The organism is Bacteroides caccae (genome assembly GCF_002222615.2).
Classification (GTDB): domain Bacteria; phylum Bacteroidota; class Bacteroidia; order Bacteroidales; family Bacteroidaceae; genus Bacteroides; species Bacteroides caccae.
Genome location: NZ_CP022412.2, coordinates 2,993,815 through 3,051,485, shown reverse-complemented (window position 1 = coordinate 3,051,485; position 57,671 = coordinate 2,993,815). Strand labels below are relative to the sequence as shown.

50 protein-coding genes and 1 riboswitch (1 of these 51 running past the window's edge) are annotated in these 57,671 nt (G+C 42.0%); of the genes, 16 read left to right on the top strand and 34 right to left on the bottom strand.

The genetic code is table 11. The annotated features are described in order from the left end of the window. Nucleotides 1–29: 29 nt before the first annotated feature. From CGC64_RS12365 to CGC64_RS12295, 13 genes are all read right to left on the bottom strand, one after another. Complete coding sequence (locus CGC64_RS12365) at nt 30–194, bottom strand: NVEALA domain-containing protein (RefSeq protein WP_005676140.1); 165 nt, start codon at nt 192–194, stop codon at nt 30–32. Nucleotides 195–262: 68 nt separating this feature from the next. Then, nucleotides 263–1,234 carry a TolB-like 6-bladed beta-propeller domain-containing protein gene (locus CGC64_RS12360; protein ID WP_005676142.1) on the bottom strand — a complete coding sequence of 324 codons (972 nt, stop codon included), beginning with the start codon at nt 1,232–1,234 and terminating at the stop codon, nt 263–265. 4 nt (nt 1,235–1,238) lie between these two features. Then, a complete protein-coding gene (locus CGC64_RS12355) occupies nt 1,239–1,535 on the bottom strand; it encodes an NVEALA domain-containing protein (RefSeq protein WP_005676143.1) in 297 nt (98 codons plus the stop codon). A 210-nt stretch (nt 1,536–1,745) separates the two neighbouring features. Continuing rightward, nucleotides 1,746–3,689: a discoidin domain-containing protein gene (locus CGC64_RS12350; protein ID WP_005676145.1), complete on the bottom strand. Its 1,944-nt coding sequence runs from the start codon at nt 3,687–3,689 to the stop codon at nt 1,746–1,748. 67 nt (nt 3,690–3,756) lie between these two features. Continuing rightward, the gene (locus tag CGC64_RS12345; RefSeq protein ID WP_005676146.1) at nt 3,757–4,020 is read right to left on the bottom strand and encodes an NVEALA domain-containing protein; all 264 of its coding nucleotides are present in this window, start codon (nt 4,018–4,020) and stop codon (nt 3,757–3,759) included. A gap of 941 nt (nt 4,021–4,961) precedes the next feature. After that, nucleotides 4,962–6,143: a 6-bladed beta-propeller gene (locus tag CGC64_RS12330; RefSeq protein WP_005676150.1), complete on the bottom strand. Its 1,182-nt coding sequence runs from the start codon at nt 6,141–6,143 to the stop codon at nt 4,962–4,964. Between the two features lie 38 nt (nt 6,144–6,181). Next, entirely contained in the window at nt 6,182–6,571 is a 390-nt protein-coding gene (locus CGC64_RS12325; protein WP_005676152.1) for a hypothetical protein, read from the bottom strand. A gap of 507 nt (nt 6,572–7,078) precedes the next feature. Beyond that, nucleotides 7,079–8,113 (bottom strand): winged helix-turn-helix domain-containing protein, encoded by a 1,035-nt coding sequence (locus CGC64_RS12320; RefSeq protein ID WP_005676154.1) that lies wholly within the window; start codon nt 8,111–8,113, stop codon nt 7,079–7,081. Nucleotides 8,114–8,141: 28 nt separating this feature from the next. Continuing rightward, entirely contained in the window at nt 8,142–9,242 is a 1,101-nt protein-coding gene (locus tag CGC64_RS12315) for a BF3164 family lipoprotein (protein WP_171028043.1), read from the bottom strand. 218 nt (nt 9,243–9,460) lie between these two features. Next, nucleotides 9,461–10,648: a 6-bladed beta-propeller gene (locus CGC64_RS12310; protein ID WP_157448282.1), complete on the bottom strand. Its 1,188-nt coding sequence runs from the start codon at nt 10,646–10,648 to the stop codon at nt 9,461–9,463. A 207-nt stretch (nt 10,649–10,855) separates the two neighbouring features. Next, nucleotides 10,856–12,064: a 6-bladed beta-propeller gene (locus tag CGC64_RS12305; RefSeq protein WP_005676158.1), complete on the bottom strand. Its 1,209-nt coding sequence runs from the start codon at nt 12,062–12,064 to the stop codon at nt 10,856–10,858. 307 nt (nt 12,065–12,371) lie between these two features. Next, nucleotides 12,372–13,058 (bottom strand): hypothetical protein, encoded by a 687-nt coding sequence (locus CGC64_RS12300; RefSeq protein ID WP_005676159.1) that lies wholly within the window; start codon nt 13,056–13,058, stop codon nt 12,372–12,374. A gap of 27 nt (nt 13,059–13,085) precedes the next feature. Continuing rightward, the gene (locus CGC64_RS12295; protein WP_005676160.1) at nt 13,086–15,539 is read right to left on the bottom strand and encodes an ATP-dependent helicase; all 2,454 of its coding nucleotides are present in this window, start codon (nt 15,537–15,539) and stop codon (nt 13,086–13,088) included. 146 nt (nt 15,540–15,685) lie between these two features. Here CGC64_RS12295 and CGC64_RS12290 point away from each other — a divergent pair, with 146 nt between their 5' ends. From CGC64_RS12290 to CGC64_RS12245, 10 genes are all read left to right on the top strand, one after another. Continuing rightward, nucleotides 15,686–17,425, top strand: coding sequence for a hypothetical protein (locus CGC64_RS12290; protein ID WP_032854980.1), 1,740 nt, complete (start codon nt 15,686–15,688; stop codon nt 17,423–17,425). Between the two features lie 75 nt (nt 17,426–17,500). Beyond that, entirely contained in the window at nt 17,501–18,118 is a 618-nt protein-coding gene (locus CGC64_RS12285; protein ID WP_005676162.1) for a superoxide dismutase, read from the top strand. A 156-nt stretch (nt 18,119–18,274) separates the two neighbouring features. After that, complete coding sequence (locus CGC64_RS12280; protein WP_005676163.1) at nt 18,275–20,257, top strand: sensor histidine kinase; 1,983 nt, start codon at nt 18,275–18,277, stop codon at nt 20,255–20,257. A 55-nt stretch (nt 20,258–20,312) separates the two neighbouring features. Continuing rightward, nucleotides 20,313–20,406: riboswitch (TPP riboswitch) on the top strand. A 61-nt stretch (nt 20,407–20,467) separates the two neighbouring features. Continuing rightward, nucleotides 20,468–20,668 (top strand): sulfur carrier protein ThiS, encoded by a 201-nt coding sequence (thiS, locus tag CGC64_RS12275; RefSeq protein WP_005676164.1) that lies wholly within the window; start codon nt 20,468–20,470, stop codon nt 20,666–20,668. A 4-nt stretch (nt 20,669–20,672) separates the two neighbouring features. Then, complete coding sequence (locus CGC64_RS12270) at nt 20,673–21,290, top strand: thiamine phosphate synthase (RefSeq protein ID WP_032854981.1); 618 nt, start codon at nt 20,673–20,675, stop codon at nt 21,288–21,290. A gap of 10 nt (nt 21,291–21,300) precedes the next feature. Next, nucleotides 21,301–22,077 carry a thiazole synthase gene (locus tag CGC64_RS12265; protein WP_005676166.1) on the top strand — a complete coding sequence of 259 codons (777 nt, stop codon included), beginning with the start codon at nt 21,301–21,303 and terminating at the stop codon, nt 22,075–22,077. Between the two features lie 50 nt (nt 22,078–22,127). Further along, entirely contained in the window at nt 22,128–23,816 is a 1,689-nt protein-coding gene (thiC, locus tag CGC64_RS12260) for a phosphomethylpyrimidine synthase ThiC (protein WP_005676167.1), read from the top strand. A 10-nt stretch (nt 23,817–23,826) separates the two neighbouring features. Beyond that, nucleotides 23,827–24,951, top strand: a complete 1,125-nt coding sequence (gene thiH / locus CGC64_RS12255) for a 2-iminoacetate synthase ThiH (protein WP_005676168.1) — start codon at nt 23,827–23,829, stop codon at nt 24,949–24,951. 6 nt (nt 24,952–24,957) lie between these two features. After that, nucleotides 24,958–25,650 carry a HesA/MoeB/ThiF family protein gene (locus tag CGC64_RS12250; RefSeq protein ID WP_005676169.1) on the top strand — a complete coding sequence of 231 codons (693 nt, stop codon included), beginning with the start codon at nt 24,958–24,960 and terminating at the stop codon, nt 25,648–25,650. Nucleotides 25,651–25,712: 62 nt separating this feature from the next. Further along, nucleotides 25,713–26,321, top strand: a complete 609-nt coding sequence (locus tag CGC64_RS12245; RefSeq protein WP_005676170.1) for a thiamine phosphate synthase — start codon at nt 25,713–25,715, stop codon at nt 26,319–26,321. A gap of 96 nt (nt 26,322–26,417) precedes the next feature. Here the strand turns inward: CGC64_RS12245 and CGC64_RS12240 are convergent, their stop codons facing one another. The 3 genes from CGC64_RS12240 to ppdK all read right to left on the bottom strand — a co-directional run bounded on the left by CGC64_RS12240 (nt 26,418) and on the right by ppdK (nt 30,657). Then, on the bottom strand, nt 26,418–26,981 hold the full coding sequence (locus tag CGC64_RS12240; RefSeq protein WP_005676171.1) for a porin family protein: 564 nt from the start codon (nt 26,979–26,981) through the stop codon (nt 26,418–26,420). Nucleotides 26,982–27,176: 195 nt separating this feature from the next. Beyond that, nucleotides 27,177–27,692, bottom strand: a complete 516-nt coding sequence (locus CGC64_RS12235; RefSeq protein ID WP_005676173.1) for an outer membrane beta-barrel protein — start codon at nt 27,690–27,692, stop codon at nt 27,177–27,179. A gap of 244 nt (nt 27,693–27,936) precedes the next feature. Further along, nucleotides 27,937–30,657 (bottom strand): pyruvate, phosphate dikinase, encoded by a 2,721-nt coding sequence (gene ppdK / locus CGC64_RS12230; RefSeq protein ID WP_005676174.1) that lies wholly within the window; start codon nt 30,655–30,657, stop codon nt 27,937–27,939. A gap of 247 nt (nt 30,658–30,904) precedes the next feature. Between ppdK and rlmD the strand changes: the two genes are divergently transcribed. Both rlmD and CGC64_RS12215 read left to right on the top strand, forming a co-directional pair. Continuing rightward, nucleotides 30,905–32,275, top strand: a complete 1,371-nt coding sequence (gene rlmD / locus CGC64_RS12220) for a 23S rRNA (uracil(1939)-C(5))-methyltransferase RlmD (RefSeq protein WP_005676175.1) — start codon at nt 30,905–30,907, stop codon at nt 32,273–32,275. 34 nt (nt 32,276–32,309) lie between these two features. Next, nucleotides 32,310–33,230 carry an RluA family pseudouridine synthase gene (locus CGC64_RS12215; RefSeq protein ID WP_005676176.1) on the top strand — a complete coding sequence of 307 codons (921 nt, stop codon included), beginning with the start codon at nt 32,310–32,312 and terminating at the stop codon, nt 33,228–33,230. 80 nt (nt 33,231–33,310) lie between these two features. Here the strand turns inward: CGC64_RS12215 and CGC64_RS12210 are convergent, their stop codons facing one another. Then, a complete protein-coding gene (locus CGC64_RS12210; protein WP_005676177.1) occupies nt 33,311–33,709 on the bottom strand; it encodes a hypothetical protein in 399 nt (132 codons plus the stop codon). Nucleotides 33,710–33,821: 112 nt separating this feature from the next. On the opposite strand from CGC64_RS12210, the gene CGC64_RS12205 reads away from it, so the two are divergent. From CGC64_RS12205 to CGC64_RS12195, 3 genes are all read left to right on the top strand, one after another. Further along, nucleotides 33,822–35,456, top strand: a complete 1,635-nt coding sequence (locus CGC64_RS12205) for a B12-binding domain-containing radical SAM protein (protein ID WP_005676179.1) — start codon at nt 33,822–33,824, stop codon at nt 35,454–35,456. 98 nt (nt 35,457–35,554) lie between these two features. Continuing rightward, complete coding sequence (map, locus tag CGC64_RS12200; protein WP_005676180.1) at nt 35,555–36,409, top strand: type I methionyl aminopeptidase; 855 nt, start codon at nt 35,555–35,557, stop codon at nt 36,407–36,409. Beyond that, a complete protein-coding gene (locus CGC64_RS12195) occupies nt 36,410–37,642 on the top strand; it encodes a DNA recombination protein RmuC (protein WP_005676181.1) in 1,233 nt (410 codons plus the stop codon). It begins immediately after the preceding gene. Between the two features lie 324 nt (nt 37,643–37,966). On the opposite strand, the gene CGC64_RS12190 is transcribed toward CGC64_RS12195, so the two are convergent. The 12 genes from CGC64_RS12190 to dnaB form a co-directional block, all read right to left on the bottom strand. Beyond that, the gene (locus CGC64_RS12190) at nt 37,967–39,640 is read right to left on the bottom strand and encodes a M56 family metallopeptidase (protein WP_005676183.1); all 1,674 of its coding nucleotides are present in this window, start codon (nt 39,638–39,640) and stop codon (nt 37,967–37,969) included. 52 nt (nt 39,641–39,692) lie between these two features. After that, nucleotides 39,693–40,061 (bottom strand): BlaI/MecI/CopY family transcriptional regulator, encoded by a 369-nt coding sequence (locus tag CGC64_RS12185; protein ID WP_005676185.1) that lies wholly within the window; start codon nt 40,059–40,061, stop codon nt 39,693–39,695. 196 nt (nt 40,062–40,257) lie between these two features. Continuing rightward, nucleotides 40,258–41,436: a cation:proton antiporter gene (locus tag CGC64_RS12180; protein WP_005676188.1), complete on the bottom strand. Its 1,179-nt coding sequence runs from the start codon at nt 41,434–41,436 to the stop codon at nt 40,258–40,260. Nucleotides 41,437–41,578: 142 nt separating this feature from the next. After that, nucleotides 41,579–43,360 carry a translation elongation factor 4 gene (gene lepA, locus CGC64_RS12175; RefSeq protein ID WP_005676190.1) on the bottom strand — a complete coding sequence of 594 codons (1,782 nt, stop codon included), beginning with the start codon at nt 43,358–43,360 and terminating at the stop codon, nt 41,579–41,581. 127 nt (nt 43,361–43,487) lie between these two features. Beyond that, a complete protein-coding gene (locus tag CGC64_RS12170; RefSeq protein WP_004295603.1) occupies nt 43,488–43,688 on the bottom strand; it encodes a winged helix-turn-helix domain-containing protein in 201 nt (66 codons plus the stop codon). A gap of 153 nt (nt 43,689–43,841) precedes the next feature. After that, complete coding sequence (locus tag CGC64_RS12165; RefSeq protein ID WP_005676197.1) at nt 43,842–44,303, bottom strand: C-GCAxxG-C-C family protein; 462 nt, start codon at nt 44,301–44,303, stop codon at nt 43,842–43,844. Beyond that, entirely contained in the window at nt 44,290–45,078 is a 789-nt protein-coding gene (locus CGC64_RS12160) for an exodeoxyribonuclease III (RefSeq protein ID WP_032855045.1), read from the bottom strand. The genes CGC64_RS12165 and CGC64_RS12160 overlap by 14 nt, the downstream gene beginning before the upstream one ends. Nucleotides 45,079–45,106: 28 nt before the next feature. Then, complete coding sequence (locus CGC64_RS12155) at nt 45,107–46,360, bottom strand: Nramp family divalent metal transporter (RefSeq protein ID WP_005676199.1); 1,254 nt, start codon at nt 46,358–46,360, stop codon at nt 45,107–45,109. A 198-nt stretch (nt 46,361–46,558) separates the two neighbouring features. Further along, complete coding sequence (locus CGC64_RS12150) at nt 46,559–46,804, bottom strand: TIGR03905 family TSCPD domain-containing protein (protein WP_005676200.1); 246 nt, start codon at nt 46,802–46,804, stop codon at nt 46,559–46,561. A 7-nt stretch (nt 46,805–46,811) separates the two neighbouring features. Then, nucleotides 46,812–47,552: a YebC/PmpR family DNA-binding transcriptional regulator gene (locus CGC64_RS12145; RefSeq protein ID WP_005676202.1), complete on the bottom strand. Its 741-nt coding sequence runs from the start codon at nt 47,550–47,552 to the stop codon at nt 46,812–46,814. 31 nt (nt 47,553–47,583) lie between these two features. Continuing rightward, on the bottom strand, nt 47,584–50,046 hold the full coding sequence (gene pheT / locus CGC64_RS12140; protein WP_005676203.1) for a phenylalanine--tRNA ligase subunit beta: 2,463 nt from the start codon (nt 50,044–50,046) through the stop codon (nt 47,584–47,586). A 332-nt stretch (nt 50,047–50,378) separates the two neighbouring features. Beyond that, nucleotides 50,379–51,947, bottom strand: coding sequence for a replicative DNA helicase (dnaB, locus tag CGC64_RS12135; RefSeq protein ID WP_005676204.1), 1,569 nt, complete (start codon nt 51,945–51,947; stop codon nt 50,379–50,381). A 187-nt stretch (nt 51,948–52,134) separates the two neighbouring features. On the opposite strand from dnaB, the gene ispE reads away from it, so the two are divergent. Then, the gene (gene ispE / locus CGC64_RS12130; protein WP_005676205.1) at nt 52,135–52,965 is read left to right on the top strand and encodes a 4-(cytidine 5'-diphospho)-2-C-methyl-D-erythritol kinase; all 831 of its coding nucleotides are present in this window, start codon (nt 52,135–52,137) and stop codon (nt 52,963–52,965) included. A 696-nt stretch (nt 52,966–53,661) separates the two neighbouring features. Here ispE and galE read toward each other — a convergent pair. The 5 genes from galE to CGC64_RS12100 form a co-directional block, all read right to left on the bottom strand. Then, nucleotides 53,662–54,696: a UDP-glucose 4-epimerase GalE gene (galE, locus tag CGC64_RS12120; protein WP_005676207.1), complete on the bottom strand. Its 1,035-nt coding sequence runs from the start codon at nt 54,694–54,696 to the stop codon at nt 53,662–53,664. Between the two features lie 222 nt (nt 54,697–54,918). Further along, on the bottom strand, nt 54,919–55,491 hold the full coding sequence (rsxA, locus tag CGC64_RS12115; RefSeq protein WP_004303570.1) for an electron transport complex subunit RsxA: 573 nt from the start codon (nt 55,489–55,491) through the stop codon (nt 54,919–54,921). Nucleotides 55,492–55,513: 22 nt separating this feature from the next. Then, entirely contained in the window at nt 55,514–56,098 is a 585-nt protein-coding gene (locus CGC64_RS12110; RefSeq protein WP_005676211.1) for an RnfABCDGE type electron transport complex subunit E, read from the bottom strand. A gap of 14 nt (nt 56,099–56,112) precedes the next feature. Then, nucleotides 56,113–56,850: an RnfABCDGE type electron transport complex subunit G gene (locus CGC64_RS12105; RefSeq protein ID WP_005676212.1), complete on the bottom strand. Its 738-nt coding sequence runs from the start codon at nt 56,848–56,850 to the stop codon at nt 56,113–56,115. After that, nucleotides 56,847–57,671, bottom strand: partial view of an RnfABCDGE type electron transport complex subunit D gene (locus tag CGC64_RS12100; protein WP_005676213.1) — the 3' portion only. Its footprint extends 168 nt past the window's final position; 825 of the gene's 993 nt are visible here — the last part of the coding sequence; the start codon falls outside the window, past its right edge — the gene reads right to left on this strand; its stop codon occupies nt 56,847–56,849. Before CGC64_RS12100 ends, CGC64_RS12105 begins: the two co-directional genes overlap by 4 nt.

Here is a 57,671-nt window from a genome sequence, read left to right as displayed (position 1 = left end):
AAATAGAATATCTATCATAACAGATATGCTTATCCCCCACTCTCTCCACCTCCGTCATTTTCTCCAGCCAATGCTTCCAAATTAGCCAACGTTACATCAGACAATTTTATATCTCCATGAGAATTATATGCAGTATAACCAGCGAACAGTACAACTGCAAAGACCAACATTATTCCAAATAATTTCTTTTTCATATTATCGTTTCATCGTTTATATTATAATTCAATGAGTCCACTTTTTAAAGTGGACTCAATAAGTAAATTTAAAGAGGAAGTTTATAAACGTATATCTTATCTTCAATATCCTTATTAACAGCATAAAGGGTATGATACTTATTAGAAACGACAAAATTGCTAATCTTCTTATCTAAAGAATACCGCTCAACTAGTTCACCATTCCATGTCCATACTTCCAGAATTGGCTCTTCTTCTTGTTTAGTCAATACATATATATATTTATTATCAGCACATGGGGGGTAAGGATAATAAGTAATTTTCTCTTCGTTATCTAACGAAGAGTTAGCATGCTCCAACACTATTTCATTCAACATCTCACCATGTCGGTTATAGATTCTCATCATCTTAATATATACATAAAAAGAGGCAAACATCTCTCCATCAGGTTTAGAAACAGTCAATTTATTATATACAAAATTATTATCATCGCCTTTATCCTTTTTCAATAAATCAAATGGGTAATCGCTGAATTGATGAGTATCCTGTTTCTTATCCAGTAACGTATATTCATATTTATCATCTTGAGACAAGAAGCAATAAGAACTATCAGCTAAAAAAAGGAAACGATTTAGTGGCATTTGGTTTACTTTCAACCTCTGTTCTGAGATTAATTTAAAAGTACCCGATGAATCTATTTTCAATTCTTTCACTCTATTTGAGGGTAATTCAAAAACTTTAAAACCCTCTTTAGATTCAACAAAATTCCTATCTAATATCAAAAAGTCATTAGGTCCCTGTCCTTTTACCCCCGCATTAAACAAATATTGGCATTCTGGTAATTTCCAGAAAGAGAACAAAGTATCTTTCCGTTGTTCGTAAGCAACCAACATATCATGAACTATAAATAAACGTGTCACAGACAACAATACCGGAGGAGTTGTTATACTATCTGCCAATAACGACGTGGGATTTGGAAGATCAACTATTTGCTCCTTGTGAGAAACACAACTTACCCCCAAAATAGATAATAGAAAGAAGAATACAATACTATACTTCATATCACTATTTATTACACGTCGATGTATACTTAGCTTCCAATAACCAATAAAGTTCACATTCCTGACAAATCCACCCCCATAGAGCAAAACCGTCATCCTCTGGTGCTTTTCTCCATTTTTTATAACAACTATGACTTGCTCCTCCTGCTTCAGAGTTATCATCATTTTCATCTGCTAAAGCTTCCAAATTAGCCAACGTTACATCAGACAATTTTATATCTCCATGAGAATTATATACAGTATAACCAGCAAACAGTATAACTGCAAGGACCAACATTATTCCAAATAATTTCTTTTTCATATTATCGTTTATATTATAATTCAGTTTATTCCGTCTCTATCCTTTCAACGGCATAAGGCAATCACTTGCCACTTTCATTTTTTATTCTTATGTTTGCATTGGATACCTTCTTCCTTATTTAGGCTGTATTCAGAATGGACGATGCGCCTTGCCAAAGAACAGCAATCGTCCATTCTTCCTTCCCAACCAGTTTAACAATTATAAAATTAATCAAAACAGCAGATTCCAATAACCTTCTGTAAAGATTTGCTTATTATCATAATAAGTAAATACCTGTTCTTCATTTCCTCTGGTCAAATCTCGAAGCCAATATAAAGCATGACTAGGAACATTATTGTATATCAGTTTAGGTTCTTCCGCTACTTTAACGCCCAATGATTTCCAACCGTCTGCCGAGAAATAAAATAACTCATACTTATCCCCTACCCGTACAAAATTATCATCATTGCGAGGTGTATATCTAATACTCCCTACCTGCTTGGGAGTATTCAAATCCAGACCAACCCAACCCGGCTTTTCCGAACTAGTAAAGAAAGTCAAAGGGTCACCGTCCATGGCACTCCTTCCTGACACTGTCCGACTTCCTTTATATGGTAAAGTAGACATTAATTCACCTTGTAACTTCGTTTGTCCCAAAGTATCGGCATACCAAGCTACTTCCGCAATATCGCCAGGAAACCAATCAGCAGATATGTAACGAACATAACGATACTTCGAAGAATCTTTTATCTTGACTTCATTGAACATCTTTCTTGGATAATTCTTCAGTTGTAACATAACCTTTGCATCACTGAAATCTTTCCGATTAGCACCTTCAAAACGACCATACGCCATACGTTGGATATAAGACCGTATACCTCCTTGTAGAGGCCATTTACGTGTGACACTCATCTGACAACTGTCTGCTTTCGGGCGATAATACAACAAGCAACCACTTTCTTTATCTATCTTAAAAGGAAAACTGGCTTCTTTTAACTTTCCATCCTGAGCGTACAAAGTCATATAAATTAGCCCTTCTTCAATATCATTAAAAATAGCTTTCCCTTCTTTATAACGCCCCTCGCCAATCGGAAACCAGCCACGCCTATTAAAGATAGCAACCCATACAGAATGTTCTTCTTTTCTATCTTTTATCAACTCACAATCAACCGTTATTTCATTGGAAGGAAAATACAAAGATGAAACATCTTTCAAACAAATGTTCGCCAATGCTATTCCAAACTTTTTATTTTGTAGAACAGCATCTAAACGTTCTTTCTGTAATGCATAGGTATGCCTATATACTTTTCCCTGTCTATAACCAAACTGTTCACCTCTTTTTAGCTTTCGCGCCCCAAAATTAAATGGAATTGTATATCCAGTTGTATCAAGTACTACATTCCAAACATGAGCAACATGACTCACCGGTGACCATAAATAAGCATCAATCCCAACGGGAATGCCTACCGAACGTAGCATATAACATCCGAAATCTGCAATACTCGTACAATCGCCAAGTTGTAATTCCAACAAGAGTTGAGCTGATAAATGTGGACCTGTAAGTTCATTCTGATATTTCCAATGTAAACTCGTTGCATAATTACTTAAACAGGAGGTTGCCTCCACTACATCCGTTCCTTGATATAAAGAATCCAGTACAGGCTTGAAGCGATGATAGAAGTCTTTTTTCCAATGAGTCAAAGGTTCATCCTTGATTCGATATGGAAGAATAAACTCGCAGAAATTATCAAAAGAAACGTACTTTCCCCAAGGAGTTTCACGCCATACTTTAAATGAATACTCTATATTTTCAATCAAATATTCGGAAGTTATCACTTTTGCATCATATTCCTTGAACAAATTTCGATAGGGAAAGCGTTTCAGATATTCTAAATGTTTATCATAACTATCTGAAACCGCATATTGTTCAAGCGCTATATGTAGCGAATCCAAATCACTTCCTTTATATGTATAGTACAGAGGCATATTTTCTATAAGATATATAGCCGCCTTCAATTTAAGAGAATCATTTTTATAATACTCTAAAACTTTTTCAAGTTCTGCCCGGTTAGTATCAGCAAAAGCCAAAGCTGTTTCTAACTGTTCTTTTTCAGAAGAGGAACAAGAAAGCAAGCTAAATAATATACATACACATATAAACAGTCGTGTTTTCATACTTTTTCAATCAGGTTTGTATTGCTGGAGAGCTATCTATAAGACAAGAAAGCCCCAAGAAGTCATCTCAAAGACTGTAACCTCTAACTATATATTTAACTTTTTCATGAGTAAGAGGACAATCTAGACTACCAACATCAATACACCTTATTTTTCCTCCTACAACCTCTCCATCATCTGATCCATCTTCATCCGCAGCTAACGCTTCAATATTTTCTAGCAACAAGGAGCTAATATTAGATTTGTAAACACATTTACCGTTTGCCAAATGCAAACTATACAATGCAACAATAACAGTAAACAGTAATGCCGTAAAAATACCTTTTTTCATAATATATTATATTTTTCAAATAAACTACGGCAAAGGTAATCAAGTGGGGTATTGAATCCAAAAGATACATCTTACATCTTCTTACATCTGCTAATAAAAGTAGAAATAAGAAGACTTAAGATTTATATCTCACTGATTTTCAATTGGTAACTCCCCACAGACTCTATTTCGATGAATAGAGAAAGAAAATGTCTCAAGAAACCTCGCAATCGATTTAAAACCTGATATATCCTATTGTCATAATTACCATCAACTTTCCATAATGCCTTACCAATTGCGTTAATAGACAAAATATGAAAGTAAAGCTATCTACTAACAACATCATAAGATATGCAAAAACGTTATTTCATATAATTCTGTAAATATTTCAAATATGAAAGGGTCTGATCCGTCATCGAATTATGGGGTATATAGATTTTATTTATTATAAAATCTTTATCTATCACAAATAGATATGGAATATCCATGCTTTCAATAGGAATTTTCAAAGATGCTATTTTAAAAAAGCGCCCTTTGATTCTATATAGTTTTAAGTCATCCAGAAAACATTGATCTTCGTAATCTGTCAAAAATATGACATTTTTCATATTTACTTTCTGCAATAATGACATCAGTGTATTACACAAATCCCACAATTCGACTGAGATAGTCGCACTACTAAAGATGTATCAGATATAATATCCTTTAAATGACAAGCGCTTGTACCATCTTCATATATTATTTCATTTAAACATAGAGGCAAACCATTATTTTGAAAATTCAATATAATATCTTCTTTTAACATATAATAAGCAGAGTTTCTCTTTTCTATCTGCTTTTCATATTCGCACTTTATATTTTTTAAGTATCTAAAATATATTTTTTCAGACTGTATTCTACGTCCAAATTGATAGACACTAACAATCAAGGTTAGTACAAATATGAAAAAGACTATGTATCGTTTATTCTTCAATAATATTATTTTTATATGGTAATTCGTAAATTATCAGAATAGGATTATCTTCATCATGCAAATTTTGATATATATTCTCGTAAACCGGATTGAGTTTGTCATCCGTTTTGTTCCTTTCCTTTTGTATGTCCATATACTGTTTAAACTGCATAGGTTGCATAATTTGTATTATTTGACTTGCATTATTAACGGGTAAATAATTAGGAGAACCACCTCTTAAAGGCGAATTTAAAATAAAGTAATAACCTTCTAATCGTTTTAACTGTTTATCATATATAAAGAGTCCTATATTCGTTTTGAACAACAAATAGTCACGATTCCCCACTACATTAGTAATGCTACATACATACTTATTCTCATCGCATATATTAAGAAAATCTTCAGCAGACATATTCTTTTCTAGTAATGATTTTGGTAAATGGTGCTCTTTAAAATCAATCGCATATTTCTCATATATACCATTTCTATCTATAGAATATATACAACTTTCCAAAGGGCGTGTAAAATATACAGCATCACTTATTGTTAACCTATTTCCCACATCGAAAGATGTAAAATTTCCAGAAGAACCTGAATCAAAATAAGGTCTTTCATGCAAAGCCTCCTTTCTTAGAAAATCCATAGGATAGGTATAAGTTAAAATATAATCTACATCTTTCAGCCCTACCTTATAGCAATAAATACTATCACCGTTTACTATAAATTCACTATAATAGTCAGAATATGAGACTTCTTTCATCAACTTTCCTGCATTAGTATAATACATAACCTTATATGGCCGATCACATAGTAATACTATATTTTTTCTTTTTTGATCCACGGTAATATCACTAATCTGAATATACTCTCCGGGACCGCTACCTATATCATTAATTTGTCCCAAATACTTTCCTGAAGTACTATACATAAAAACTTTACCCAATGAGCGGTCAAGCATATAAAAAGTATCATCTATTACACATATTCTATCAATAGACCGGATTAAGGAAAAGTTATCATTACTTTCCAATGGTATTATTGAGGAGGCTTGAAAAAAGGCAGTATCAACCAAACTTGTTTTAATTTCATTCAATACTATAGGAATCCCACAGCCCTTTATAAGTGTTTTATCAGAAGAACAACTCGTACATGCAATTAGTACAAATTGAATAATTATTAATCTTACATTCATTAAACTAATATTTAAGTTCTTATAGATTCTCAATACATTCAAGCGCCATATTTATCAACCTCACCAACATATTCAGGATTGCTACAGTAGAATCCGTTTGTACATTTTACTTCTCCAGATCCCGGACAAGATATTTCCGTTATTCGAGTCTTATATTTTGCGTAACAATTTTCATACAATTTAATGTACGAATATTCAAAATAATTTCTAGTCACTTTTTCCGCAGCAGTACTGCTTGAATCAGGGAAAGGATCAGTAGGAAAATCATTTTCTCCCACATCCATAGAATCTTCTCCACTACCCAACGCATTAATTGAGGTCATAGCCAAATCGCATAAAACATTTGTATTTAATGCTATTTTCACATTTAATGTACTCACTACACATACAACTATTGCAAAAGCTATTATATTTAGTTTCTTTTTCATATTATCGTTTCATCGTTTATATTTTAATCAATTTATTTATTCCGTCTCTATCCTTTCAGCAGGATAAGGAACACTTACCTTTATTTTTTATTCTTATATCTATGCACCTCCTTCTTTTTAGGCTGTATTCAGAACGGACGATGCGCCTTGCCAAGAACAGTAATTGTCCATTCTTCCTTCTCAACCAGTTTACCAATTATATAATTTATCGGGAATACTCAAATCTAAACTAACCCACCCCGATTTTTCAGAACTAATAAAAAAAGCCAAAGGATCATCATCCATGGCATCCCTTTCCTGACATTATTTGACTTCCATCATTTACCAAATACAAACTATACAATATAATAGTAAGTAGTAATGCCGTAAAAATACCTTTTTTCATAATATATTATATTTTTCAAATAAACTACGGTAAAGGTAAGTAAGTGGGGCATTGAATCCAAAAGAAACATCTTACATCTTCTTACATCTGCTAATAAAAGTAGAAATAAGAAGACTTAAGATTTATATCTCACTGATTTTCAATTGGTAACTCCCCACAGACTCTATTTCGATGGATATAGAAGGAAAATGTCTCAAGAAACCTCGTAATCGATTTAAAACCTGATATATCCTATTGTCATAATTACCATCAACTTTCCATAATGCCTTACCAATTGCGTTAATAGACAAAATATGATTGTCTGCCTGCATAAAAAGTTCTAATAACTTGGCTGACTGATTTGTTAAGGATACATTCTTTTCCCCCTCGCTCATTATTCTTTTCTCTGCATCAAAATAGACATCACCACCTAAATGATATAATCTAGCAGTAGTAGTCTCCACTTCTTTCACTAATACTTCTTTCTCGATTATTATTTTTTCTGGATTCATTTTCCTTCGGATAATAGCTGTTATCTTGTATATAGTAAAAATAAAAAAAATATAAAGCAAGATGTAAACTATCCCTGCAAACTCCAACACTTGCGAAAAAGAGTATTGAAGATAAAGCAGACATTCCATTTCACAACGATAACCGATCGTGCAAACCCAGAAGGGTTGTAGATTCTGCCACCATTCACTATCTGATGTTAACAAGGAAGTTGTTTTCTCATCCCAATCTGTTGAAAACATACATATACCAGTACGGCATACTAGATTTTTCTTTTTTAGAAAGTTCTGCCAATTGCAATTTAAAGAATCAAGACTGAGTGAATAGTCTTTAAAAGCACACGAATGTATTATCCGCACGTCAGAATTCATTGTCACATTCTTCCAATGTTTCTCCTGATCAATCTTATACTTCCTCTCACCTGACTCATCATACCAATAAATATATTCAGGAACATCATCCTTTCTCAGTATATCTCCGCCATTAAAGCCAACAGTCAATTTCACATCAGGTATCCGCCTATATGCTTCACTATTAACAGCTTCCACGAAAGCCTCTTTAGCCATCTGTTCAATAGTACTCTGCCTATACTTATAATAATAGTAACTACCAAGCAGAAACAATGCAACTGTAACAGATATAAATAATATTTTATATTTTATTTTCATCGTTTTTATCAAGATAAAGAGTAACAATTCAACTATATCGAAATTTTACTATGGGCTGATCATTATTTACATCCGTCGCCATTATTGTTTTAGTAGTTTCGTCCACCCAAATTCCATATATATAATGGTCCAGTACATATTTGCATAGTGGTTCTCCTTTCAAACTAAATACATAAATGTACTTTCCACCGTCAGGAAGTCTACCGTTTTGTTTCGCTATCTCCTTGAAAGTCGTTCCATGAAATACTGCATAAATGGCACTATCAGTTACCTGTACATCACTAAAACCCATAATTCCAGCTGGTACACCATATCCGGCAGATATTTCAAAGTCCGGTTCACCATGCTCACCAATATGTATCACATGTGTACTATCCTTTAAGTTATAAACCTCGACTACTTCCCCTAATTGAGTAACAGTCGCAAGAATACCATTATGAGGATTATAATCTAGAAAACTACGCCACGCTTGAGCCAACGCCGGGCGGGCATGCTGTAAAGCATCCTCATTCACAGTTGGTATATTCCCTAGCCTCTCGAAAAGTTTTCCTTTACGATTTACCATGCACAGACGACTATCCCCCGAATAGTCAGGAATAATAAATGTAGTATCATTAAACACCGTAAAATCAAGTACCCGAAGGACATCTTCATCCAATGCTACTGTTTCCTCACGAAGTAGTGAGTCACCGGATAATGAAAAATCGAACTTAGTTAATTCGCTTTTATTAGCGTCTAATGTCCATACATCTTCGTTATAAAACCGAAGATTTTCCATTGATAGCATTCCCGTAGGTGAATCACTATGTATTCCGAAAGAAGATAGATAGTGAAAATCAGGATATTGAAAAAGATGTCCATAATTATCAAAACCATGCAAATCCATTACAATGACTTTATCTCCTTCCACTCGTATCCGAAAGGGATAACGAAACAAGACTGTATCGAGTTCTATGATTTCTCCTTTTAACTCTTCCACTTGTGGAAATTCAGAATAGAGAAATACATTGTCTCCATACTTCGTATGCTTTGTACCACAAGATAGAAAAATTAAAAGGAGAAATAGGAAACCAATACTATTTTTTAGGTCCGTAATCCACACTGATATACTCCACCTAGATACCTTCATAGGTACAATCATGCCATTTTGTTTTCTCATTAATCTCATCACGTGACTTATTTATCTGTTTGAATAGCGCAAAGGTAATAATTTGCAAAAACCAACGGACGATATTAAAAACTATTTTTAGCCATTCATACCTCTTTTTCCATGTACATCCAAGCAAACTACTTATCTTAATATTTCATTATCCAGCAATCGGCATTATTCCCCAGCTGATTAAGTTCTTATTCCGTTTTTACTATATATAATATAGGGTTATCATCGTCAACAAAATTAACGTCTTTAAAAACCGCCTTCCCTTTTTCCGTAAGTTCACTTCCTGCATTTTCAATGTCCATTGGACTCAAAATTGCAATAAATTCATCTTGCCCTTTCGTGAACTCAAAAAGAGGATATTGTAGTCCGGTTAAATCATCAACACAATTTTCAAATGTATATGACCGGGTTACTCCCTGTCTTTTATCATATACAGCAACACAAGGCATTTGCTTGTCGAAGAATATTAATTGTATGTAATTTCTATTTTCCGTTAAATATTTAATTTTTCCACGAGAATTTGCTAATTTCTTTTTTACTTCCCTATGAGGAATATCTTCTAAATCCTCAAAATCAATACTTTCTTCGCCAAAATTCACTTCATAGGCAACCTTTATTCTATGATCGGATTGCATCTCATAAATCTTATTATCCAAATAGATCCGATATAGCAAAATAGAATCTTGTTTAGAAAAAGGATGTATAAGCATCAAAAGATTATCTCCCATTCGTTTATTCGGAAAATCTTCATATAGTATCCTTCCTTTTATATCAGTCACAATAAGATTGCCCCTATCAAGTCTATCACACACAAAATGCAACTGATTTTTCTGATATTCCATAGCATCAGCAAAGAAATCGAGAGTTATTGTCCCAAGAGGCTGTCCAGACAAAGAATAAGTAAAGAGTTTTTTCTTATCACAAAGCACATAAATTAAATTCTTTTCCTTGTCTATGGAAAAATCATTAATTTGCATATATTCATTAGGCCCGCTCCCTCTTTTTCCAATAGCAAATTTATATTCTCCCTGGGTATCGAATACATACAAACGGGCACTATGCATTTTATCCAAAACAAATATCTTCCCATCATAAAATTCCAACTTACTTATCCCGCCTATCAGACAACTATCATTGGTTTCAAGTGGAATAACGGAAAAAGATGAAGCTATGCTTGACAACTTAAATTTCCCGCCATTAATCTCCTGACAATCAATCATCTTATATTCACCATTCGGAGTGTTTATAGTAGAAGACCGCCTGCATGAAGATACTAAAACTAAAAGGAAGAAAAAGAATAGAAAAACGATACTATTTTTCAGAACTGTAATACACACTGACATATTCCACCTCGATTTACCAATAGATGTAATCATGCTATTTCGTCTTGCCATTAATTTCATCACGTGATTTATTTATATGTTTGAATAACACAAAGATAATATTATTTATAATAACCAACAGATAATATTAAAAACTATTTAGCCATTCATTTCTCTTTTTCCATGCATATCTAAGCAAACTACTTATCTTAATATTTCATTATCCAGCAATCGGCATTATTCCCCAACTGGGAAACTTCATCATTTCAAATAATATTTCAATATTACAGGATTATCGTCTTCTTTCAGCGTCTCCATTTTATGAATTTCTTGTGGTGACATCAAATTACGATCCATATATTGAGACAACTCATCCGGTTGGCAAATAGCAAGTAATACATTATCTATTATACCAAAACAAGGATACATAAAGAAGGGCTTTCCTTCTTTCAACAGAAAACCTTCATTCTTTTTCCTATTATAAATATAATGACTGCCATATCCTCTCACTGCTTTAGCTAAAAAGATATATACATAATCATCATTGAAAAATTTAAGCAATGGCAAAGTCTTTCCTGATTTCCTCAGATATTGATATCTTTCCGTTGCGTCTTCTGTTATTTTTCTTCTTTCCTCATCAGAGTCAGTTCTCTTTCCGCTCGCCCTTCCAGGCAAGTTATCATCTTCAACTTCCGCATCCCCAAAATCAAGATACATAATAGGATTAAGTTTCTTTTCTTTCGCATTTATTTGATAGAAATAATAATTAAGTCCGAAAGGAACAAAATAAAATTGTTCTCCTATATGATAAAAACAATTATGCGCCATAGTGTTTTCGGAAATAGTTCCTTCATAATTTGCACTAATAGCTTCTTGAGTTCTCAAATTAACAAATGAAACTTCTTGATCCGTCCACATAAAAGGATTAGTAAAGATATAATTATCTGTATCTAAAGCCATCAAGTAATCCACAGGAAATTCCGGTTTAAACTTTCTCTTTGCCAATAGCTCAAATGTTGGACTATAAGTATATATTGTTCCATAAGGATTGAGCAGATCAATACCTTTTAAGTAAGGATTTAGATTAATATCCAATACCATGACGTAATCTTCCGGTCCTTGCCCTTTCATCTTCTTTGAATTTGCAACATATTGCCCATTCCCCGAAAATGTATAAATGATTTGATCACTTGTATAAATCACAAACATATCCGTCCTTTTATCATAAAGGACTTTATTACATCTATGAAATAAAGATGAATCATTCGTTTCCAAAGGCACAATCTCTATTTTCTCTAAAAACAATGAAACATCCTGCGAAACTTCATCTACTTCGACCGGTATTATTTCAATACCACTTAGCAAACTCTTATTGTTCGTGGAACACGCACAAATAATAATCGATAATACTATTAAACTGGCTGTTTTCATCATTAGTTTTCTATGGAAAATAGTACTTTTAGTTTTCATTGTGTGTCACATTTTTGTATGTCTTAACTACAAAGTTAACGTAATCTATGACAATTATAGAATATCACTCACTATTTTATCTTTTCTCATTAGAAAATCTGTCCTATTTTTAAAATTTCCCTATCAAATACTAAGTCAAAAAAGAAAATTACCACTCCGACCCTGCCAATGGCATACTTTATTTCTGTATCAACAGAGTGACGCTATCGCATACAAATAGCAACGGTATAGAGACCGGATAGCTACGCTATTCCGACCCTATACCGTCGCTATATAAAACCCAATATAATTGTGTTGATTTCTAGTCTCAGCGCTGTGTAGGCAGGGTAAATTCCTGCGAATCGCAAATTATTCCGTTCTCATCCGCCACCGCTACACGAAATGTTACCTCACCGTCTTTCAGTTTCTCGCCTGCATGAATGGAAGCGGTGTAACGAATACCTTCCCCCGGAAGGATTTCCTCTATCATCACAGAAGGAGAAATGCCGAGATGCTTCACCTTGCCCACTGTTTCTACCAAGGGGACAATATTATAGACAGGGTTCCGCCCTTCATTCATAATCTCAAAGATGATCTTGCTATTCTCTCCCGCATCAATCACATGACTACGGTTATCATCAATAAAACGAATCCTGCGCAGTTTCAGCTGGGTAAGAGGTCGCTGCACCTGTGGCTGTTTCTTATATTTCCGGACACGAACTTCCCGTACTTCAGGAATATAAGCATCCTCCTCTATCGGTTCTTGTCTCGGTGCTGTCAATGCATTCCCTATCGCTGCACCGGCAATGGTCCCTACAATATTTCCAATAGCAGAACCGCGATAACCGCCTCTCCAGCCATGATTATTATCCCCGATAAGCCCTCCTATCGAGCCGCCCAGACTTCCTCCGATAGAAGCGCCTGCCATGATAGCTCCCGGATTTCCCATACGCCCCGATGCACACCCGCTCAAAATCAAAGCGGAAAGCAAAATTACTGTTATTTGTTTCTTCATGACCTTCTCTATTTAGTGTGTTACTATTTATTTTATCACTTTAAAACGGGCAAAACGCAATAATAGTTGTTTGTCACCCGCATTTTTGAAATGAATGGTTGCTTTCGCATTATCTCCCGTTCCTTCCACTTTCATCACTTCACCCAGTCCGAAACGTTCGTGCTCTATCATCTGTCCGGCACGTACTCCCGTCACCGACGCAGCATTCGAAGCTGCCGACTGTGCACTACTGCTTCCACTCACCGCACTCACTTTTTTCAGGTTTCTCGGCACACTGGGGGCTATAATCTGTGCTTTCGAACGTGCACGCTGTTCGGAAGAACTACTACCGAAAGAAGCACGCGACGGAGAAGCGGAACGAGTGAAGCCTCCCTCAATCTCCCTACGGAAACGCCCTGCGCCTTCATCAACCGAACGACTCACTCCTGCCTCATGCGGTAATTGCAAATAATGAACATCAATATCACGCAAGAAGCGGCTGGGACTTCCAAATTCCATTTTTCCGTAACGAAAACGGGTCTTTGCAAACGAAAGATAGCAATGTTCTTCCGCACGGGTGATCGCCACATAGAACAAACGGCGTTCTTCTTCCAATGCACGAGGAGAATCTCCTGCCATTCCACTGGGAAAGAGATTTTCTTCCAGCCCGACCACAAATACGTTCTTAAATTCCAGTCCTTTAGCCGAATGCACGGTCATCAAGGTTATCTTTTCCCCGTCATCCGCTTTATCAGAGTCCTGATCGGTAAGCAAGGCAATCTCCGAAAGAAAATCGGTCAGGGAAATGTTCGGGTTACCTTCTTCCTGCCGCAAAGCACAAAAGTCATTCATCCCGTTCACCAACTCCTCGATATTTTCTTTCCTGCTCAAGTTTTCAGGCGACGTATCCTGACAGACATCATTGATGATACCGGACCGACGGATAATATCTGTTCCTATTTCGTATGCATTCTTATCCGCCTGACCGGTAATAAAACCCTCAATCAGTTCACGGAAACCTTGCAATTTCGCATGCGTCCCTTTATTGATATTGAGCCCATAACTCAATGGTTCACAAAGTGCCGCCCAAAGGCTGACGCCATTATCGGTAGCCGCCGATATAATCTTTCCGACAGTAGTATCCCCGATACCACGGGCAGGATAATTAATGATACGTTTGAACGCTTCTTCATCATTCGGATTCACCACCAACCGGAAGTAAGCAATCACATCCTTTATCTCCTTACGCTGGTAAAACGAGAGTCCTCCATATATCTTATAGGGCATACTTCGTTTCCGAAGTGCTTCCTCAAAAACACGGCTCTGCGCATTCGTTCGATATAAGATAGCAAATTCGGCATATCCGTAACGAAACTCCCGGCGCAATTCTGCTATTTTGTTCGCCACAATATCCCCTTCTTCCACATCACTGTAAGCTTGAAATACCCCAATAGGCTCTCCCTTTTCTTTCTCCGAGAATACGGCTTTCCGTATCTGACGTTCATTCTTCTCAATCAGACTGTTGGCAGCACAGACGATCGTTTGCGTAGAGCGATAATTCTGTTCCAACTTGAAGACTTTCGTATCCGGATAGATTTTTGTAAAATAAAGGATGTTATCAATATCCGCACCCCGGAAGGAGTAGATACTCTGTGCATCATCCCCTACCACGCAGACACGCTGGTTTTCCTTCGTCAGTTGCAGGACAATGCTGTGCTGCGCATAGTTCGTATCTTGATACTCGTCCACCAACACATAACGGAACTGATCACGATAACGCGCCAGCACATCCGGGAAATCACGGAACAGGATATAAGTATACACCAGCAAATCATCGAAGTCCATTGCCCCGGCCCAGCGGCATCTCTCCCAGTAACGGGTATAAATATCACGGATAGCAGGCATTTTAGCGGCCATATCGCCTTCATAAGCCTCTTTGTTAGCGGCATACCCCGTAGGAGTGACCAGATGATTTTTGGCATTGGAAATACGTGCCTGTACGACTCCCGGCTTATAGATTTTCTTCAATTCGATGACTTTCGCCTTTTCTTTCTCCTCCAAATCAGGTCGATTACCATATTTACGTAACAAATCCTCATGAACTTTTTCTTTTAACACTTCGTCTATGATTGTAATAAGCAGACTTTTGCTATCTGCTGTATCATAAATAGTAAATTTGGAAGTAAATCCGATATATGATGCTTCGGCACGAAGGATACGGGAGAAAATGGAATGGAAAGTGCCCATCCACAAATAACGTGCCCGCTCCATACCTACCTGACGGGCAATACGCTCCTTCATCTCACGCGCCGCCTTATTGGTAAAGGTCAGTGCAAGGATGTTCCACGGGTTGTAACCGTTCTCAAGCAAATAGGCAATTTTATAAGTCAATACGCGCGTCTTTCCCGAACCGGCACCGGCTATTACCAGCGAAGGTCCGTCGTTATAAGTCACTGCAGCACACTGACTCTCATTCAACTCCTCTATATAATTGGTATTCATAACAGCATTATAAAAACTATGAGGATTTTTAACAAACCCTTGGCGTTCAATTTTGTTCTCAATACAAAAGTATAATATTCATTTGAGAATGAAGGTATTTTTATGATTTTTCATCACTAACTATTTTAACCTAACCCCCAAAAGCAATGAAAAGAGGTATATTTTTATCAATTATCTTAGGCTTGTGCCTGATTACCTGCATTCCGCAGGTCATGGCGCAAAAACAAAGCCGCATGGAAAAGTTGCTCAGGTATCTGAACGACAACGACGCCGACAAATGGCAGAAGAACCGCGAAAAGCTGGATGATGAGACGCAAACTTATTACTCTGAAGAACTGGCACTGCTGGATGTGCTCCACCAACTATGGAATGAACATAGCGAACAGGCTGCCACAAACTATTTCGGATGTTACGGGAAAGCTTTCCAAGGAAATTTTTCCACGATTTGTGACGAAGAAAAAATACAGCTTTCCGATGTACGGAACAGAGCTGAACAGTCGATTATCTACATCCTGGAAGGTTCGAAGGACAAGATTCCTTTCAGCCGGGCAGTGATAGACAGCATTCGCTCGACTGATTATCCGGTCGACTCCGTGATGCTGCAAAGGCTACGGGATATTCGCGAACTGGCATTATTGGAAGGTATGCTAAAAACACCCACGCCCGGCACTTATCAGACGTATCTCGCAGAATATCCAAACGGAAAGTTCATCGCACAAGTCAACGCTGCCGAAAACAAACGGCTCTATCAACTTGTGGAAAAAGATCCTTCTTCCGGAAATTTCAAAGCATTCTTCGATAATGCCGATATGCAGAAATTCTTTAGGGATAAAGACAGTCGTCCTTATCTTGCGGAGGTCCGTTCGCTTTACGACAATTTCCTGTTCCAGCACATCGACAGTCTCCAAAAAGAAGGGAATGCCACTGCGATCCGCCAAATTATCGACGACTACAAGCATACGCCGTACCTGACTGCCGCCGCCCGTACTCATCTGGATGATTTGGAGTACTTGAGCGAGAAAGCTGATTTTGAACTGTTGAAACCGGCTATTGTCAATTCTGAGTCTTTGAGTTTACTGAAAGATTTTCTCTGTACACATCATTACAAAGAATTTCGTGACCAGGCAAATGCACTACGTAACCCATTCGTCTTGCAAGCCATTCTCGCCACTCCTACTTCTGTAAAATATTACAATCAGGGAAGGTTGATAAAGTCCGTAGAAAATGATAGTACGGGAAATATCTCAACCACTTATACATACAATGAGAAAGGACAGCTCACCTCTATGCTTTCAATCACCGAAAAAAACGGGCAAATAAGTAACGAGATACAAACGAACAGACTGTACGATCCGCAAGGGCACTGCATCTTTGAGGTGAAGACGAATCCGAAAACCAAAACGGACATTTACCGGCAAACACGCCGCATTGGTTCCGACGGAAGCATAGAAAGCGACTCGCTGAAATATACGGACGGAAGATTCGCTGTCAGCACCTACAACAAGCAGGGACAACTGACAGAAACCAAGGAATACAACAAGAACGGGGAACTTCAGGCATATAAGGCCAATAAGTATGACGAAAAAGGACGGCTGACGGAATCACAACACCAAAATCTGCTGTTCGCCAACGTACCGGATCAAATTCTTTCTCAAAAAGAATCGTATGAATATGACAAATACGGTTACCTGACCCGGATAGTTTACCAACGCATAACGGGCAATAACCAGAAAACTTCCGGTTACCTGACTTGCCTGTACGATGATTATGGTAACCGGATTGACGGTAACTCCTATTACGAATATGATAATACAGGACAATGGATCTATCGCGCAGACCGCGACAATCCGAAGGAAACAGAGCGTGTACAGTACATTTACAAATAAAATGAGATGTAGTGAACCTTTTCCGCCAACCTGCTGTTATTATAGTATAACAAGCCAATTAAAACTTGTAACATTATGAATACTATATTAATGTCTTTAATAATTATGACCATGACTTACGAAATGCCAAAACTTCCCTACGCAAACAATGCGTTGGAACCTGTAATCAGTCAGCAAACAATAGATTTCCATTACGGAAAGCATCTACAAACGTATGTAAATAATCTGAATAGCCTTGTGCCCGGAACAGAATATGAAGGTAAAACGGTAGAAGAAATCGTTGCCTCAGCACCGGACGGAGCTATATTCAATAATGCGGGACAAGTATTGAACCACAATCTGTACTTCCTGCAATTCGCCCCGAAACCTTCGAAGAAAGAACCCGGAGGCAAACTGGGAGAAGCAATCAAACGTGACTTCGGCAGCTTCGAGAACTTCAAGAAAGAATTCAATGCAGCAGCAGTCGGATTGTTTGGTTCTGGTTGGGCCTGGTTGTCCGTAGACAAGAACGGTAAACTGCATATCACCAAAGAAAGTAACGGAAGTAACCCGGTACGCGCCGGGCTGAAACCTCTTCTCGGATTTGACGTGTGGGAACACTCTTACTACCTGGATTACCAGAACCGCCGCGCCGACCACGTGAACGCCCTGTGGAATATCATCGACTGGGATGTGGTAGAAAAAAGAATGTAACCGGACGCATATAATAAACTAAACTATACTATTGAAAAGGTCGTTGTGAATTTCACAGCGGCCTTTTTTCTAGCATAAAAAAAGGTAATATATTTATTGGATATCAGCTACATAAGTTGTATTTTTGCGATACTTGAATCAACATAACAAACAATTATGACACTTTATAAAAGAAATAAGATATTGTTCATTGTCTTCATTGCTCTCCTATTCTTCTCCCCCCGTTTATGCAATGCTGCCGACACAGAAGAATCTGCAGAAGAGATACTTTTCATTACCTCCTATAATTCTGATACTAAATATACCTACGACAACATATCAACATTTATACAGACTTATACCCAACTGGGCGGAAAGTACTCCACTATCGTAGAAAATATGAATGTAACGGATTTGTCACAGGCCCATAAATGGAAAGAAACGCTAACCGAGATTCTGGATAAACATCCGGGTGCAAAATTAGTTATTTTCCTCGGCGGTGAGGCATGGAGCAGCTTCCTTCATCTCGAAGATGAGAAATACAAAAGACTCCCCGTATTCTTTGCAATGGCATCCCGCAACGGCATCCGAATTCCGGATGAGCCTATTGATATGCAACAATATGAACCCCAGAGCATTGACTTGACGGAACGAATGAAAGAATATAATGTAAAATACTGTTCTTCATACGAATACGATATTAACAAGGATATAGAAATGATGAAATATTTCTATCCGGAAATGGAACATCTGGCATTCGTTTCGGATAATACATACAACGGTCTTGCCGAACAGGCCTGGTTTAAAAAGAATCTGAAAAATCATCCGGAACTGTCTATCACTTACATCGACGGCCGAATCCATACACTTGATATGGCGGTCAACCAATTACGTGTTCTCCCCAAAAATTCGGTAATGCTGCTTGGCATCTGGCGAATTGATAACAGAGGAATCACCTATATGAATAATTCCGTTTATGCTTTCTCCAAAGCAAATCCTTTGTTGCCTGTGTTCAGTCTGACGTCCACCGCAATAGGTTATTGGGCTATCGGAGGATATGTCCCCCAATATGAAGGGATAGCCAAAGGAATGGGAGAATACGCATATCAGTTTCTGGATAAAGGGAAAAATGACATCCGTAGCATTAATATATTACCCAACAAATATAAATTTGATGCCAATAAATTAAAAGAATGGGGATTTGAAGACAAGAAGTTACCCATTAATTCAATCGTAATCAACCAGCCGATCCCTTTCTTTGTGGCTTACAAAACGGAAGTACAGTTTATCCTGCTCACCTTCCTTGTATTGATAGGCGGACTGATGATTGCATTGTATTACTATTACCGGACTAAAATTCTGAAGAATCGTCTGGAAAGAACAACGAAACAACTACGGGAAGATAAAAAGAAACTGGAAGCGTCGGAGATAGAATTGCGTGACGCCAAAGAGCGTGCGGAGGAAGCCAACCAGCTAAAGAGTGCTTTTGTGTCGAATATGAGTCACGAAATACGTACGCCATTAAATGCAATCGTAGGTTTCTCCAGTTTGCTAATCAATTCCGTAGAACCTTCGGAAGAATTACAAGAATATGCCAATATCATCCAGACCAATTCTAACCTGTTGCTACAGCTTATCAGCGACGTACTGGATGTATCGCGTCTCGAATCGGGAAAGCTGCAATTCAACTATGAATGGTGCGAACTGGTGACTCATTGCCAAAATATGATTACCCTGACCAACCGGAACAAAACAACGAATGCAGACGTCAGACTGCAAATGCCCAAAGAGCCATATATGCTCTATACCGACCCGTTGCGTCTGCAACAAATCATCATCAACCTGCTGAATAATGCGTTAAAATTCACTCCCGCCGGAGGAAGCATTACATTGGATTACACGGTGGACAAAGAAAAACAGTGTATACTATTTTCTGTGACCGACACCGGTACAGGAATCCCCGAAGACAAGCAGGAACTTGTATTCCAACGCTTCGAGAAGTTGAATGAATTTGTACAGGGAACAGGGTTGGGACTGGCTATCTGTAAACTGACGATTCAATATATGGGAGGTGATATCTGGATTGACAAAGATTACAAAGGCGGAGCGCGATTTATCTTCTCTCATCCTATCAAAGAAAGGGAATCAACAGAAAAATGAAAAAAAATCGGTTGATTTAGTGTTTTTCTGTTTCTTTTTCGCTTACTTTGCCCCCGTAAAGACAAAGGGGTGCCCCACGAGGGGCTGAGATTATACCCTAGGAACCTGAGGCAGTTAGCACTGACGTAGGGATTGTGTTTCTTCTTATCGCCTTTCTTATAAAAGCACGCTCTTTGTATTTACTTTCAACTTATTTATTTTGATAGGACAATGAAAGTACAAGTGAACAACAAAGAGGTGGAAATAACTCCCGGCTCTACCCTTACCCAACTGACAGTGCAACTGGAGCTTCCGGTTCAAGGCATCGCTATCGCCGTAAACAACAAAATGATTCCCCGTACCGAATGGGAACGTTTTTCGTTGCACGAGAATGACAATCTGGTAATTATCAAAGCGGCTTGCGGAGGATAGTAAGATGATCAGTCTACAATTTATCACTCACCGGACCGAACGGTATTCTTACTTCGAATCGGCATGTATGGCACTCGAAGGAGGCTGCAAATGGATTCAGTTACGTATGAAGGACGCACCACTCGATGAAGTGGAAGCGGTAGCCTTGCAACTAAAACCGCTCTGCAAAGAGCATGAAGCTATCCTGATTCTGGACGACCACGTCGAACTGGCTAAGAAACTGGAAGTGGACGGTGTGCATCTGGGAAAGAAGGATATGCCTATCGATCAGGCAAGACAGATACTCGGAGAAGCCTTTATCATTGGCGGCACAGCCAATACGTTCGAGGATGTCCTACTGCATTATCGTGCCGGAGCAGATTACCTCGGTATCGGTCCTTTCCGCTTTACAACGACCAAGCAGAATCTGAGCCCTGTTCTGGGCTTGGAAGGCTATGTCTCTATCCTCGCGCAAATGCAGGAGGCACATATCGAGCTGCCGGTAGTAGCTATCGGAGGAATCACTTACGAAGATATTCCCGCCATACTACGCACGGGAGTGAACGGCATTGCCCTATCGGGAACGATTCTCCGGGCAAACGATCCGGTAGAAGAAACAAGAAGGATTTTAAATAACAACTAATTTATAGGATATGGAAAAGTTAGTAATTGCGGGACGTGAATTTAATTCCCGCCTTTTCCTGGGAACAGGAAAATTCAACTCCAACGAAGTAATGGCACAAGCTATTCTGGCATCGGGTACGGAAATGGTAACCGTAGCCATGAAGCGCATCGACATGGACGATAAAGAGGACGATATGCTGAAACATATTATCCACCCACATATCCAGCTATTACCCAACACTTCCGGCGTGCGGGACGCTGAAGAAGCTGTATTTGCTGCACAAATGGCCCGTGAGGCATTCGGTACAAACTGGTTGAAGCTGGAGATTCATCCGGACCCGCGTTATCTGCTCCCCGACTCTATCGAGACACTGAAAGCCACGGAAGAACTTGTCAAATTAGGCTTTGTGGTATTGCCTTATTGTCAGGCAGACCCTGTGCTCTGTAAACGACTGGAAGAAGCAGGTGCGGCTACGGTCATGCCTCTCGGCGCTCCGATCGGCACGAACAAAGGATTGCAAACGAAAGAATTCCTGCAGATTATTATCGAACAGGCGGGAATTCCGGTAGTAGTAGACGCCGGTATCGGCGCTCCTAGCCATGCTGCCGAAGCAATGGAACTGGGTGCATCCGCCGTATTGGTGAATACGGCAATAGCTGTTGCCGGAAACCCGGTAGAAATGGCCAAAGCTTTCAAAGCCGCTACTGAAGCCGGAAGACAGGCTTACGAAGCGGGGCTGGGACTGCAAGCCTTCAATTTTGAAGCAGAAGCAAGCTCACCATTAACTGCATTTCTTGATAAATAAAATTAAAGCGTAGTCGACAACCTGACTACTCAGTTGCTTAAAAAACAATTATGGAACAAAGAATAAAATTTCCCCGCTCCCAAAAAGTATATCTACCCGGCAAACTTTATCCGAATATCCGCGTGGCGATGCGGAAAGTAGAACAAGTGCCCAGTGTCAGTTTCGAAGGAGAAGAAAAAATAGCTACGCCTAATCCGGAAGTATACGTATATGACACCAGCGGTCCGTTCAGTGACACTGAAATGAACATCGACTTAAAGAAAGGACTGCCTCGTATGCGTGAGGAATGGATTGTAAGCCGGGGTGACGTAGAACGTCTACCTGAAATCACTTCGGAATACGGCCGAATGAGAAGGGATGATAAAAGCCTGGACCACCTGCGCTTTGAACATATCGCTCTACCTTATCGTGCCAAAAAAGGAGAAGCTATTACCCAAATGGCGTATGCGAAAAAAGGAATAATCACTCCCGAAATGGAGTATGTAGCTATTCGTGAGAATATGAACTGCGAGGAGTTAGGAATAGAAACACATATTACTCCCGAATTTGTCCGTCAGGAAATCGCAGCCGGACGTGCCATATTACCCGCCAATATCAATCATCCCGAAGCTGAGCCTATGATTATCGGCCGCAATTTCCTGGTAAAAATCAATACGAACATAGGTAATTCCGCCACTACTTCAAGTATTGATGAAGAAGTAGAGAAAGCATTGTGGAGCTGCAAATGGGGCGGAGACACACTAATGGATCTCTCGACAGGAGAAAATATCCACGAAACACGTGAATGGATTATCCGTAACTGCCCTGTGCCGGTCGGCACCGTACCTATCTACCAGGCTCTTGAAAAGGTGAACGGTGTAGTGGAAGACCTGAATTGGGAAATCTACCGTGACACCCTCATCGAACAATGCGAGCAAGGAGTGGATTACTTCACGATTCATGCAGGTATCCGCCGCCATAACGTACACCTCGCCGACAAACGTTTATGCGGTATTGTCAGCCGTGGAGGAAGTATTATGAGCAAATGGTGTCTGATGCATGACCGCGAAAGTTTCCTATATGAACACTTCGACGATATCTGCGATATTCTGGCTCAATATGACGTTGCGGTGTCTTTGGGTGACGGACTTCGTCCGGGCTCTATCCACGATGCCAACGATGAAGCGCAATTCGCCGAGCTGGACACTATGGGCGAGTTGGTGCTCCGCGCCTGGGACAAGAATGTGCAAGCCTTTATCGAAGGTCCCGGACACGTGCCCATGCATAAGATCAAGGAAAATATGGAACGCCAAATCGAAAAATGCCATGATGCGCCGTTCTATACGCTCGGCCCATTGGTCACGGACATCGCTCCGGGATATGACCATATCACCTCCGCTATCGGTGCAGCGCAAATCGGCTGGCTCGGAACGGCTATGCTGTGCTATGTTACTCCAAAGGAACATCTCGCCCTGCCCGACAAGGAGGACGTACGTGTAGGGGTCATTACTTATAAAATAGCTGCACATGCCGCCGACCTGGCTAAAGGGCATCCGGGAGCACAGGTACGTGACAATGCGCTAAGCAAAGCCCGCTATGAGTTCCGCTGGAAGGACCAGTTCGACCTGTCACTTGATCCGGAACGGGCACAGACCTATTTCCGTGCAGGACATCATATCGACGGAGAATACTGTACCATGTGCGGACCAAACTTCTGTGCTATGAGACTATCACGTGATTTAAAGAAAAACAAGAAATAACTCTAACAATATGTTCTCAGACGAATTAGAAAAAATATCCTGGGAAGAGACGACAAAAGCCATCTATTCCAAGACAGATGCCGATGTACGCCGGGCTTTAGGCAAATCCGGGCATCTGGACGTCAATGATTTTATGGCACTCATTTCGCCCGCCGCTACTCCTTATCTGGAAGTTATGGCACGGCTCAGCCAGAAATATACCATGGAACGGTTCGGCAAGACAATCTCCATGTTCGTGCCGCTTTACATCACCAATTCATGTACCAATTCTTGTGTGTACTGCGGTTTCCATATCAGTAATCCGATGAAAAGGACCATACTGACGGAGGAAGAAATCATCAACGAATACAAAGCTATCAAACGATTGGCACCCTTCGAGAATCTTCTGCTTGTTACGGGTGAAAATCCTGCTGCTGCAGGTGTCCCTTACATTGCCCGTGCACTGGATCTGGCAAAGCCTTACTTCAGCAACCTGCAAATTGAAGTAATGCCTCTTAAAACAGAAGAATACAAGGAACTGACGAACCACGGATTGAACGGAGTGATCTGCTTCCAGGAGACTTACAACAAGGCGAACTACAAAATTTATCACCCGAGAGGAATGAAATCCAAATTCGAATGGCGCGTCAACGGTTTCGACCGTATGGGGCAGGCAGGAGTACACAAAATCGGTATGGGAGTTTTAATCGGACTGGAAGAATGGCGCACGGATGTAACCATGTTGGCCTATCATCTCCGTTACTTGCAAAAGCATTATTGGAAGACAAAATATAGCGTTAACTTCCCACGTATGCGTCCGTCCGAAAACGGAGGGTTCCAACCAAATGTTATCATGAACGACCGGGAACTTGCCCAACTGACGTTTGCTATGCGAATCTTCGATCACGATGTAGATATCTCCTACTCTACCCGTGAAAGTGCGGAAATCCGTAACCACATGGCAACTCTGGGTGTGACGACCATGAGTGCGGAAAGCAAAACCGAACCGGGCGGATATTATAGTTATCCGCAAACACTGGAGCAGTTTCATGTGAGCGATGAACGGAAAGCGGTAGAAGTAGAATGTGACCTGAAAAAACTGGGACGTGAACCGGTATGGAAAGACTGGGACCAAGCTTTTGACTTTAAAAGATAAAAACGGATGCGATACGACAGACAAATGATACTCCCCGAAATCGGAGAAGAAGGTCAGCTTAAGCTGAAAAAAGCAAAAGTACTCATCGTGGGTGTGGGAGGGCTGGGCTCTCCCATTGCCCTCTATCTGGCAGGAGCAGGCGTAGGCTGCATCGGACTGGTAGACGACGACCGGGTAAGTATCAGCAACTTGCAACGGCAAGTGCTCTATTCCGAGAACGAACTGGATAAACCGAAAGCTGTATGTGCCGCAGAAAGACTTTCCGCACTAAACAGCGGAATCAGTATCCTGCCCTATTCCACCCGGCTGACAGAGGAAAATGCCGGCAATATCATCCGCAAATATGATATCGTAGTAGACGGATGCGATAATTTCGCCACACGCTATCTGATTAACGATATCTGCATTGAACAAAGGAAACCGTACGTATATGGTGCCATCTGTGGTTTTGAAGGTCAGGTTTCGGTATTTAATTACGGAGAGATGAAAAAGAGCTATCGTGACCTCTATCCCAATGAAGAGGAAATGAAGCGAATGCCACCTCCCCCTAAAGGAGTAATAGGAGTCACTCCCGCCGTCGTAGGAAGCATTGAAGCAACGGAGGTACTGAAAATAATTTGTGGATTCGGTGATATTTTAGCCGGTAAACTATGGACGATTGACCTGCGGACATTGCAATCTAACAAATTTTCACTATAAACGTTGGTTTCTGACATAGTTAATTATTAACTTTGCTAAACAATTCAATTTAGCAGAAAGAAATGAAACTAATTGTAGTTACCACCCCTACCTTCTTCGTTGAAGAAGATAAGATTATTACTGCTCTTTTCGAAGAGGGTCTGGATATTCTACATCTCAGAAAGCCGGAGACTCCGGCTATGTATTCAGAAAGACTACTGACACTTATTCCGGAAAAGTATCACCGCCGCATCGTGACACACGAACATTTTTATCTTAAAGAAGAATTTAATCTAATGGGGATTCATCTGAATGCACGTAATCCCAAAGAACCGCATGATTATGCGGGACATGTCAGTTGTTCCTGTCACTCTGTCGAGGAAGTAAAAAACAAAAAGCATTTTTATGATTATGTTTTTATGAGTCCTATCTACGACAGCATTTCTAAAGTGAATTACTACTCCACATATACCGCCGAAGAACTACGCGATGCACAAAGGACTAAGATTATTGACTCGAAAGTTATGGCATTAGGTGGTATAAATGCAGACAATTTACTGGAAATCAAAGATTTCGGATTTGGAGGAGCAGTAATATTAGGCGATCTTTGGAACAGGTTTGATGCATGTTCCGACCAAGACTATTTGGCTGTGATTGAGCACTTCAAGAAATTAAAGAAGTTAGCCGATTAAAAGAGGAGTTGATATTATCCGGATAAAGCGTAGATACGAAAAAAGCCGCTACAAATTATCTTCATAGCGGCTTTCTTTATTTGCCAATATTCTGTTTTAGAACTTATATCCTACAACAATAGAAAAGTTCATATTCTTCGGATTGCCCAACTTCTGTACATCTACCAAACCGAATTGTCCATCCAAACCTGCTATGATTCTACCAAATTCCAATGCTACGCCAACACCGAGACCTGCATCAAAACGCTTAAAATCCACACCATCATCACTAAACGTTTTCACACTTTCTCCGGCTATCTTCGTTTTTCCTGCAATACCGCATGCGAAATAAGGACCTGCATTCACTACTAAATTGGTATTATCAGCGACATTGAAACGAGCTGCTCCCATTATCGGCAGTTCCAGATAATAAGCATTGACAGTAAGCGCATCTTTCTTAGCACCTTTACCGGTCAAAAACAAAGAAGGTTGCAATGACCAGGTATCATCAAAGGCATATTCAAAACCTCCGCCAAGCTTGAAACCAACCTTAGCATTCATATCAAGATCACCTGTGTAATTACTGAAGTTCATACCAACTTTTGCATTCCAACCTGTAATTTGTGAAAAGCCCGCAACTGAAATCAGGGCAAACAAAACAAACAAAATACTCTTCTTCATAATTTTAAAGTTTTAAATTAATACTTAAAGTCTTTATGACCTCATTGTTTAACAATACAAATGTATGATTGTAATTTGTATTAAACAACTTTTTCGTTAACAAGTGCATAAATTATAGAGTTTATACATAAAGAAAGGGAATTCCCTATTTTTGGGAACTCCCTTTCCTATTTTTTGTTCGATTTTTCTTATCTATCAGAATGCGTAGTGGAAACCGATTGAAAGATCTTCGCTAGTAAGTTTAAGACCGAAAGAATCTCCGGGAGTGTTTACATTTCTGCGGTATCCCAAGAAACCATATTTAGCAATAAAAGAGAAATGATCGTTCAATTTTACAGCAATACCCGGTCTAAAACCAATCTGTCCTGCCTTGCTGGTATCTCCGTCTTTTACCTTCACAAAACCAATGGCAGCAGCTCCGTCCAAGAACAAACGAACAGCATCGTTTTGATAATAAGACCAACGGATATACGGAGCAACAGAGAATGCATTTGTTGATAAGCTTCCGTTATAGTCATGTGAATAATCCAATTCAGCACCTAACGCCCATGTTTCGTTAAAGTTATATCCGATTTCCGGAGCTACTTTAAAAGACGTAGTATTGCCTGTGCTGTTACGCCAAACGTTGAAAGATCCGCCTACGTAAATGTCTTGTGCTTTTACAGCGATAGCTGCCACCATAACAACTATCAATAATAAACCCTTTTTCATCTCATTTTTTTTAAATTAAACAATTAGACCCCACTCAGGTCTGTTTTTCGAGGTGCAAATGTAAAGCTGTTTTTAGGATTAAACAAACATTTAGTTAGTTTTTTATAATAAATACCAAGGATTTTCTCAGAAGCACCGGATATCAAAGCAAAAACAAAGACAAAATAAAATAGGCTGCGAATACTTTCACAAGTATTTACAGCCTATTTCTTTAGATAGTTAAGTACCTAACCAGTGTATTTAGCTATCCCTCAATAGCAGCCTGCGCCGCCGCCAATCTTGCAATAGGCACTCGGAACGGAGAGCAGCTAACGTAGTTCAATCCTACTCTGTGACAGAATTTCACTGAAGAAGGTTCGCCACCGTGCTCACCACAAATACCACATTTCAAGTCCGGACGAATTGCACGGCCTTTTTCTGTTGCCATACGTACCAACTGTCCCACACCATTCTGGTCGAGCACTTGGAACGGGTCTACTTTCAAAATCTTCTTTTCCAGATAAACAGGAAGGAAAGAAGCAATATCGTCACGAGAATAACCGAAGGTCATCTGTGTCAAGTCATTCGTACCGAATGAGAAGAATTCGGCAGAAGAAGCAATACGGTCTGCAGTTAACGCAGCACGCGGGATTTCGATCATTGTACCTACTTTAAAGTCAATGCTGTCTCCCAGTTCCTCAAACAACTTCGCTGCTTCCGTGCGAATCACATTTTCCTGTTCCTTAAATTCATATAAGATACCAGTCAACGGAACCATGATTTCAGGATGTGTTTCTACACCTTCTTTCTTCAATTCCAATGCAGCACCCAAGATAGCACGTGTCTGCATCTGAGTGATTTCAGGATAAGTATTTCCCAGACGGCAACCACGGTGACCCAACATCGGGTTATGTTCACACAGAGACTCTACACGCTGCTGGATATATTGCAGGCTTACACCCATTGTATCCGCCATTTCCTGTTGTCCTTTCAGATCGTGAGGAACAAACTCATGCAAAGGAGGATCGAGCAGACGCACTGTCACCGGACAACCTGCCATTGCCTTAAAGATACCCTTAAAGTCGGCCTGTTGATACGGCAGAATCTTAGCCAATGCCTTACGGCGTCCTTCCGCATCTTCTGCCAAGATCATTTCGCGCATTGCCTTGATCTTTTCCCCTTCAAAGAACATGTGTTCCGTACGGCAAAGACCGATACCCACAGCGCCGAAATTACGTGCTACTTCCGCATCATGAGGAGTATCCGCATTCGTACGCACTTGCAAACGGGTATATTTATCAGCAAGCGTCATCAATTCGGCAAAGTCACCGGAAAGCTCGGCAGCTTTCGTTTCTACTTTACCATTATATACTACACCCGTACTTCCGTTCAAAGAGATGTAATCACCTTCTTTCAGAACAACACCGTCAATTTCTACGGTACGAGCCTTATAATCAATATTCAAAGCACCTGCACCTGATACACAGCATTTACCCATACCACGAGCTACCACAGCAGCATGAGAAGTCATACCACCACGAGCGGTAAGGATACCCTCAGCAACTGCCATACCGGCCAAGTCTTCAGGAGAAGTTTCGATACGAACCATTACCACACGCTTGCCGGCAGCATGCCATTCGGCAGCGTCATCAGCAAAAAATACAATCTGACCGGTTGCAGCACCCGGAGAAGCCGGAAGACCACGGGTCAGGACTTTTGCAGCTTTCAAAGCGTCCTTATCAAATACCGGATGAAGAAGTTCGTCAAGTTTATTCGGTTCAACACGCATCAAAGCTGTTTTCTCATCAATCATGCCTTGGTGGAGCAAATCCATAGCAATCTTCACCATGGCGGCACCTGTACGTTTACCGTTACGAGTCTGGAGGAACCAAAGTTTACCTTCCTGTACGGTGAACTCCATGTCCTGCATATCCTTGTAGTGATTTTCCAGCTTAGTCTGAAGCGCATCCAATTCTTGATAGATTTCCGGCATGGCTTCTTCCATAGAAGGATATTTCGCAGCACGTTCTTCTTCGCTTACTCCGGCCAACTGTGCCCAACGTTGAGAACCGATCTTGGTAATCTGTTGCGGAGTACGGATACCGGCTACCACGTCTTCACCTTGTGCGTTAATCAGATATTCACCGTTGAAAAGGTCTTCACCCGTAGCAGCGTCACGTGAGAAACAAACACCTGTCGCAGAAGTATCGCCCATATTACCGAATACCATAGCCTGCACATTTACAGCTGTTCCCCATTCGTCAGGAATGCCTTCCATTTTACGATAAAGGATAGCACGTTCGTTCATCCATGAATCGAATACGGCGCAGATAGCTCCCCAAAGTTGCTCGTATGCACAAGTCGGGAAATCCTTTCCTGTCTGTTCTTTCACGGCAGCCTTGAACTTCTTGACAAGTTCTTTCAAGTCTTCCACTTCAAGTTCATTGTCTAGTTTTACGCCTTTCGCGTGTTTCACTTCTTCAATAATTTTCTCGAACGGGTCGATATCCTCTTTATTTGTAGGCTTCATGCCCAGTACAACGTCACCGTACATTTGTACGAAACGACGATAAGAGTCCCATGCAAAACGTGCGTTACCGGTCTTGCGGATAATACCTTCTACCACTTCGTCATTCAAACCCAAGTTCAGAATAGTATCCATCATACCAGGCATAGACGCGCGTGCACCCGAACGAACCGATACCAGCAACGGGTTGTCAATGTCACCAAATTTAGATTTCATCAACGCCTCTACATTAGCAATGGCTTTTACGACATCATCTTTCAGCAACTCAACCACTTTATCACGTCCTAATGTATTGTATTCTGTACAAACATCTGTTGTTATTGTAAATCCGGGGGGAACTGGAATTCCGATTAAATTCATTTCGGCAAGATTAGCACCTTTACCGCCTAACAAATTCTTCATGTCAGCTTTTCCTTCTGCCTGACCATTTCCAAAGGTATAAACTCTTTTTTTATCCATAATATTGTGTTTAAAGTTACATTATGACTTTTTTCTGTTCGCAAATCTAAGTATATTTCGCAAACCAGAAAACTTTTTGAGAAAAAACTTTCTATCAAAATGCAATTTCGACATTACAATCTGGAATATTTCTGCATACACGAAAATTTTCCAAAAAAAATACCTACTTTTGCAAAGTAATTATTAGACTGGTGTAAAAGTGGCAAGAAAGAAAAAAGAGCTTCCCTTATTGGAGAAGGTAACAATCATGGATGTGGCTGCCGAAGGAAAAGCCATTGCAAAAGTAAACGACCTGGTAATTTTTGTTCCTTACGTAGTGCCGGGTGATGTCGTAGACCTGCAAATCAAGCGTAAAAAAAATAAATATGCCGAAGCCGAAGCGGTAAAGTTCCACGAACTATCGCCCAATCGTGCAGTTCCTTTCTGCCAGCACTATGGTGTTTGCGGCGGCTGTAAATGGCAAGTGCTACCCTATCCGGAGCAGATCAGATACAAGCAAAAGCAGGTGGAAGACAACCTGAGACGTATCGGAAAGATTGAACTTCCGGAGATTTCGCCGATTTTAGGTTCCGCAAAAACAGAGTTTTACCGGAACAAACTGGAATTTACATTTTCCAACAAACGTTGGTTGACGAACGAAGAAGTCCGTCAGGATGTGAAGTATGACCAGATGAATGCAGTAGGTTTCCATATTCCGGGAGCATTCGACAAGGTATTGGCAATCGAAAAGTGCTGGTTGCAGGATGATATATCCAACCGGATTCGTAATGCGATACGCGATTATGCTTATGAGCATGACTACTCATTTATCAACCTGCGTACGCAAGAAGGTATGTTACGGAATATGATTGTCCGCACTTCCTCCACAGGTGAACTAATGGTAATCGTGATCTGCAAGATTACGGAAGATCATGAAATGGAACTGTTCAAGCAGTTGCTTCAATTCGTGGCAGATTCTTTCCCGGAAATAACTTCTCTCCTATACATTATTAATAATAAGTGCAACGATACGATCAATGATCTGGATGTGTATGTGTTCAAAGGAAACGATCATATCTTTGAAGAAATGGAAGGATTGCGTTTCAAAGTGGGACCGAAATCATTCTATCAAACAAATTCAGAACAGGCATATAATTTATATAAGGTAGCCCGCGAGTTTGCCGGACTGACCGGAAATGAACTTGTATATGACCTTTACACCGGAACCGGAACTATCGCCAACTTCGTATCACGCCGGGCTCGTCAGGTGATTGGTATCGAGTATGTGCCGGAAGCCATTGAAGACGCAAAGGTGAACGCAGAAATCAACGATATTAAGAATACCCTGTTTTATGCAGGTGACATGAAGGATATTCTGACTCAGGAATTTATCAACGAGCATGGACGTCCGGATGTTATCATCACCGACCCTCCTCGTGCAGGTATGCATCAGGATGTGGTGGATGTAATCTTGTTTGCCGAACCCAAACGAATTGTTTACGTAAGCTGTAATCCCGCCACTCAGGCACGTGACCTGCAATTACTGGACGAAAAATATAAGGTGAAGGCCGTGCAGCCGGTAGATATGTTCCCTCATACTCACCACGTGGAAAATGTGGTATTGCTGGAACTCCGATAATCTTTAATTGAATCGTTCTTAAAAGAAAAAAGAAATGGAAAAAAGACCGAGAAGAACTCCTGCTGAAAAAGCACGTGCACAATATACCAATTATGCAGTCAAAGAGCCAATGGAACTAATGGAGTTCCTGACTGCCAAAATGCCGGACGCAAGCCGTACAAAACTAAAGTCATTGCTCAGCAAACGAGTGGTATTGGTAGATAATGTAATAACCACGCAATTCAACTTTCCGTTGAAACCGGGAATGAAAGTTCAAATCAGCAAAGATAAAGGAAGGAAAGAATTTAATAACCGATTGCTGAAAATTGTGTACGAAGACGCATATATCATTGTGGTCGAAAAGATGCAAGGACTTTTGTCCGTCAATACGGAACGTCAAAAAGAGCGCACAGCCTATACCATACTTAATGAATATGTGCAACGTTCCGGACGTCAACACCGAGTGTACATTGTACATCGTCTGGACAGAGACACTTCCGGATTGATGATGTTTGCCAAGGACGAAAAGACACAACGTACTCTGCGCGACAACTGGCATGATATAGTGACCGACCGTCGGTATGTAGCCGTAGTAGAAGGAAGTATGGAAAAAGATTATGATACTGTTGTTTCCTGGCTGACGGACAAGACTTTATACGTAAGTTCCAGTGGATATGACGACGGCGGTTCAAAGTCTATCACTCATTATAGAACAATCAAACGTGCCAACGGATATTCTTTAGTGGAACTTGATTTAGAGACCGGACGTAAAAACCAGATTCGTGTACACATGCAGGATTTAGGACATCCGATTGCCGGAGACGGAAGATATGGAGGAGAAAATTACTCTAACCCGATCGGTCGATTGGCCCTTCATGCTTTCAAACTGTGTTTCTATCATCCTGTAACGGGAGATCTAATGGAATTTGAAACACCTTATCCGGGAGAATTCAAGAAGTTGTTTCTGAAAAAATAGAATAAATACAAGTTAAAAGAAAGGAGCTATACCATTTATACACAAGTATGGCTCCTTTCTATATCTATTATATTATTTTCTTATTGCATTCTCAACTCAATATATCCGAAAAACTCGCCATCAAGATATAGATCACCTCGCATATAACGTCCGCTCACACGAACACCTCTCACCTCACGCAGAGCAAAATCATAACCATAATCAAGGTATAAAGTTCCATAATCTACCCGCCAACGAAAAGGCAAGTCACCGGCAGAAGCGCCGTCATAATCATAGACCTGATAATCAATTCCCAAGCCGTTATTATCCAAGCGAATACCGCTTTCTATCGGATCTCTGTTAGTACCAAATCCCAAATCTCCAACCCATGTTCTCCCCATGAGGTCATCATAAATATCTTCATCATCCTCACATGAAGTAAAGCCGACAAGCAACGTCAGCATCAGCAGAAAACCTGCGTATTTTTTAATCAGTTTCATAATCTTCTAGTTTATTGCGTTTATAAATACAAATTTAGCGTTTTTATTTTACTATATGCTCCAAGCCATAAGTTTTTTGTACCTTTGTTCCCGATAATATTAAAAATTCTACATGAAACTTCTTTGGCTTGATTTAAATAGCTCCTATGCACACTCATCGTTGGCGCTCCCTGCATTACACGCCCAGATAGCAGACGACACTACTATTGAATGGTGTATAGTATCGGCAACCATAAATGAAAATACCGGAATGGTTGTCAGCCGGATTCACAAACACCGGCCGGACATCATTGCCGCCACCAACTGGTTATTCAATCACGAACAGTTGCTACACATCATATCCCGTGCTAAAGCATTACTTCCGCATTGCTGCATCGTACTCGGCGGTCCGGAGTTTTTGGGAAATAATGAAGCCTTTTTATATAAGAACAAATTTGTCAGCGGAGTGTTCCGTGGAGAGGGTGAAGAAGTATTCCCCCAATGGCTGAAAGTATGGAATCACAGTAAAGAAACATGGAAATCAATAACGGGACTTTGTTACTTGGATGAAAACGGTCGCTATCAGGACAATGGAATTGCCCGCGTCATGAACTTCTCTCAACTTGTTTCCCCCGAGAAAAGTTGTTTTTTTAACTGGAGTAAACCGTTTGTACAGTTGGAAACTACCCGAGGTTGTTTCAACACGTGTGCCTTTTGCGTCAGCGGTGGTGAAAAGCCGGTGCGTACCATTCCTTTGGAAGCTATCCGTGAACGTCTGAATGACATTCACCAGCATGGCATTAAGAACGTGCGCGTACTCGACCGTACTTTTAATTACAACAACAAACGGGCTAAAGAATTACTGGACTTATTCCGGCAATATCCGGACATCTGTTTTCATTTGGAGATTCATCCGGCTCTCCTTTCCGAAGAATTAAAACAGGAATTATCGGTCTTACCCAAGGGGTTATTACATTTGGAGGCCGGCATTCAAAGTTTAAAAGAGTCGGTTCTGCAACAAAGCCGCCGTATCGGAAAGTTATCCGACGCATTGGAAGGATTAAAATATCTCTGTTCACTAAAGAATATGGAAACGCATGCTGACCTCATAGCAGGTCTCCCACTCTATCACTTATCCGAGATATTCGAAGACGTCCGTACCTTGGCAGAATACGGTGCAGGAGAGATTCAACTGGAATCCCTAAAGTTACTTCCCGGTACCGAGATGCGGAGAAGAGCAGAAGAACTAGGCATTCAATACTCGCCCCTTCCCCCTTATGAAGTCCTCCAAACACGTGAGATTTCAGTAGACGAGTTACAGACAGCGCATTATCTATCCCGCCTGTTAGACGGCTTCTATAATACTCCTACCTGGCAAAACATCACCCGGATGCTTATTCTGGAAAATCCTCATTTCTTACATGAGTTGCTCGATCATTTAGTTCAGGCAGATATCATCGACACCCCGTTAAGTCTGGAAAGAAGAGGATTGATCCTATATAATTTCTGTAAAAATCATTATCCCGATTACTTGACTCAAGTCAGTATCGCATGGATCGAAGCAGGTATGTCATTAAAGAAAGTTCCCGCCGAAAAAGTCAGAACCAAACGGCAAGTTCCCCCGGAGAGTTGGGAAGTCATCTATGGCTCCTATCGGGAAAAACTACGTCTGTGTTTTCTCCCCGTTGATGAAGACGGACATGGCTACTGGTTCGGATTTGAGTCTGAAATCCAAAAGATAGAACCCGTATTCAAAGCTATTTCATAATGATGAATAATCTACAAGAAAAGTTTTAGAAGCCAAGGAGACACAACTTCCATTTTATTCTCTACCTTTGTAGAACGATTAAATAACATCATATAATAATGAAAAACTTTATCAAGGGATTCCGGTTTACCCCCTCCAATTATCCGGCAGCAGTAGAAGACAAAATACAGAAATATAGAAAACAAGGATACAAACTTCCGCCTCGTAAAGTGCTCCGTACCCCCGAACAACTGGAAGGAATACGTGAAAGTGCCAAAATCAACACTGCATTATTGGATCATATCGCGGAGAATATCCGTGAGGGAATGTCTACCGAGGAAATTGACAGACTAGTGTATGATTTCACGACCGGTCACGGAGCCGTTCCTGCTCCCCTCAATTACGAAGGATTCCCCAAGAGTGTCTGTACAAGCATTAACGACGTAGTATGCCATGGGATACCCAACAAGAATGAAATCCTGAAAAACGGAGATATTATCAATGTGGATGTCTCTACCATTTACAATGGATACTTCTCTGACGCCTCCCGCATGTTTATGATCGGCGACGTAAGCCCCGAAATGCGCAAACTGGTCCAAGTGACGAAAGAGTGTATGGAAATTGGTATTGCCGCTGCACAACCTTGGAAACAACTGGGCGATGTGGGTGCCGCAATTCAGGAACATGCCGAGAAAAACGGATTCAGCGTCGTGCGCGACCTCTGCGGACACGGTGTAGGCATGAAATTCCATGAAGAACCGGATGTAGAGCATTTCGGACGCCGGGGAACAGGCATGATGATCGTACCGGGAATGACTTTCACCATTGAGCCGATGATTAACATGGGAACCTATGAAGTGTTTGTCGACGAAGCTGACGGCTGGACTGTCTGCACAGATGACGGATTGCCCTCTGCCCAATGGGAGAATATGATTCTGATTACTGAAACCGGAAATGAAATCCTGACTTATTAAATGGAATCGATTTTACTTATTGTTATCGCCGTATTAGTGATAGTATTACTTGTACTATCACTAACGAAAGGCAACAACCAAAATCAAGCGGAACAACTGCAAGCAGCCTTACGGCAACAAATGCAAGAAAACCGGGAAGAACTGAACCGAAGTATCCGGGAGTTGCGCATGGAAATGACGCAAGTATTAAATCAGAATATGCAGCAACTCCAGGATGTCCTCCACAAGAATATGATGACCACAGGAGAATTACAACGGCAGAAATTCGACACAATGGCCCGCCAACAGGAAACACTGATTAAATCGACCGAGAAACGCTTGGATGATATGCGTCTAATGGTTGAAGAAAAGTTGCAAAAAACGTTGAACGAACGAATTGGGCAGTCATTTGAGATTGTCCGTTCGCAACTGGAAAATGTGCAGAAAGGTCTGGGAGAAATGAAATCTCTGGCCCAGGATGTCGGCGGACTGAAGAAGGTACTGAGCAACGTAAAAATGCGGGGAACATTCGGTGAGGTACAGTTAGGTGCATTACTGGAGCAAATGATGAGCCCGGAACAATACGACGCCAATGTCAAAACGAAGAAAAGCGGAACGGAGTTTGTAGAATTTGCTATCAAACTGCCGGGAAAAGACGATGTGAACAGCACGGTCTATCTCCCGATTGATGCCAAATTCCCCAAAGACATATACGAACAGTATTACGATGCTTTCGAAGCGGGAGATACCGCTTTGATCGAATCGTCCGGCAAACAACTGGAAAACACCATTAAGAAAATGGCAAAGGATATTCACGACAAATATGTCGACCCTCCTTTTACCACAGATTTCGCAATCATGTTTTTACCGTTCGAAAGTATCTATGCAGAAGTTATCCGGCGGACAAGCCTTGTCGAAACACTTCAGAAGGAATACAAAATCGTCGTAACAGGCCCGACTACTTTAGGAGCCATTCTGAACAGCCTTCAAATGGGTTTCCGTACCTTAGCCATTCAGAAACGTACCGGAGAAGTCTGGACTGTATTGGGAGCTGTAAAAACCGAATTCAGCAAATTCGGCGGACTGCTTGAGAAAGTACAAAAGAACCTGCAAAATGCCGGTGACCAGCTTGAAGAAGTTATGGGCAAACGAACCCGTGCTATCGAACGAAAGCTACGTCAAGTAGAACAATTACCACATGAAGAAAGCCGGAAAATACTTCCAATCGAAGAAGACGGGGAACTATTTGACTAATCCGAAAAAAATAGCGCTAAAACGAATTTGTTAGGAATATCTTTCTTGAATGCTAGAGGGCGTGTCTAATAAGTCGGGGTGGTAGGTAGATGCACAATGCTGATAATAAACAATTCATGCATTCACCTACCACCTCCCCCTACGGGTACTCCTCCTTCCTGAAGGAGGAGAGTTTTAAATACTACCGACTTGTCATTCTGTTATTACTCCAGTAGTCTCTAACTATGCAGTCTCTAAACTATGCAGTCTCTAACTTTGCGATCTCTAACTTTGCGATCTCTAACTATGCAGTCTCCAACTATTATCAGTGGAGAAATAAGTATTTTATTGATAGTTCAACTTTAACAAATAATTATTCCGGAGAACTGTCTTCACATCGGTCACTATCCCCATTTCACATCCCTTATCCACCTTCATACTGACAGTAATCTCATTCTTCTTATCTCCCTGTAATGTACAGAAATCTTTCAAATCTCTCTCCAATTCAGCCAGAGTAAAATTCGTTATTTCTTTCTCTACTTTGCCTGCGGCAGAGAGTAATTTAAGATGAATGCCGGTAATCTTCATTGTAGTAGAATTATTATATGGATTTTTCTTTCTATCCTTGATAGAAATATCGCCATAACCAATCAAAATAGGAAATTCTTTATCAAGGTATTCCTTACTGTTATTTCCCGATGTTTGGGCAATATCAGCCCGAATTTCAACAAAAGCATCCCGCATAACAGACAACAAATCTTTTACCTGTTCTTTAGGAGTATCAGGAGAAAACAAGATCCCTCCCACTTGATCCTCTGCACTGTTATACTTTTCTTTTGCCAGGCGCTTATGTTCCACCATTGTTTTTTTAAGTACCTCTTTCAGGACTTCCTTAGCAATCGTTTTATTGTTCAAAGTCAATTGTCCATTAGCATCTACTTTTACGATATGCGTCTGTCGCTCCCGAATCTTATATTTCAGCTCCGCATTCTTAGGAGAACGATTATAATATGCCTCCATTTCATCATCAACAAACTTGAAGATATCCTGATCTTCTCCGGTTTTTGATTGCAATACTTCCCGGACCGTATTTAGTCCTAAGTCTTCTTTCACTTCCGGCTGTGCAAACGCATAAAGCGCTCCACCCATTACAGGCACCACAAACAATAGTTTCAACCGTGCCCACCGATTGGTTCTTTCTTTTAACATCATAGTAATACGTTTTTTAAGTTTAGAGTGATTAAAACCGTTGGCCATAGAGTAGAGCCTTGTACCAACAGCTTTTTTCACCAATAAAAGTTGATATCTCGTTGCATCAATGCCTGTATTAAGCACCCCATTATCCGCTTCAAACTCATGTACTTCCTGCAATTCCCGTTTCAGCAGCCAAATGGCCGGGTTGAACCAATAAAGAATTAACAAACACTGCATACATAATAAATCGAGTGTATGCCGATAACGTAAATGCATCGTCTCATGGAGTAAGATCCCGTCTGTCGACTGTTGTGAGTAGTCGGATACGGAAACAACAATATATTTTCCCCAGCAAAAAGATGAAATAGGTTCCGATACTACAATCAGTTTATACTTCCCATAGGAGCGCCTCTTTCCGTTCCGTATAAGCTGGAACATCCGATAAAAGGAAAGCAAAATCCTGCACAAAACAAACAGCCCGCCTGCCAGATAAACATATCCCAAAGCAATAGGACACCAATTTATAGCCTGCATATTTCCGGTTTCGTCCACTTGCGGCCGAACCCAAAACATTGTGTCCCAAAATATGCCGTCCGCCTGCTCAACAAAAATCTCCTGAATCGTTTGTAAAGGAACAGTTAAAAATGTCTCCTCTTGAGTGGTAAATTCTATCAAAGGGAGAAACATACATCCTATGATCCCCGCCAATATAGTCACCCGGTTGAAGCGAAAAAAAGTAGTTCCGCTCATTAATAATTTAAAGAGCAGATAGAATATTATCAGGTAACATCCGGATTTCAACAGATAAAACAATAAGTCTCCCATAGTAATGACATCTTTTTATCAATAGTGCGTTTCCCAACTATTATTGCAAAAACTATTTTTCGTTTTTCCCTCGTTGAATCTGGTCAATGAGTGCTTTAAGCTCATCAACAGACAATCCTTCTTCTTCAATAAAAGAAGACACAACATTGACATACGAATTATTATAGTATTGAGAAATCACTTCTTTAAGAGCAGAACTTTTATACTCCTTCTCCGAAACAAGTGCATAATATTGATAAGTATTTCCATAAGGCGTATAACCTACGAATCCTTTCTCCTCCAACCCGCGCACAAGAGTGGAAACGGTATTATAATGCGGTTTGGGATCTTCATAATAAGCTAATAGTCCGCGAACAAACATCGGGCCGTTTTCCCAGAAAATACGCATTATTTCTTCTTCTTTTGCTGTCAATCGTTTCATACATTTCTATATTTTCGGTTTAACTCACCAAGTATAACGCCACAAATATAGTATTTAATATCGAACAAACAACTAAAAGATGCAGTTATTCAACTAAAGAAAACAGTTATTTAACTATTCTTATTAGTAGATCAGTTCCATACCCTATTATTTCCATATAATAACTACCGGAAATAATAGGGTATAGAGAGTTTATTTAATCAGTATAGCTCCTTAAAGCCAGTTTTTTCACCCAAAGAACAAATATTCCGGTCAAAATCAAGTTCAGTACTAAAGTAAGTACAGAAATTACCAATGCCGGACCTCCCAAATTATATCCCAATGCGATAAAAATAATTCCGGCCCCCACTTCACCACGGGTAAACATACCGATAGAAAGTGCCAGTCGTTCACTCAGCTTCCGGTCACGATAGAAAAACATAGGACATAACTTTCCCACGTTCGACAACAAAGAAACAATTACCACATGAAACAGAATCATCCCCCACGACATCATTTCCTGGGAACCTGTCACCGAATATGCCCCCGAGTGCGTTTCCGCAAAATTGACTCCGATAAAATGAGGCATACTCATTCCTACCAGGAACATAAAGAAGAAAGAGATTCCGGTAGAAACTCTCCGTTCCACAGGCGTGTCATGTTCCTTATGCTTCATAATCATACCCAATACAAATGCCGGAAGCAGCACCTCAATATGGATACTTCCCGCCTCTCCGTACAGCTCCTTGCTACCGAGATAGAGTATCTGCGTAGCCAGAAATATGATAACCGAATAGAACAGGATCGCTTTCCAGTCCTGACGCCAGTCGTATTTATTCAACTGTTGCCAACCGGCGGCCAACAGCATAAACACAATCACCACGACAATAATCAACTGCCAGCGCAATCCGATCATCATGATCTGGAGAGGAATCATCAGGATGATCGTATCCAAATCATCGAAAATAGCCAATACCTGAATCTTCTTATAAATCCAACTGGACTTCAGCCCGATAGCGGCGAGCATGGTAAACAAGATTCCCGCTGATGTCGGAGCGGCAAAACGGCTCAACAGCAGGTTCTCTTTCCATGCCTCCCAACTATTCCAATAGTCAGGCGGAAGCAAGATAAACACATAGTAGATAGCAATCATAAACCAAGGCAAAGCAGCAGTAGCCATTGCTATAAAATAATCCTCGGCATAACTTTTCCAGCGGGACTTGTCGAGCACAAATTCCCGGCCTACATTAATCATTATAAAACTAAGACATACATAGAGTAGTATATTCGATATGGACTTCACGGTTCCATACCCCTCACCTGCTATCACCGGCAGGAATTGCGATACGACGAGCCCCAACATCAGGAAGCCCGAAAAAGACAGAACTTTTCTCATATTTCTAGTTGTTTTTTCTCCAAAAGTGATTGCCAAGGAAAGCTCTGCAGACAGAAAGCAATCACCTGGTGTATTAAAAAACTAACCGCAAGGCAATTTGTTCAGAAAACCTCTCTGAAAAAACTGCTTGCGGTTCTTTTTTTTAATCCAGTTTTAATACTGCGAGGAAGGCTTTCTGCGGCACTTCCACGTTGCCAATTTGTTTCATTCGTTTTTTACCTTTTTTCTGCTTTTCAAGCAGCTTGCGCTTACGGCTCACGTCACCGCCATAACATTTGGCAGTCACATCCTTGCGAACCGCCTTAATCGTTTCGCGGGCAATAATTTTCGCCCCGATAGCGGCTTGAATAGCAATCTCAAACTGCTGGCGGGGAATCAGTTCCTTCAACTTCTCACACATCCGGCGTCCCATATCATACGCATTGTCAAAGTGGATCAGTGTAGAAAGCGCATCCACAGGCTCACCATTCAGCATGATATCCAGTTTGACCAGTTTCGAGGGACGGAAACCGTTCGGATGATAATCGAACGACGCATATCCTTTCGAAATACTTTTCAGGCGGTCATAGAAGTCAATCACAATTTCCCCCAAAGGCATATTGTAATATATCTCCACCCGGTTGCCGGAAATATATTCCTGTTTAAGCAGTTCCCCGCGCTTGCCCAGACAGAGCGTCATGATCGGACCTATATAATCGGTCGTTGTAATAATAGACGCTTTGATATACGGTTCTTCAATGTGATCTATCAACGTCGGATCAGGCATACCACCGGGGTTATGCACCTCCTTCATATTGCCTTGCTTGTCATATATATTGTAAGATACGTTAGGCACCGTAGTAATCACATTCATATCAAACTCACGGTCAAGACGTTCCTGCACAATCTCCATGTGAAGCAACCCGAGAAAACCGCAACGGAAACCGAAGCCCAACGCCAACGATGATTCGGGCTGGAAAGTCAAGGAAGCGTCGTTCAACTGCAATTTCTCCAGAGAAGCACGCAAGTCTTCAAAATCTTCCGCCTCAATCGGGTAGACCCCGGCGAACACCATAGGCTTTACTTCCTCAAAACCCGCAATCGCCTTGTCACACGGACGAGCCACATGGGTAATGGTATCTCCCACCTTTACCTCTTTCGAAGTCTTGATACCGGAAATGATATAGCCTACATCTCCCGTGCGAAGTTCATTCCGGGGAACCAGTTCCATTTTCAGCACCCCCACCTCATCGGCGTCATACTCCTTGCCGGTATTGAAAAACTTCACTTTGTCACCTTTACGGATCACTCCGTTCTCAATCTTGAAATAAGCGATAATTCCACGGAAAGAGTTGAATACAGAGTCGAAAATCAAAGCCTGTAACGGTGCTTCCTCATCCCCTTCGGGATGCGGGATACGTTCGATAACGGCTGCCAGGATTTCTTCCACTCCCATACCCGTCTTACCGGATGCGCGGATAATTTCTTCCCGCTTGCAACCCAGCAGTTCCACAATCTCATCCTCCACTTCCTCCGGCATGGCACTGGCCATATCGCATTTGTTGATAACGGGAATAATCTCAAGGTCGTGTTCAATAGCCATATACAGGTTGGAGATCGTCTGTGCCTGTACTCCCTGCGATGCATCGACAATCAGCAATGCACCTTCGCAAGCGGCAATGGAACGGGACACCTCATACGAAAAGTCCACGTGCCCCGGAGTATCAATCAGGTTGAGTACATACTTCTCCCCCTTATAGTTATACTCCATTTGGATAGCATGGCTTTTGATCGTGATCCCTCTTTCCTTCTCCAAGTCCATATCATCAAGCATCTGCCCCGTGGTCACCTGAATGGTGTTGGTAAACTCCAACAAGCGGTCGGCCAGGGTTGACTTACCGTGGTCGATATGAGCAATAATGCAAAAGTTGCGTATATTCTTCATGCTGAATTCTTATTATTTTATCTTTTTGGTGTGCAAAGATACGTAAATGGCGGAATATAAAAAAATGCGTTGATAACATTATGACAATGTACCAACGCATTTTTTTATTGCTTAAGTGATTGCTCGCTTAGATCAATTTGATGAAGAGTTCACCTTCCACTTCTTCCACAGAGACTTTGTCTTCTCTCAATAACCAGCCAAGTCCGAGGAACAAATCTTTGTCAACCAATTTAGTTGCTTTTTTCAATTGCTTGGCAGTCATTCCTTCTGTTTCGTTCAGTGCATTCCAGATAGTACCTGCGATTACACCTGCTTTTTCTTTCAACATTTGCTTTGAAATTTTAGTTAGACATGCTTCAAATCATCTTGTCCGACGACTTTCAGATTTTATTTCGGGGACAAAGATAGATATTTTTATGTTATAGAACACTTTATTGAGTGTTTTTTTACTGATTTTGTAATAAAAAAAGCATTTTTTCCTTCATTTAGGGTGTTTTTCGAGATATTCCACCCAGATTCTTGCCGCTTCTTCCACCATTTTTGCGCACGGGCGTTTGCTATAATACTGAGCTGTACGTTCTTCCGGAATAGTGGAAACCGGTTCTTTTTTCTTTAATCCCAACAATTCCGCACAAATCAGAGAGCCGTTACGTTTTTTAAATTCGGCTGCCAGTTCCTGCACTACCGCATAATTGGCAGCTTTTCCTTCCCGGTCTGCCGCCTCCGTAGCCCCCGTTTTCAGGCCGGCCACCAGAAACAACCCGCACGCAGCCCCGCACGTCTCGCGCATGCGTCCTATTCCTCCGCCGAAAGAGGCAGCCATACGCAATGCCTGTTCCTGTGTAAATCCGTACATATCGGCAAAAGCAGCCACAACAGACTGTGAGCAATTGTATCCGCTCTTAAAAAGCTCCACCGCTTTTTGTATTCTATCTTCTTCCATAAACTATTTCGTGTTTTTTTATTTCCAACATCATCGGACAGTGGTCCGAATGCATGGCGTCATTCAAGATACGTGCGCTCATCAGTAACGGGCGGACCGGTTCACTGGCCATGCAATAGTCGATTCTCCAACCCTTATTCTTGGCACGCGAGTTAAAACGGTAACTCCACCAGGTATACTCCTGTTTTTCCGGATAAAGCATACGGAACGAATCAATGAATCCCGCTGCAAGGAAACGGGTCATCCATTCCCGTTCTTCGGGAAGGAAACCACTGTTCTTTGCGTTCCGGACAGGGTCATGAATATCAATCGGCTCGTGGCAAATATTATAATCACCGCAAAGAATCAGGTTCGGACGAGACTTCTGCAACTCCAGCACATACTTCTGAAAGTCTTCCAGCCACACCATTTTAAAAGCCTGACGCTCATCCCCGCTTGTCCCCGAAGGATGATAAACACTGACCACGGACAAATCTCCAAAGTCCGCACGTATAAAACGCCCCTCATTGTCGTATGCCTCCATACCCATTCCGTACTCCACGTGATCCGGTTCCTGCTTCGTAAGTAAAGCCACTCCGCTATATCCTTTCTTTTGTGCCGAATACAGATAGGACTTATAGCCCAATGCTTCGAACACCTCTACCGGATACTGGTCCGGTTGCAGTTTTGTCTCTTGCAGACAAAGAATATCGGGATTCTCCTGCTCCAGCCATTCCGGCAGTCCTTTAGATACGGCAGCACGAAGCCCGTTTACATTATAAGTAATAATCTTCATCATTCTATATTTTTAATTCATGTTCATTTCAGGAGAATAGCAGCATGATGTTCAGTACCGATACTATAATCGCAATGGCATACAGCACAAATGTGCTCCAACGGCTATTGACATACTCTCCCATTACCTTCCGCGAGGAGGTCAGCCCCACTTGCAGGAATACCGTGAAAGGCAATTGGATGCTGAGTATCATCTGCGAAATAATCAGTCCTTTAAAAGGATCTCCGATAAAGAAAATCAACAACAGGGCAATTCCCAAAGACAAGAGCACGCCTACCTGCGAGTGACTGTCCTTGATATGATAAGACTCGCCGAAAATACCGGCAAAGATAGAACCTGCCGCCATTCCGCTTGTGATAGTGGACGAAATGCCCGCCATAAGCAAAGCCAGTGCAAACACGATTGCCGCATTACTTCCCAACAGCGGTTCCAGCAATGACTGAGCCTGTTGCAATTCCTCCACCTGAATGCCGCTTTTAAAGAAGGTGGCAGCCGCCAGCAGAATCATCGCGCTATTGATAGCCCAGCCCACAATCATTGAAAAAAGCGTATCAAACAACTCGTATTTCAACACCTTCTTGATAGAGGCGTCATCTTTTTTATTGTACTCGTGGCTCTGTATCACTTCCGAATGCAGGAACAGGTTATGCGGCATTACCACCGCTCCCAGTACGCTCATAATAATCAGCATACTTCCTTTCGGGAAAGCCGGAGTGACCCACCCCACCGTTGCGGCCGGCCAGTCAATATCCACCAGAAACAACTCATAAATAAACGACAGCCCGATCACCGAGACGAATGCGATAATGGAACGCTCGATCTTTTTGTAAGAGTTGGTGAAAAGCATAATGGAGACAAAAAGCGTTGTCAGCACAGCCCCCCATATAATAGGAATATCCAACAACATTTCCAATGCAATGGCACCGCCCAGGATTTCCGCCAATGAAGTGGAAATGGAAGCCAGCACCGCCGTTCCGAGTATAGGACGGGATACCCATTTGGGAGTGTATTTAGTGGCCGCTTCCGAGAGGCAGAGCCCGGTGACAATCCCCAGGTGGGCAACATTATGTTGAAGAACGATCAGCATGATAGTAGACAGGGTGACCACCCAAAGTAACGAATACCCGAATTCAGAACCTGCGGCAAAATTGGAAGCCCAGTTTCCCGGATCAATAAAACCCACAGTAACCAAAAGTCCCGGTCCGATGTATTTAAAGAGATCCAGTCCGCCCAGATATCGCTTATGATCTTTTCGTTTTAAGTCTTGAAAAATATTCTTCATCTTTGCATAATAGTTTATCCAGTACAAATATACTTATAAAGTAACGATTGACAATCCATTTTAGTTCAAAATACCGACAAATTCGGAGAAGAACCGAAAGACATACAGAAGCTTTTTGCCGAACAATAAAAGAAGCCCCCGGCAAAAACAATTTGCCGAAGGCTTACAATCAACTATTAAGAACAAAAAAATTGTCAATCAATATCCCATTTCATGCAATGCACGGCATAGTTGGTCGGGACAAGACGTCGGTCTGCCACCGCAACGAACCCCTTCAAGTTTCTTTATCACTTCTTCTACCTTCATGCCTTTCACCAGGCGTGAAATTCCTTGAAGATTACCGTTACATCCTCCCCAGAAGGCCACCTCTTTCACTACACCGTCTTCCACGTTCAGTTCGATGTTCGTGCTGCAAGTCCCCTGAGTTTTATAAACATATTCCATGGCCTGTTTATTCTTCTTCTCCGCCTTCCGGTTTCATGTTCGTATAAACAGTCTGCACATCGTCAAACTCTTCCAGACGTTCGATCATCTTATCCAAAGTTTCACGTTGTTCCGGCGTCACGTCTTTCAAGTCGTTCGGGATATAAGTAAAGTCTCCACCGACATCTTCGAATCCGCATTCTTCCAGATGTTTCTGGATAGCGGCATAGCTTTTCGGATCTCCGTAGATCGTGATTGTACCTTCCTCATCATCCTGTTCGTACTCATCTTCCACGTCGTAGTCAATCAGGTCAAGGATCAATTCTTCCATATCCATGCCCTCCTTGATTTTGAAAGTGAACATACACTTATGGTCGAAAAGGAAAGCCAGAGAACCCATAGTTCCGAGGTTACCGCCGAATTTATTGAATACGGAGCGTACATCAGCCACCGTGCGGGTTGTATTATCAGTCAGCGTATCCACAAAAACAGCAATTCCGTGAGGACCGTATCCTTCGTAAGTCATGCTCTTGTAGTCGCTCTGGTCTTTACCCAATGCGTTTTTGATAGCACGTTCGATATTGTCTTTCGGCATATTCTCACGCTTACAAGTAGCAATTACCGAACGCAATGTCGGGTTATTTTCAGGTTCCGGACCACCAGCCTTCACAGCAATGGCAATCTGTTTACCCAGTCTTGTAAATGTTTTAGCCATGTGGCCCCACCGTTTCAACTTTGCGGCTTTTCTATATTCAAATGCTCTTCCCATTGGTTTATATTTTTAGATTGAAATTTAAAGTTTATCTAAGTTTAGCACCCAGTTTATCTTCCAGATTCTTCACCAGTTTCGACATAATCTTATCAATCATCTTGTCGTTCAGAGTCTGGCTTTCATCCTGAAGCAGGAAGCTGACTGCATACGATTTCTTGCCCGGTTCCAGGTTCTTGCCTTCGTATACGTCAAAGAGTTCCACTTCTTTCAGCAACTTTTTCTCCGTATCATAAGCGATCTTCTCGATTTCGGCAAACTGCACATTCTTGTCAAGCAACAATGCCAGGTCACGTTTCACGGCCGGGAACTTGGATATTTCCTTGTAGCTGATCTTCACCGAACGGATCGCTTTCATCAGCTCCTTCCAGTTCAAGTCAGCATAATATACTTCATTGTCAATATCAAATGCCTTCAGCAGTTTCTTAGTCACCACGCCGAACGATGCGAGACGCTTGCCTCCCTTGGTATGTACAGAAAGTGCCGCAGCAAAAATGTCATCAGTCAGATTACCTACAACCAGATTGTGCAAATCCAGTCCCAAGCGTTTCAGGATATTCTCCACGTAAGCTTTCAGTTCATACACCGAACTGCTCTCATCCGGATGTGCCCACGAGTTAACCACCTTCTTGCCGGTCACCCATAAGCCCAGATGATAGTCTTCCGTATAAGGAGCCAACACCTTTTCCGGATTCTTCTTGTCGGCATCGAAATAGTAGCAGTTACCGAATTCAAAGAATTTCAGATCCGCATTCTTGCGGTTGGCATTATGCGCAATGCTTTCCAGTCCGCCGAACAACAAAGTCTGGCGCATACAGTTCAAGTCCGCACTCAACGGATTCAGCAACATCACCAGGCGGTTGGACGGATAAGCTTCCAGTCCGTCATAATAAGCGGCGCGAGTCAGCGAGTTATTCAATATTTCATTGAATCCGCAACCCACGAGTTGCTCTGCAACCAGGTTCTGCAATTTATTTGATTTATCATTTTCGCCTTTTGTAGTCAGGCTCGACTTCAGCGTAGACGGAATTTCCACATTATTATATCCGTAGATGCGGAGAATATCTTCGATTACGTCACAATCACGCTGCACGTCCACACGATAAGGAGGAACCGACAATGTCAGCCCTTCGGCAGTTTCGTTGGTGATCTTCATTTCGAGGCTGGTTACAATACTCTTGATTGTTTCCACCGGAATCACTTTACCTACCAGTGAATGCACCTTCCCGTAATTCAGTTCCACTACGAAATCCTTCGCAGGAGCAGTAAACACATCTTTAATTTCAGAAGAGATCGTGCCTCCTGCCAATTCTTTCACCATGATAGCAGCCAGTTTCAGGCAGTATATCACTCCGTTCGGGTCGATACCACGTTCGAAGCGGAAAGAAGCGTCCGTATTCAGTCCGTGACGGCGGGCAGTCTTGCGCACCCATGTCGGGTGGAAATAGGCGCTCTCGATGAACACATCCGTCGTAGCTTCGGTAGAACCGGAATCCAGTCCGCCGAACACACCGGCAATGCACATCGCTTCTTCTTTATTGCAGATCATCAGGTCGCGTTCGTTCAACTTGCGTTCCACTTCGTCCAGTGTGACGAACGGAGTACCCTCGGGCATTGTCTTCACAATCACCTCGTTGCCTTTTATCTTGCCTGCATCAAAGCAGTGCAACGGCTGACCGAAAGCATGAACGATATAATTGGTGATATCCACTACATTATTAATAGGACGCACGCCGATCAGACGCAGTTTATTCTGCAACCATTCGGGGCTTTCCTTCACGGTCACTCCTTTCACGGTCACACCGGCATAATGCGGGCAAGCCTCGCTGTTCTCTACTGTGACTTCAATATCCAGATCGTGGTTTTCCACCTTGAAGGCGTCTACCGAAGGACGTTGCAGAGTAGCCTGTTTGCCGTTCTGAATGAGATAAGCATACAAGTCGCGGGCTACGCCATAGTGTGAGCACGCATCAGCACGGTTGGGCGTGATGTCCACTTCGAGCACGTAGTCGCTCTTGATATTATAATAATCCTTGGCGAGCGTACCCGGAACAGCTTCTGCCGGCAAAACGATAATGCCCGCATGGTCCGTACCGATACCGATTTCATCTTCGGCACAGATCATGCCGGTAGATTCCACCCCACGGATTTTTGATTTTTTGATCGTAAAACATTCGTCACCGTCATAGAGTTTCGTACCTAAGGTAGCCACTACTACTTTTTGTCCGGCAGCCACATTCGGGGCTCCGCAAACGATTTGTACCGGTTCGCCGTCTCCCAGGTTGACAGTCGTAATGTGTAAATGATCAGAGTTAGGGTGTTCAACGCAAGTCAGCACTTCGCCGATTACAAGCCCTTCCAAACCGCCTTTAATGGTTTGTACTTCTTCCACACCACCTGTTTCCAGGCCGATTGATGTCAGCGCAGCCGCCGTTTCATCAGGCGTCAAATCGAAGTTGACATACTCTTTCAGCCAGTTATAAGAGATATTCATATAATTAATTTTTTATTGTTTCTCAAAAAGATTTGCAAAGTTAATAAGTTTTTTCGGTTGACCGAAAAGGTTTGAAAGAAAATTGAGAGTTATTTCACCACAGAGTAACACTGCCTGCCGCATGGTTTCCCCTCTTTCCGGAAGAAGGGGTGGCTGAAAGCCGGGGTGGTAGGTAGAAACATGGTATATTCCTTATTTTAAAAAAAGGTAAAATCATTATTTTTCCTACCACCTCCCCCTACGGGTACTCCTCCTTCCGGAAGGAGGAGAAACTATGCAGAAAACTTATCTACAATAGTAAAAACTATAAAGTAACGACTATAAAGTAACGACTAAAAAGGCAACGGCCCGTCTCCTCCTATCGGTGTCGCAAACGGATTCCCCGACTGCGGCTCAAAATCGGGTGCCGGCGGCGGAGGGACAGAACCAACACTATCGCGATTCATCTTCGACCCCAGCATAGGCCCGACAGTCTCGCCCGGCATCGGAATAACCATATCGTCCTCCGGATTCGAGAAACGGGTAAACTCACCCTTGAACCGGAGCAGCACCTCGCCTACCGCACCGTTACGATGCTTGGCAATCACGATTTCTGCCATACCACGGAGGTCGTTACCACGATCGTCCTGATAAATCTTGTAATATTCCGGACGGTGAATAAAGCACACCATATCCGCATCCTGTTCAATGGCTCCCGATTCACGAAGGTCACTCAACTGGGGACGTTTTCCGTCGATACCTTCACGGCTCTCCACTCCACGATTCAACTGTGACAGTGCGATGATCGGAATATTCAACTCTTTCGCCAATCCTTTCAACGAACGGGAGATCGTACTCACCTCTTCCTGACGGCTGCCGAATGCCATACCACTCGCGTTCATCAGCTGAAGGTAGTCGATAATAATGATTTTCACCCCGTGTTCACGCACCAGACGGCGCGCCTTTGTCCGGAGCTCGAAAACCGAAAGAGAAGGAGTGTCATCCACATAAAGCGGTGCATCCAGCAGGTTTTTCAGTTTATAGTCCAACTGCTGCCATTCGTGTCCGGCCAACTGCCCGCTCTTAATCTTTCCGCTCTCGATTTCACAAACATTCGATATCAAACGGTTGACCAGCTGGACATTACTCATTTCAAGAGAGAACAGTGCTACCGGATTCCGGAAGTCCACAGCGATATTCTTGGCCATGGAAAGCACGAAAGCCGTCTTACCCATGGCGGGACGGGCGGCAATAATAATAAGGTCCGAATTCTGCCAGCCGGAAGTCATCTTGTCCAGTTTCGTAAAACCACTCTCAAGGCCACTCAAACCGTCGGTTCGTGCCGCAGCCTTCTGAATCAGTTTGTAGGCTTCGTCAATGACCGGATTAATCTGCGTGTAATCCTTCTTCATGTTCTGCTGCGAGATCTCAAACAGCTTGCCTTCCGCTTCCTGCATCAAGTCGTCCACATCCAGCGTTTCATCAAAAGCCTTGCTTTGAATATTACTTGTAAACGTAATCAGTTCGCGTGCCAGTGACTTCTGCGCAATGATACGCGCATGATACTCAATATGCGCCGAAGAAGCCACCTTACTGCTCAGCTGGGTGATATAGAAAGGACCTCCCACTTCTTCCAGTTCCCCGCGTTTACTGAGCTGTTCTTTCACCGTCAGGATATCCACCGGTTTCTGATTGACAGCCAGGTCGGTTATAGCGGAATAGATTAACTGATGTCGATGTTCATAAAAAGATTCAGGACGAAGGATCTCACTCACTAACGAATAAGCGTCTTTCTCAATCATCAAAGCTCCCAATACAGCTTCTTCCAACTCAGGTGCCTGCGGTTGGATACGACCATAATCATTCACCGGTTGTACTTTAGCAGATTTTGTGTTACGGGTATTTCTTTTCTGTTCGGCCATTAGGATTGTTTCTGTTTTTACGATTTATCATTTTACGATTCGATTGGGGCGGTCTTTTCCGACAGGCCCTCTTTCAATCGGGACGACAAAGATAAAATATAATAATGAAGAATGAATAAGGAAAAATGAAGATTTTAGTAACTTTGCCCCCGAATACATAATCGTAGCATAAAAAATAGATAACACCATGATTACTTTCCCGAATATCAAAATAAACCTGGGGCTGTCCATTACGGAAAAACGTCCTGACGGATACCATAATCTGGAAACTGTTTTCTATCCCGTCGCTCTCGAAGACGCTTTGGAAATCAGAACCAATCCCGAAGCCCAACAGAAATTCACGCTCCACCAGCACGGAATGGAAATAGCCGGCAATCCGGAAAATAATCTGGTAGTAAAAGCTTATTTGTTATTAGACAAGGAATTTCACCTGCCTCCTGTCGAGATTCATCTGTACAAACATATCCCTTCAGGAGCCGGACTGGGAGGCGGTTCGTCGGATGCCGCCTTTATGTTGAAGTTGCTCAATGAACATTACAACCTCCAATTGTCCGACAACCAACTGGAGGACTACGCCGCTACCCTGGGAGCCGACTGTGCCTTCTTCATCAAAAACACACCGACTTACGCCGAAGGTATCGGAAATATCTTCTCCCCGATAGAGCTATCCCTGAAAGGTTACCGGATTATGATTGTGAAGCCGGATGTTTTCGTATCCACCCGGGAAGCCTTCGCCAATATCCGCCCCCACCGTCCCGAATATCCGGTCAGAGAGGTTATCCGTCGTCCGGTCGCAGAGTGGAAAGATACATTAATCAATGACTTCGAAGCGAGTGTCTTCCCGCAATACCCCGTTATCGGAGAAATAAAAGAAGAGCTCTATCACCAGGGAGCAATCTATGCCTCCATGAGCGGTTCGGGTTCTTCCGTATTCGGCTTGTTCACCGCCGACACCACACTGCCGGAGATAGATTGGGGGACTAATGCATTTTGTTTTAAAGGTACGCTAAGCGAATAGTCCTTCACCAACATAGACTCTTTTGCAAATCTTAGAAGCCCAACATTGCAGCGGGTTGTATATTCAACACGTTTGATACAAAAATACTAAATAGGGTTCTTCTTCAAATTTGGTGGTAAAATTAATTAGGAAAATAATAATTTGATAGTTTATAGTCGATAGTATTCAATAATAATTTGATAGTCGATAGTATTCTCCATTCTCCTCCTTCGGGAAGGAGGAGTACCCGTAGGGGGAGGTGGTAGGTGAATGCGTAAGTCGGTTATTATCAGCATTGTGTATCCACCTACCACCCCGGCTTTCAGCCACCCCTCCTTCCCCGAAGGAGGGGAATGGAGATACCACCGACTGATTAAATTACCACCAAATCTGAAGAAGAACCCTAAACAGTTATGGATTATAAATCAATATGGCATAAATATTTTACAAAATAGAACCTACTCCAAACGAATAAACAAAAAACGGTACCACGACTCACGTCGTAGTACCGTCACAACACAAACACAAAATAAAACACGACAAAACTACTATGCAATCTCCCTGTCTATACCGGGGAGGTATAAGTACTATCCATGTATATTCACATACTCACAAACAGCTTCAGGTCGACTTGCATCAATTAAACAAATCGCATGCACGATTTGTTTCTATTTTGTTTATATTTTCATGTTTTTACAACAAATAATTAAATATATCTTATTGAATACCTCTTTCACGAAGTTTCAATTGCCAGTTCCATGCAGAACGTAAAGTATCTTCCAAGGTTTCCACGGCCTTCCAACCCAGTTCCTGGTTTGCAAAATCAGGGTTAGCCCAAACCTTTTCAATATCACCTGCACGACGTCCTACAATCTGATAATTCAGTTTAACACCGGTAGCTTTTTCAAAACCGTTAATCAATTCCAGAACAGACACTCCGCGTCCCGTGCCGATATTGAACACTTCGACTTTTTCTTTCTGTGTCTTCTCCAGAATACGACGGATAGCGATCACGTGTGCCTTAGCCAAGTCAACGACATTGATAAAGTCACGGATACAAGAACCGTCAGGAGTATCATAATCATCGCCAAACACGCTCAGTTTCTCACGGATACCGATTGCGGTCTGAGTCAGGTAAGGAATCAGATTTTGAGGAACGCCATTCGGAAGTTCGCCCAGCAATGCAGTAGGATGAGCACCGATCGGGTTGAAATAACGCAGCATGATCGCATTGATCGGAGCACCGGAAGCTACCGTATCACGGATAATCTCTTCATTGATCTGTTTTGTATTTCCGTAAGGAGATTCCGCTTTCTTGATCGGAGCCTTTTCCGTTACCGGCAATTCATCCGGCTGACCGTATACGGTACAAGATGAAGAGAATACGATTCCTTCCACTCCATGTTTCGGCATCAGTTCGAGGAGGTTGATCAGCGAAACCAGGTTGTTGCGATAATAAAGCAACGGCTTCTCTACTGACTCTCCAACCGCTTTGCTCGCTGCAAAGTGAATGATCGCCTTAATTCCTTTATATTTGGTAAAGATAGCATCCAGACCTGCGAAATCCAAACAATCCAGTTTTTCAAAAGCAGGGCGAATACCTGATACTTTCTCTATATTGTCAACAACGTCGGCATTTGAGTTAGATAAATTATCGATGATGATTACTTCATATCCACTGTTCTGTAGTTCTACTACGGTGTGAGAACCAATGTATCCCGTTCCGCCCGTTACTAAAATTCTTTCTTTCATATTCTTTAATAAATGGTTAGTTTTTCGGCTTTTGTCGTTTGAGCTACAAATTTAAGGAAATAAAATGGAAATGCAATAATCTGCCGGCATTTTATTTAATAAAAGGCTATTAAAGTACGAATTAATAGCAGTCAGGTATTAAAAAAAGGATTGGAAACCCATTTCTGTGTATGTTATACAGCAGGGTTTCCAATCCTATATTAAATTATCAACTGTAAGTCTTTACACCACGCCGGAGAATCCCATGAATGCCATGGCGAGCAGGCCGGCGGTAATCAATGCAATCGGTGTGCCCTGCATTCCTTTCGGAACTTTCACCAGGCTCATCTGTTCGCGCAATCCGGCAAAGAGAACCAGTGCCAGACCGAAACCGATAGCGGTGGAGAATGCATACACAACTCCTGTCAGCAGGTCATAGTCTTTCTGGATCACGAGGATAGCCACACCCAGGATACAACAGTTGGTTGTAATCAACGGCAGGAACACGCCCAACGCCTGATACAAGGCGGGGGAAACTTTCTTCAAGATGATTTCCACCATTTGCACCAGTCCGGCAATCACCAGAATGAAAGTAATCGTCTGCAAGTATCCCAGTCCGAACACATCTAGCACAAACTTCTGAATGAGGAATGTGACAATGGTAGCGATAGTCAACACGAAAGCCACCGCGGCGCTCATCCCCATTGCAGTCTCCACTTTCTTGGAAACGCCCAGGAACGGGCAGATGCCCAGGAACTGCGACAACACGATGTTGTTTACAAAGATTGCCGAAATAAATATCAATATATATTCCATATTCTTTTCTTATTTAATAGAGTTAAGCTTTCTTGAAACTATTAATCAATGCGATGAGATATCCCAGGGCGATGAAAGCACCCGGAGCCAGTACGAACACCAACATTCCGTATTCTTCCGGCAGGATAGTCAGGTCGAAGATCTTGCCTGTTCCCAGAAATTCGCGGACAGCACCCAGCAAAGTCAGGGCAATGGTAAAGCCCAGTCCCATACCGATACCGTCGAACATGGATGCCAACGCATTGTTCTTTGCGGCAAAAGCTTCGGCACGCCCCAGCACGATACAGTTCACTACGATCAACGGGATGAAAAGGCCGAGTGTGGCGTACAGTCCCGGCACGTATGCCTGCATCACCATTTGGAGCAACGTCACGAAAGACGCAATCACCACAATAAACGAAGGGATACGCACCATATCCGGAATCAGGTTTTTAATCAGTGAGATCACCACGTTCGAGCAGATCAGCACGAACATGGTGGCCAGTCCCATACCCATGCCGTTGATAGCCGATGAAGTAGTACCCAACGTAGGACACATACCGAGCAGGAGTACAAACGTAGGATTCTCTTTGATAATCCCGTTCATCATTACTTTAAAGTTATTCATATCTGTCTCCTTTCTTAATTAGCACTGATAGAATCAGTAAGTTCCACTTTAGTTGTAGCACCCGTAGCAGCATCGGCATTTTCACCGGCGGCCTTTTGAGAAGCACCCGTAGCTCCGTTCACTTCTCCCCCTCCGGCTTTGTAAGCCTGATAAGCAGCATTTACGGCATTCAGGAAAGCGCGTGAGGTAATCGTAGAAGCGGTAATGGCGTCCACCTGCCCGCCGTCTTTGCTGACCGTCAGTGCGGCTTCACCCGGATTCATGCCCAGGATAGACTTCGTGCTTTCCTCGTGTGACACCGCCTGTTCACCCTTGGCAGGATCGTAAGCACCGAACCATTTGTCGGCCTTCGAACCCAGTCCCGGAGTTTCCGTATGAGCCAGCAGGGAGTAGTTGTAGATTTTACCTTCGGCGTCAAAGCCAACCAGCACTTTCAGCTCGCCGCCGAATCCCATGGACTTGGCTTCAACAGCCGTACCCACCATATTATCACCGTTCTTGGCCGGATAAACAATGAAATCGACATTCTTCTTGCCGTCTTTCTCGCTGAAGATCGTATCGCTTTCCGCCACCGGGTTGTTCGTAAATTCAGGAAGAACTTTTTTCAGGGCCTCGTTCAGCGTCTTGGCGTTCGCCTCGGCAATAGGCCCTTTCGTCAGTTCGTTCACATAAGCCAGCAACGCGACGGAGACAGCAGTCACTCCCGTCAGCACCAGCAACATATTTTTCAAAGATGATTGTAACTTTTTCATTTCTTCTTCGCTACCTCCCCAAAGCGTTTAGGTTTACAATAGGTATTAATCAGCGGAGTGAATGCATTCATTATCAGAATGGCGAACGACATACCTTCGGGATAGGCGCCGAACAGACGGATCACCACTGTCAGCAGACCGATGCAAACGCCATAAATCAGCATACCTTTCTTGCTCATCGGAGACGTCACATAGTCGGTTGCCATAAAGACAGCACCCAGCATCAGACCACCGGAAAGCAGTTGGAGCACCGGAGACACGTATTTTTCAGGATCCGCCAGATGCATGATGCCTGCGAACACGAATACGGTAACCAGGATAGATACCGGAATATGCCATGTGATAATTTTCTTCCACAGCATATACGCCAAACCGATCAGCAGAGCCAGCGCGCTCACTTCACCGAGACATCCGCCGTTTTGTCCGATCAACAGGCTCAACGCATCCGGAATCTGGCTTAAAGCGTCCGTATTGCCGTAGATCGCCTGCTTCATCAATGCCAGCGGAGTAGCTCCCGTCGTAGCGTCCGTGTAGGCGGTCAACTGACCGACTACCGGCCAACTGGTCATCTGCACCGGGAAAGAAAGCAACAGGAACACACGTCCTGCCAATGCCGGGTTGAAAGGGTTGCAGCCCAATCCGCCGAAAGACATCTTTCCCACACCGATAGCAAACAGTGCGCCGAGAATGATGATCCATACAGGCAGGTTGGAAGGTAAGTTGAATGCCAGCAACACACCTGTGATGATAGCAGAGCCGTCACAGATTGTCGTGGTAGGTTTCTTCAGTAAATATTTCCCGATTGCCCATTCGAAGAACAA

Coding starts and splice junctions, on each gene's coding strand:
- CGC64_RS12365 (WP_005676140.1), bottom strand. CDS start 194: ATGAAAAAGAAATTATTTGGAATAATGTTGGTCTTTGCAGTTGTACTG.
- CGC64_RS12360 (WP_005676142.1), bottom strand. CDS start 1,234: ATGAAGTATAGTATTGTATTCTTCTTTCTATTATCTATTTTGGGGGTA.
- CGC64_RS12355 (WP_005676143.1), bottom strand. CDS start 1,535: ATGAAAAAGAAATTATTTGGAATAATGTTGGTCCTTGCAGTTATACTG.
- CGC64_RS12350 (WP_005676145.1), bottom strand. CDS start 3,689: ATGAAAACACGACTGTTTATATGTGTATGTATATTATTTAGCTTGCTT.
- CGC64_RS12345 (WP_005676146.1), bottom strand. CDS start 4,020: ATGAAAAAAGGTATTTTTACGGCATTACTGTTTACTGTTATTGTTGCA.
- CGC64_RS12330 (WP_005676150.1), bottom strand. CDS start 6,143: ATGAATGTAAGATTAATAATTATTCAATTTGTACTAATTGCATGTACG.
- CGC64_RS12325 (WP_005676152.1), bottom strand. CDS start 6,571: ATGAAAAAGAAACTAAATATAATAGCTTTTGCAATAGTTGTATGTGTA.
- CGC64_RS12320 (WP_005676154.1), bottom strand. CDS start 8,113: ATGAAAATAAAATATAAAATATTATTTATATCTGTTACAGTTGCATTG.
- CGC64_RS12315 (WP_171028043.1), bottom strand. CDS start 9,242: ATGAAGGTATCTAGGTGGAGTATATCAGTGTGGATTACGGACCTAAAA.
- CGC64_RS12310 (WP_157448282.1), bottom strand. CDS start 10,648: ATGATTACATCTATTGGTAAATCGAGGTGGAATATGTCAGTGTGTATT.
- CGC64_RS12305 (WP_005676158.1), bottom strand. CDS start 12,064: ATGAAAACTAAAAGTACTATTTTCCATAGAAAACTAATGATGAAAACA.
- CGC64_RS12300 (WP_005676159.1), bottom strand. CDS start 13,058: ATGAAGAAACAAATAACAGTAATTTTGCTTTCCGCTTTGATTTTGAGC.
- CGC64_RS12295 (WP_005676160.1), bottom strand. CDS start 15,539: ATGAATACCAATTATATAGAGGAGTTGAATGAGAGTCAGTGTGCTGCA.
- CGC64_RS12290 (WP_032854980.1), top strand. CDS start 15,686: ATGAAAAGAGGTATATTTTTATCAATTATCTTAGGCTTGTGCCTGATT.
- CGC64_RS12285 (WP_005676162.1), top strand. CDS start 17,501: ATGAATACTATATTAATGTCTTTAATAATTATGACCATGACTTACGAA.
- CGC64_RS12280 (WP_005676163.1), top strand. CDS start 18,275: ATGACACTTTATAAAAGAAATAAGATATTGTTCATTGTCTTCATTGCT.
- thiS (WP_005676164.1), top strand. CDS start 20,468: ATGAAAGTACAAGTGAACAACAAAGAGGTGGAAATAACTCCCGGCTCT.
- CGC64_RS12270 (WP_032854981.1), top strand. CDS start 20,673: ATGATCAGTCTACAATTTATCACTCACCGGACCGAACGGTATTCTTAC.
- CGC64_RS12265 (WP_005676166.1), top strand. CDS start 21,301: ATGGAAAAGTTAGTAATTGCGGGACGTGAATTTAATTCCCGCCTTTTC.
- thiC (WP_005676167.1), top strand. CDS start 22,128: ATGGAACAAAGAATAAAATTTCCCCGCTCCCAAAAAGTATATCTACCC.
- thiH (WP_005676168.1), top strand. CDS start 23,827: ATGTTCTCAGACGAATTAGAAAAAATATCCTGGGAAGAGACGACAAAA.
- CGC64_RS12250 (WP_005676169.1), top strand. CDS start 24,958: ATGCGATACGACAGACAAATGATACTCCCCGAAATCGGAGAAGAAGGT.
- CGC64_RS12245 (WP_005676170.1), top strand. CDS start 25,713: ATGAAACTAATTGTAGTTACCACCCCTACCTTCTTCGTTGAAGAAGAT.
- CGC64_RS12240 (WP_005676171.1), bottom strand. CDS start 26,981: ATGAAGAAGAGTATTTTGTTTGTTTTGTTTGCCCTGATTTCAGTTGCG.
- CGC64_RS12235 (WP_005676173.1), bottom strand. CDS start 27,692: ATGAAAAAGGGTTTATTATTGATAGTTGTTATGGTGGCAGCTATCGCT.
- ppdK (WP_005676174.1), bottom strand. CDS start 30,657: ATGGATAAAAAAAGAGTTTATACCTTTGGAAATGGTCAGGCAGAAGGA.
- rlmD (WP_005676175.1), top strand. CDS start 30,905: ATGGATGTGGCTGCCGAAGGAAAAGCCATTGCAAAAGTAAACGACCTG.
- CGC64_RS12215 (WP_005676176.1), top strand. CDS start 32,310: ATGGAAAAAAGACCGAGAAGAACTCCTGCTGAAAAAGCACGTGCACAA.
- CGC64_RS12210 (WP_005676177.1), bottom strand. CDS start 33,709: ATGAAACTGATTAAAAAATACGCAGGTTTTCTGCTGATGCTGACGTTG.
- CGC64_RS12205 (WP_005676179.1), top strand. CDS start 33,822: ATGAAACTTCTTTGGCTTGATTTAAATAGCTCCTATGCACACTCATCG.
- map (WP_005676180.1), top strand. CDS start 35,555: ATGAAAAACTTTATCAAGGGATTCCGGTTTACCCCCTCCAATTATCCG.
- CGC64_RS12195 (WP_005676181.1), top strand. CDS start 36,410: ATGGAATCGATTTTACTTATTGTTATCGCCGTATTAGTGATAGTATTA.
- CGC64_RS12190 (WP_005676183.1), bottom strand. CDS start 39,640: ATGGGAGACTTATTGTTTTATCTGTTGAAATCCGGATGTTACCTGATA.
- CGC64_RS12185 (WP_005676185.1), bottom strand. CDS start 40,061: ATGAAACGATTGACAGCAAAAGAAGAAGAAATAATGCGTATTTTCTGG.
- CGC64_RS12180 (WP_005676188.1), bottom strand. CDS start 41,436: ATGAGAAAAGTTCTGTCTTTTTCGGGCTTCCTGATGTTGGGGCTCGTC.
- lepA (WP_005676190.1), bottom strand. CDS start 43,360: ATGAAGAATATACGCAACTTTTGCATTATTGCTCATATCGACCACGGT.
- CGC64_RS12170 (WP_004295603.1), bottom strand. CDS start 43,688: ATGTTGAAAGAAAAAGCAGGTGTAATCGCAGGTACTATCTGGAATGCA.
- CGC64_RS12165 (WP_005676197.1), bottom strand. CDS start 44,303: ATGGAAGAAGATAGAATACAAAAAGCGGTGGAGCTTTTTAAGAGCGGA.
- CGC64_RS12160 (WP_032855045.1), bottom strand. CDS start 45,078: ATGAAGATTATTACTTATAATGTAAACGGGCTTCGTGCTGCCGTATCT.
- CGC64_RS12155 (WP_005676199.1), bottom strand. CDS start 46,360: ATGAAGAATATTTTTCAAGACTTAAAACGAAAAGATCATAAGCGATAT.
- CGC64_RS12150 (WP_005676200.1), bottom strand. CDS start 46,804: ATGGAATATGTTTATAAAACTCAGGGGACTTGCAGCACGAACATCGAA.
- CGC64_RS12145 (WP_005676202.1), bottom strand. CDS start 47,552: ATGGGAAGAGCATTTGAATATAGAAAAGCCGCAAAGTTGAAACGGTGG.
- pheT (WP_005676203.1), bottom strand. CDS start 50,046: ATGAATATCTCTTATAACTGGCTGAAAGAGTATGTCAACTTCGATTTG.
- dnaB (WP_005676204.1), bottom strand. CDS start 51,947: ATGGCCGAACAGAAAAGAAATACCCGTAACACAAAATCTGCTAAAGTA.
- ispE (WP_005676205.1), top strand. CDS start 52,135: ATGATTACTTTCCCGAATATCAAAATAAACCTGGGGCTGTCCATTACG.
- galE (WP_005676207.1), bottom strand. CDS start 54,696: ATGAAAGAAAGAATTTTAGTAACGGGCGGAACGGGATACATTGGTTCT.
- rsxA (WP_004303570.1), bottom strand. CDS start 55,491: ATGGAATATATATTGATATTTATTTCGGCAATCTTTGTAAACAACATC.
- CGC64_RS12110 (WP_005676211.1), bottom strand. CDS start 56,098: ATGAATAACTTTAAAGTAATGATGAACGGGATTATCAAAGAGAATCCT.
- CGC64_RS12105 (WP_005676212.1), bottom strand. CDS start 56,850: ATGAAAAAGTTACAATCATCTTTGAAAAATATGTTGCTGGTGCTGACG.